A 55541-nucleotide genomic window follows, 5' to 3' on the forward strand; every position below is an offset into this window, starting at 1 on the left:
ACCCCCCCCCCGGTAAAAACCTTCTGGTTTACCATCGTTATTGCGGGATATATCTGTCTCAAACTAGTTGATAGCACAGTTTTAGCACTGCAAATAACTCCGAAGGGCAAGTTATTAAAAAGAATAACAATTCTTATTAGGCCTATAAAAGGGAGCCGGACCAACTATTCGGCAAACCCATGCTTTTCATGGATACTATTGGATTCGGTATAAATTTATCCTCAAGAAGATTAACAATTTTTCCTTGCCACGATGAATGAGGGGATATAGTTCGCAACAAAAATGCCATAAGGACAAGAGTGCCATAGATCCGTCCACTTTGCCCGTCAGGTAAAGTAGAAAGCCCATGTACCGTACGCAAAGCATTGGTAGAGGCAGGGGTAAAAGACTTATTCCAGAGTCTTCCATGATGAGCACATGTATTCCTCACAATGGATAGCTGCTCAAACCAGCGTACAAGTGGATGACTGCGAAGTGTTTTCCTCCGCAGGTTTGCAGACAGCAGATTTAGGTCAATATTCACGCCTAAATCTTCCGCCAATTTATATTGATCAGTTGTTTTCAACCCTTCATAAAGCTTTGAAATATCAGAAAAATCAAGGACATCAGCAAGAACCCAAAAAGGGTATTGACCACCATATTGATCTGCATAATGCTTAATAGATTCATTACGTCGCATAGCACGAGAAACGCGTTTATCAGCAGTTTCTAGCCATTCTTCATGTTTAAAATTAGGCCGAAATATAATCTTATTACGATAACTTAGTGATCCTTCAGAAACTAACAACTCACCAATACGAGCTCGTAAAGCTACTTCAATACGTTCGATACCATCATGAATAAGCGTACGAAGCTTACGATCAGCCTCGTAAAGAGCTATAACATCTTCAAACGAGGTTCTGGGCATAAACAGGTCACCTCTACATATTTGTCCATCAGAATTTTTAGTTATAATTCGATTCGGATACCAATACGCTGACAAACGGTAATAAGAGATATTACTTAGCCACTGCTGAGCTATATCATCTTCGATGCTCATCCCCCGCTTACGTAACCGCTCAATCTGCTGCTCAAGCGTCGTTGGTGGCTTTAGAGGTATTGTTCCCAATGTATCCGCCTTTGATATACAAAAAGAGATCCAGCCCACTCTCAACGTAAATCGAGGCGGGCTGAACGATTGCCTCCATTCTACACGTTCTTGATCCCAATATCACCCCAAAAACCGTGCTAGGGCAGTAATTTACCTCTCAAGTCGCTACACTAGAGAACAAGCTAACAAAGCATTCGCCAACTAGTCGAGCCTGAATCAAGGAGCCCCATGAGCGACGCATCGAACACCACGCAGACAGAAGAAGTTCCCCTCGTCCCCGTCCCTAAAAAGGTTGAGCATATTCGTGAGTATCACGGTGATACTTTTATCGACCATTACGAGTGGATGCGCGATAAAGAAAATCAGGAAGTCCTCGACTACCTGAACGCGGAGGCAGACTACACCGCCGCCGTCACAGCGGATCAGCAGCCGCTACGCGAGCGCATCTTTGAGGAGATTAAGTCCCGCACCCTGCTCACAGATTTGACGGTGCCGAACCGCATCGGCGATTGGTGGTATTACAGCCGCATGGTTCCCGGCGGTCAGTACCCGATTTTCTACCGTTACCCTGCCCTGCATGAGGGCGACGAGGTGGTGCGCTACACTCCCCCGGTTATTAAGCCCGGCGAGCCGCTAGAGGGCGAATCGGTGGTGCTTGACTGCAATGATTACGCCAAAGACATGGAGTTCTTCGCACTCGGCGTGTTCCAGCCTTCACGTAACGGTAAGCTCCTGAGCATTTCTGTGGACGAGAAGGGCGACGAACGTTACGAGCAGCGCTTCCTCAACCTGGAAACCGGCGAGTTCCTGCCCGATACCATCCCGAATATTAGCGGCGGGTCGTTCTTCATCAACCATGCGCAGCAGCTCGTGTACACTGTGCCGGACGATTCGTGGCGGCCCTACCGCGTGTATGTGCACGATATTGGGGCGGGCACCGAAGACCACCTGATCTACGAGGAAACTGACCCCACCATGTGGCTGGGCTCTGCAATGAGCGCCGACCGTTCATCAATCGTACTCTCCAGCGGCAACTCCGAGTTTACCGAGGTTAGCCTGGTGCCTATTGCCGAGCCGAAGAGCCCGCCACGCGTAATCATTCCGAGGGATGCACGCATTGAGTACCAGGCGGAGCCGATCACGATTGCCGGTGAAACCCATCTGCTGATTCAGCACGACTATAAGGCGCTGAACTCGGAGCTGGTGCTCGCCGATATGCCGAAGGACGGCGAATCTTTAGAGGAATATTCGAAGCGTTGGGTTCCGGTGATTCGCCACAGCGAAAATGTTCGCCTTGAAGGGTTCACGCTCTCTGCGACCCACCTGGTGGTGACCGCCCGCGCGGATACGACCACACGCCTGTTCCTTGCCCCGCGGGAACAGCTACCCGTGCAATGGCGCCGCAAGAAGCCCGCAGGCATCACGTTCATGGAGCCTGCCGGGTTCGATGAGGAACTGTACACCGCTGGCGTGCTGCGTGCCGAAAACTATTCCCCGGTTATCCGTATCGCCTACACCTCATTCCTAACTCCACGCCGCGTATACGATTACTTCCCCATGTCACAGACTCTACTTCTGCGCCGCGAGACCCCGGTGCTTGGGGGTTATCAGCGTGAGGATTATCGTGCCTACCGTGACTGGGCACCCGCCGCCGATGGAACCCTCATCCCTATCTCGGTGATTCACCGTGCCGATCTTGACCTGACGCAGCCGCATCCGGTGCTTCAGTACGCTTACGGATCCTACGAAATTTCGATGGACCCCATGTTCTCCATCCCCACACTGTCGATTCTGGACCGCGGGGTGGTGTACGTGATTGCGCATATTCGCGGTGGCGGCGAGATGGGGCGCACCTGGTACCTCAACGGCAAGAAGCTGCACAAGAAGAACTCATTCACTGATTTTGTGGATGTCACCGATTACCTAGCGACCAAGCCATGGGTGGACCCTGCACGTATCGCCTGCTACGGTGGTTCCGCGGGCGGACTGCTCATGGGTGCCGTGCTGAACCTGGCTCCTGAGAAATATGCGGTCTCAATAGCCCAGGTCCCCTTCGTGGATGCACTCACCACCATCCTTGACCCTGACCTGCCGCTTTCTGCTTTGGAATGGGAGGAATGGGGCAACCCCATTGAGGATAAGGAAGTGTACGAGTACATGAAGTCTTACACCCCCTACGAGAACATCCGCCCCGTGCGCTACCCCGCCATCGCGGCAGTAACCAGCTTGCACGATACACGCGTGTTCTATGTGGAGCCCGCCAAATGGATTGCAAAACTGCGCGAAACCATCGACCCGTCATCCCCCACCCCACTGTTGAAGATCGACATGACCGGCGGACATGGAGGCGGTTCCGGACGGTATACCCGCTGGCGTGAGATTGCTTGGGATTACGCCTTCATCCTCACACACCTAGGGATTACCGAATAAGCGGGTATACCCTTCCGCACGCAGATTTGGTACCTCGCGCGCTCGGAATCTGCATGCTCCAGCCCGCTGGCGTGAGATCGCGTGGGATTACGCCTTCATCCTGACAAACTTGGGGATTACCGAATAAGCGGGTATACCCTTCCGATGCGTCCCCTTCCTCGGGGCACAAAAAAGGCTCTTTATTCCAATAAAGCGGCGAATAATACGCTTTATTGGAATAAAGAGCCTTTTTAGCAGGTTGTCAGGAATGCCCCACAAGCCCGCGTTCTAGGGCGGCCGCGTGCACATCATCCCAGGTTCCGGAGGTTACAAGCTCGCCGTCTTCCATCACAAGCACCTCATCGACCGCCGCCAAAACCTCGGGAACCGTACGGTGCGTAATGTAAACAAACCCTTCCATGCTCTCGAAAAGAGCACGCTCAACCCGTCCCGCCGTAGCGTGGTCCAACCCAGTGGTAAGCTCATCCACAATATAGAAAGAGCGTTCATGCAGGAGCATACGTGCAAGTAAGATACGCTGTTTCTCCCCGCCGGAAAGCGACCTCAAATCGTCGCTCAGCATATAATCAAGACCCCTCGCGGAAACCCACTCGCCCAGACCTGCGCGCTCACAAGCCCTGAGAATCTGCACATCCGGCACCGACGGATCGTACAGGCGAACATTTTCGCGCAGACTATCGTGCAGCAGATGGCTGTCCTGCGCAAGCAGACCCAAGGAAGCGTGCATATCCTGTTCGGCAATCTCACGCAGATCGCGCACTTGCGCCGATTCGTACACCTCAATAGTTCCGCTGTATTCGGGGTGATTTCCAAAAAGAGGTTTGAAAAGCGTAGATTTGCCCGAGCCGGATGCGCCAATCACCAAATACTTTTTACCAGTCTCAAACATGAAACTCACACCATAACCCGCCGACTTTTCGCCCAACGGCTTGACGTCACGATAGGTAATTGCGTCTAGTGTGAGAGGCTCGCCCGGTCGGTCATCTTCCACAGCGGGTACTTCCGCGTCAATCTTGTGAATAATCTCACGACCTGCATAATACTGGGTCAGCAAACCTGTAGACATAGACAGCGGCATACAGATCATACCGGTCAACTGGGCAAAAGCGACCACCTCGCCCACGCTCGATAGCCCCGAGAGCACCAACGCCCCACCGGCAAGCCACGTTCCCAAATACAGAAGTTTCGTGAACATACTATTGACGGCGTCTACACGCTCCTGCGTGCGCTGATAGCTCCGCGCCGCCACGTACCATTCACTCAATTCTTCAGAAAAGCGTTTAGCCACGAATGAGTATGCGCCCAGAATCTTCCACCCCAAAGCGCTGCGGATCGTATCACCGCTAACCTCGTTCAACGCATCGGTCTGAGAGGCATAAGCTTTTGTCACGGCGCCAATACGTTTTCGAGTCAGCACCGGCATCAACCCCACCGGCAGGCTCAGCGCAAGAACGGCGCACGCCATGAACGGGTTCAGAATAAAAGCAGCCACAATGGCGAAGATAAGCTGCGCGGTGAGGTATCCGCCCCAGAAAATAACGTCAATATAGTTGGTTTTAATGCTTTCAAGCTGACTCGTGAACTGCGAAAAATAGTATTCGGAGCTCCTGCCCGTCAGCCGCACTACGGGAGAAAGCCCGATGCGGCGGAACAGTTCTGCACGCAGATTATTCTGAATTTGCACCCCGGCAAGAGCGGCACGGTACTGGCGTACATAATGGAGAAACGCGTCAACAACAAGATATGTGGGGACAGCCGCTAGCATCCACGCAAAGAGGATGCGGTCATAAGATGTGACCGCATCAGTCAAGTATTTGATGATGACGCTCTCAAGAACCGAACTGGCCGACAAGATAAGGGTCAACGCTGTAAGCATGACAAGGGTTCTGGGTCTTAGGCTGCGCATAACCTTCATTGGTGTTCCTCTCCCTGCACCCACTATGTTGTTCATCACTACTTTACAGTATAGGGTTAAACGCACCGCATATCTGCTATTGCCCCATGCTGCAACGTAAGAAGGCTCTTTATGTGAATACAGCGGAGTTTCAAACGCTTGATTCACATAAAGAGCCTTTTTAGCCCTCAAGCAGAGAGCCTTATCTGGGTTGGATCGGTTTTAGCCTTCCACACCGCAGGCCTGCAGAATAAGCTCACGCACGCGAGCCGCATCCGCCTGGCCCCGGGTAGCTTTCATCACCTGGCCAACGATCGCACCGGCCGCCTGAACCTTACCGGCGCGAATCTTATCGGCAACATCCGGCATGGCCGCCAAAGCCTCCTCAACGGCGGCGGTGAGCGCACCGTCGTCAGAAACCACGGCAAGACCGCGAGCCTCAACGATCTCGGCAGGCTTACCTTCGCCAGCGAGCACATGCTCCAGCACCTTACGGGCAATCTTGTCATTAATCTTGCCCTCGGCGATCAGGGTCTCAAGCTCCACCACGGTTACAGGTTCAATACCCAGTGCGGTCAGCTCAACCTCGGCCTGCTTGGCCTGGCGGGCAATCTCGCCCATCCACCACTTGCGGGCAGCGGATGCGCTAGCCCCAGCGGCAATAGTCTGCTCAACAACATCAAGAGCACCAGCATTGACCACGTCACGGAACTCTTCATCTGAGTACCCCCACTCCGCTTTCAACCGGCGGCGACGTTCCGCAGGAGGCTCGGGCAGACTTGCACGCAGCTCCTCAACCCAAGCCGTCTCGGGTACTACGGGCACCAGGTCGGGTTCCGGGAAATACCGGTAGTCGTCGGCATCCGACTTGGGGCGGCCCGATGAGGTTTCACGAGTATCCTCATGCCAGTGGCGGGTTTCCTGCTGAATTTTCTCGCCACGCTCCAAAATAGCAGCGTGACGGCGAATCTCATAGCGTACCGCACGTTCCACCGAGCGCAGGGAGTTAACGTTCTTCGTCTCCGAACGAGTACCGAATTTCTCGCTCCCCTTGGGCATGAGCGACACGTTTGCGTCGCATCGCACGTTACCGCGCTCCATGCGAGCATCCGAGATACCCAAACCTTTGACAATCTCACGAATCGCTGCAACATAGGCGCGTGCCAGTTCGGGCGCACGTTCGCCGGCACCTACAATCGGGCGGGTCACAATCTCGATTAGCGGCACACCGGCGCGGTTGTAGTCCACCAGCGAGAATACCGCGCCCTGGATGCGCCCGTCGGCACCGCCCACATGGGTGAGCTTACCGGCGTCTTCCTCCATATGTGCGCGCTCAATCTCGACGGTAAAGACGGTTCCGTCTTCGAGTTCCACATCCAGCTTGCCGTTCTCAGCAATAGGACCGTGATGCTGCGAGGTCTGGAAGTTCTTCGGGGAGTCCGGGTAGAAGTAGTTTTTACGCGCAAAATACGAGATAGGTGCGATATCGCATCCCAGGGCAAGACCCAGCTTAATAGCTGATTCAACTGCAACCTTGTTCACCACGGGAAGCACACCGGGCAGTCCAAGCGAGACCGGGGTGATATTGGTGTTCGGTTCATCCCCGAAAACGTTCGGAGCGGCATCGAACATTTTAGTGTTTGTATTGAGCTCTACATGCACCTCAAAACCAAGCACCGGATCATATTTCTCGATGGCTTCTTCGAAGCTGAGGACTTCTTCACTCATTACTTGGTACCCCCAAAGTCAAAGTCGCTAATCAGATTTTCGGTGTTGGGAATGCGGGTGTAGAACGGCGCGCCCCAGGTATCATTCAGAAGCGCTTCCAAACCGGCACCCACTCGGTACAGGCGTGCATCCTCGCGTGCGGGGGCGGTGAACTGTATGCCCACAGGCAATCCGTCTTCGTCAGCAACGCCTGCCGGGAGTGAAATCGCGGGAACCCCCGCAAGGTTTACTGGCACAGTTGCCACATCGCCCAAGTACATCGCCATGGGGTCACCTTTAGTTTTCTCACCCAGTTTGAAGGCGGTTGTTGGCGAAGTCGGAGAAACCAGCACATCGCATTTCTCGAAAGCCGCGGTGTAATCGCGTTGAATGAGGGTGCGCACGCGCAATGCCGCACCGTAGTGGGCATCGTAGTTACCCGCTGAAAGCGCATAGGTACCCAAAATGATGCGGCGCTTAGTCTCGTCGCCAAAACCAGCTTCGCGGGTAGCTGCCATGACGCGCTCAATGGTCACCGGACCGTCTTCGGGTACAACGCGCAGGCCGTACCGCACACCGTCGTATTTTGCCAGGTTTGAAGATACCTCGGAGGACATAATCATGTAGTAAGCGCTAATCGCTTCCTTCACTGAAGGAAGGGAAACTTCTACAACCTCAGCCCCAGCCTTCTCCAGCAGCTTTAGGGCGTCGTGGAAACGGTCAAGAACACCCTGTTGGAAGCCGCTGCCGGAACCGCCACCGAGTTCTTTAATAACGCCGATGCGCATCCCTTTGAGGGATTCAGGGTTGGCGCCCTCAAGAGCCTGAGCTGCATAAGGACCGACTGGTTCAGTCAAAGAGGTAGAGTCCAAGGGATCGTGGCCAGCGATAGCTTCGTGAAGCATCGCGGTATCGAGCACGGTACGAGCGCAGGGACCTACTTGGTCAAGTGAAGATGCCATAGCAATTACGCCGTAGCGGGATACCGAACCGTAAGTCGGTTTTACGCCTACAGAACCGGTGAGGGAGGCAGGCTGGCGAATAGATCCACCTGTATCAGTTCCAAGAGCTAAGGGAGCCTGGAAAGCCGCAACAGCGCTGGCAGATCCGCCGCCAGAGCCGCCGGGGGCACGATCAAGCGCCCATGGGTTACGAACTACGCCGAATGCCGAGTGCTCGTTCGAGGAACCCATAGCAAACTCGTCGAGGTTAGTCTTCCCCAAGATTGGCATGCGTGCTGCACGCACCTTACGAGTTACGGTACCGTCATAGGGGCTCATCCATCCTTCAAGCATGCGCGATCCAGCGGTGGTGGGCTGTCCCTTTGTGACAATCAAGTCTTTAACAGCGATGGGTACACCAGCGAGCGCGGGCAGCTCTTGACCTGCCGCACGGTCAGCATCAACAGCCTGCGCGGTCTCCAGGGCTTCCTCACGGTTGATGTGCAGGAAAGCGTTCAGACCGCTTTTACCGTCAGCGCGGTTCTCGCTGAGTGGGGTGCCATCGGTTGCTTCAATGCGATCTATATGCGCCCGGGTAAGCTCAACGGCAGAAATCTCACCGGCTGCAAGTTTTTGAGCGGCTTCAGCCGCAGTGAGCACAATAAGTTCGTTCACGTCTTCCCCTTAGTCTTCGTCGAGAATTGCGGGCACGCGGAATTTGCCGTCCTGCGCATCGGGGGCGCCTGAAAGCGCCTCTTCTTGGGTGAGGGTCTGCCCCACAACATCTTCGCGCAAGACGTTCTGAAGCGAAATCGGATGGCTGGTTGGGGGTATGTCTGGGGTGACGGTTTCAGACAGATGCTCCATCGAGCTGACAATAATATCGAGCTCTGCCGCCATAGCGTTGAGCTCGTCCTCGGTCATCTCGATGCGTGCCAGTTCGGCAAGGTGCTTAACCTGCTCGGTGGTGATGGCAGACATGATTCTCCGTTAGGTATACTTTCAATTCTCTATCTAGTGTACCCGCCGGCTCGCAGGTATGCTGACGTATTGGTGATCTAGCGAGAGAGTTTTTAGATTTGCAGGGACTCCAAACCTATAGCCTGCACAGAATAGATTTTCGCTCTGGCATTCATAAAAGTCTGAAGTGTAAAAGGGCAGTATCGTGCCTAGACGTATATGAGCCCCACCTTCCCGAAGGAAGATGGGGCTCATATGTCTACGTTAAGGTGAACTCCCTAAATTATGCAGGGATGTTCAGAACCTGACCGGGGAAGATCAGGTCAACGTTGTAGACAACGTCGGTGTTAGCAGCTGCGATTGCCTGGTAACCACCAGCAACGCCGAGCTGAGCAGCGATACCGGAGAGGGTATCACCGGACTGCACGGTGTAGGTGCCAGCAGCGGTTGCTGCGGGTGCCTGAGCTGCAGGTGCTGCTTCCTGAACAGGTGCTGCAGGAGCTTCCTGAGCAGGAGCCTGAGTCGTAGGTGCGGGAGCAGCAGGTGCTGCTTCCTGAACGGGCTCGGAGTAGGACTGCTGAGCCTGTGCCTGAGGTGCTACCTCCTGCTGAGCTGCACCGGGATCGGTGTAGGAGGGGGTTGCGTTACCGGACAGACCGAGCTTCGAGGAGCATGCGGGCCATGCGCCCCAACCCTGCTGTGCAAGCAGACGCTCTGCTGCCTCAATCTGCTGTTCACGGGAAGCGTTCATGGGGGAACCGGACATACCGACACCGTTCCAGGACTGCTGGGTGAACTGCAGACCACCGTAGAAACCGTTGCCAGTGTTGATTGCCCAGTTACCACCGGACTCACACTGTGCCAGAGCATCCCAGGTGGATGCCGGTGCTGCGTTTGCAGCAGGCGCGGCAGCGGCTGCAGCTGCACCACCAATAGCGAGAGCAGCAACAGTACGGCGGATTGCGGAAGTGTTCTTCATAATGCTCCAAATAAGGCCATCCACGCTCACTCCGTCCCCGGAGCTTCATAGCGTTACCGCTCACCCGTTTTAACAAATTGATTACTTGTCGAGGCTCTACCATGTGAGCGGCTATCCACGTGATTCACGCTTCCACCATAGTCGCGTATTGCGGGGTAGACGGCAGAGGCGCATCCTCACGTGGGGACGTGCGGTAGAACCGGGCATCGTTTTGGGGTTTCCGGTCCCAAAACTAAATTTCTGATTGACTCCCAATAAAGGAATCGTTCTGCAGATAAAGATAGCTGAGAAAACTCAAGATTCCAACCTCTCCTATGCTCTCAGCAAGCGTTCTGAGTTCTCACTGGGAACTCCCAGGTAAATTAACTCAGGGTAGGTTAAGTTCAAACTTTTAAAACCTCGATTCCTACTCATCCATTGCCATACCAAGGAAGCATACAAGAACGACTCTTCTATATTCTGTTTCCGGGGGTAGGCTTTATCATTTCGTAATAGTGACCCTGCACCCATTTAAAAATTTTTCGCTTGCGGCGTGTTTTAAGGGTTCATGACGACGTGAGCCCAACCCACTTAACAGTTCTGCGGTGCGATGGCGCGCCTTAGCATATCTGTACGATCTTTGGGGAGATTATGTGCTTAAATCACCCCATATGGAACTATTTTCGGGCGTTAACAACCCTATTACCGGATTTCAGGCCCTTCATCGCAGTACATCATGCAGCTGCGCTACCCCACACCAAATACCAGCTATACAGCGTAACCTTTCGCCGTTATTTGGTAGATAACTCGGAGTAAGAGTCCTACTCCCCCGGTGCTAGCGCATCGGGCCCGTGGGCCAAAAGTTTCGTGAACCCGTCTTCATCAAGAACCGGAATTCCCAGGGCCTCGGCCTTATCGAGTTTTGACCCCGCAGAGGCTCCGGCGACCACAAAATGGGTCTTCTTAGACACAGACCCGGAGGCACGCCCGCCCCGCACGATAATCGCTTCCTTCGCGCTGTCACGGCTATAGTTCACAAGGGTTCCGGTCACAACCACGGTCACGCCTTCAAGCGTGCGTTCTATTGACGCGTCACGCTCATCTTCCATACGCACACCGGCATCCGCCCAACGGGCAAGAACTTCGCGATGCCAATCCGTTGCAAACCATTCGATAATCGAATCGGCGATAACGCCGCCCACACCATCAACAGCCGCTAACCTGTCCCGGTCAGCCTGGGCAATCGCATCCATAGAGCCAAATTCGGTGGCGAGGGCACGCGCCGCAGTAGGCCCCACATGGCGAATCGATAAGGCCACAAGCACGCGCCAGAGAGGCTGCGATTTTGCTTTCTCAAGCTCCACGAAGAGATTTTGCGTGTTCTTCGTAGGAACAGGTTCTGGCTTTGCCTTCGTGGGCTTCGTATAGAAATACGGAACAAGCTCAAACTTGCCGGTACCCACCCCCTTGACCTTCTTCTCGCGGCGAATTTTCACATCGCGTAGATCTTCGGCGGTGAGATCAAAGAGGAACGCCTCACTCGTGAGCGGAGGCTGCTCAGGCTCGGCGGGAGCTGTCAACGCCTTAGCCGCCTCAAAGCCGAGTGCTTCAATATCGAAAGCACCCCGCGACGCGGCGTAGTAGATGCGCTCGGTCAGCTGCGCCGGGCAGGAACGGTAATTGGGGCAGCGCATATCGACGTCGCCCTCTTTACCGGGAGCCAACGTCGTACCGCAGGAAGGGCACTCGGTGGGCATAACGAACTCGCGTTCATGACCGTTACGAAGAGCAACCACCGGCCCCACGATCTCGGGAATCACGTCGCCAGCCTTACGAAGAACCACGGTGTCCCCGATAAGCACACCCTTAGCCTTCACCACATCCTGATTATGTAAGGTCGCGCGTTCAACGGTAGAGCCCGAGACAAGCACGGGTTCCATCACACCATAGGGAGTTACGCGGCCGGTACGACCAACATCCACGCGAATATCGAGAAGCTTGGTATTAACCTCTTCGGGCGGGTATTTATACGCTACAGCCCAGCGCGGCACTCGCGATGTATACCCCAGTTGAGTCTGCGCTACAAAGTCATTGACCTTGATGACAATGCCGTCGATCTCGTGCACCAAAGAATGGCGCTTTTCACCGTACTCGGCAATATACCGAAGAATATCATCGACTGAAGTAAAAAGTTTACTGTATGGACTGGTGGGAAGCCCCCAAGCGGCCAATTGCTCGTAGGTTTGGTACTGGGAGTTCACGTCTAGCCCGGTCCGCGAGCCCACGCCGTGAACATACATGCTCAGAGGGCGCTCAGCGGTCACGGCAGAGTCTTTCTGGCGCAGGGATCCTGCCGCAGCGTTTCGGGGGTTGGCGAACGGGTTCTTCCCCTCAGACACCATTTTTTCGTTGAGTTTCTTGAAGTCTGCCGATGAAATGAAAACCTCGCCGCGTACTTCAAGCTCCGCCGGATGGTTCTCCCCCGCTAATTTCTGTGGGATTGAGGCTATAGTGCGGACGTTGTGGGTTACATCCTCACCCGTAGTGCCGTCACCACGAGTAGCCGCACGCACCAATACACCGTTACGATACAGCAGATTGACCGCAAGACCATCAATTTTCAGCTCCGTAAGCCACTGCGGTGCGGCACCCGTGAGAAGACGGGTATTTTCCTCGGCCTTTGTTAGCCATGCCCGAAGCTCCTCAAGAGAAAAAACATCCTCAAGGGAGTACATGCGTACCAGATGGGTTACCGGCGAAAAAGCCTCGCTGACTTCTCCACCTACCTCTTGGGTAGGCGAATCGTTAGCAATCAACGCGGGATATTGTGCCTCAATCTGCTCAAGCCTGCGGTAGAGCCTATCATATTCGGCATCCGAGAGAGTCGGGGCATCTTCCTGATAGTAGTCATGCCGGGCGGCGCGAATAGTATCGGTCAGCTCGGCATATTCGGCGCGAATAGTATCGGTCAGCTCAGCGCTCGAATCTAGCGCCTTGAGGGCACGGTCAAGGGATGCGGGAGTTTCAGCAAGATTTTCAGTCACCCCACTAGTCTAACCGTTCGCTTTCCCCGATGCGCCGGTTAATGTCACGGGGAAAGACTAGTCTTGCGCTTCTATGGCGTCAGCAACAATCACGGTAATATTATCGCGACCGCCCGAGCGCAGCGCCTCATGCTGAAGCACATCGGCGGCATCTTGCGGGTGACGTATAGAGGTAAGAACACGCGCCATATATTCATGGGAAAGCTCGCCAGAAAGACCGTCCGAGCAGAGCATCAGACGGTCACCCGCTCGTGCGGGAAGCACCCAAAAATCGGGTTCCCAAAAATTACCTGTACCTAGTGCACGGGTAATCACATTTCTGCGCGGGTGTGTTAGGGCTTCAAGCTGAGTAATCTGCCCTTCATCCACCAGATATTGAACCTCAGAGTGATCAGTAGTGACCTGCTCAAGAGATACATTGCCCTCGTTGCCCGGCAGGCGTTCCATTTCAGCATGGTGAATACCATCGTCTTCACGCATCAACCGGTATGTACGAGAATCGCCAATGTTAAAGACAACCCACAGGTACTGCTGACCTATATTGGTAAGCCACGCGCCGGTTACGGTGGTACCGCCTGAACGCGAGAGCGCATCTTTAATACTGTCGTTCGTTTCACCCAAAATCTCACGTGTGCGATCAAGGGCACGCACAATTTCATGGTTCAGTTCATTTGTTAAACGACGATGACGCTGCTTTGAATTTTTATCTCGGTAGTCCTGTTTAATCTTTTCGACACGCTGGCGGTAGTTTTCTTGTTCTTCTTCGCTCATACCGCCGGGTCGAGTAAAAAAATGCGAATACGCCAGCTGACGTACACACAACCGCGATGCGACCTCTCCCGCTTCGTGACCGCCCATACCGTCGGCCACCACGCATAGAGACCCCGCTACAGCCATCGAGTCCTCGTTGTTGTCACGATGAGCCCCACGATGAGTCGCACCACCGGTGCGCAGGGTCAGGTTCAAGGGAGTTGCCATGATGTATCGTTCTCCGTTATGTAACTAGCGCCGGGCGTAACCGCCACAGGGTCTACATTACCAAAGCTACGCACGTTGCGTGTGCCTTGGTACGTCAGAGTAAAGCGGTCGCCATACTCTTTGAGCGTTTCGGCGGTCTCGCTGTCGGTCAGCACAGAACCGGGTTCCGCGAGAGATACCAGCCGTGAAGCAAGGTTTACGCTCGAACCATAAACATCTCCACGATTCGCTAGGACCTCGCCCCAAATAAATGCTACACGCACTTCTGGCAGTTCAGGGTCTTTTCCGATTTGCTCCGCCAGTTTCAGACTGATCTCGGCGATAGCCTCGGGAGCCTCCGTGAGGAAGAAAACTTCATCGCCTAGAGTCTTAATGATGCGCCCGCCACTCGGAGCAATAATGTCGAGGCAGCTTTGTTCAAAACGGTTGATAAGACGCGCTAATTCGGGGGCACTCAGGTTACGAACCAGGGAGGTATACGACACCAAATCAACGAAACCTACACCCCGCACGAGGGGAAGCTGAGCTGGCTCCGGCCCCAGCTTTTTATTCTCGCGCAGAGCGAGACGAAGAACACCCGTATACATTTGACGGCGATAAGCGTAAAGTGCGAGTTCTTCGAGAACCGGCATGAGATCTGCAAGACGGAAGAGAAGCTGACGGCGTGCCTGCGCATCGTCTACACCGTCACGATCCATAATGTCGTGCACCAGCGTTTCAATCTGCCACGCCACAATGCGGTCGGTCAGCTGCCCTACAGACCGTGTCAAAGAGACAATGCTCTCTTCCGCAACAAGATTCGTTCGGTTGAGATTCTCCAGGTCTTCGAGCATATTGACGTCGAGTTCCGTGAAATGGGGATCGGCGGCGTGAATATCAGGAAAACCCATATTGCGCCAGATCCGGCGAGCATCTTCAAGGCTCATCTGCGCGGCAGCAGCGGCTTCTCCAGGTTTATACCGGCGGCCCTCTCCCAGCAGAGCGCGTTCAAGCACGCGCACGCCTTCTTTTGAGGTTTCGTCACGGTAAATATTATTTTGCGCTAGGTTCTGCAGAATACGCAGATTCAGCATCTGGGTTTCGGGGCCCAACGTTCGGGGATTCTTATACGGGGTAGCCTCAACGCTATCGCCAGATAGGCTCTCATGAGTCATAGGCGTTGAGTTCTCCTTCCTTGTCCCCTGGATATATGCAGCACACTGTATTCGGGTGCAATATTTCACATTAAGAATACCCGTGTGCTCTTCCGGGCAGACATAAAAAGTATGCTTGCCCACATTATTCTACCCTTACCAGGTAAAAATCTCGCCCGCTAGACCTTAAACATAACTAACACGTAACGGATAGTAGTCCTGCCAGGCATGCTCGACAATATTCCGGAACCGTTCGGGGTTTGGAAGGTGCATAAGCTGGTGCCGAAACCCTCCTGCATAATCAACATGGAAAGATCCGTACCCCATCCAAGCACCCAGGCTACTCTGCGAAACCCAACGATTTCCCATGCCGTCAAGCAGCAAGGATATGTCAGCCTTACGGCGCATCAGGCCCTTAATAATCATGATGCGATGCGTGGTGATAGCGTACCGCGTGACAGACCAGCGCCATATCTTACGAAGAGCCACCAGAGCGGTAACCGCAGCTACCACACTGCCCGCCCAGAAGAGCAGCCCCGATGATCGTGCGGTCGAGGCAAAACTTGCTGAGGTAAAGGCCACCAGCAGGTAGACAAAGGCTCCCACAAGAGCGCCGGGATGAGCCCTCGTTAGGATAATGGTCTGTTCGCCGGGGTAGAGTTTGCCACGCAGTTTCATGCTTATGCCTTTGCAGAAGTATTAGGGGTTATCTCAGACGGTGTTAGCGTTGGAGAATCTTCCTGTCTGAGGGCAGGATAAAAATTACCGTAGCTTCCATCCGCCGGACGCAAATGTTCAATGTCTCCTACGGAATAGGCCTGCACGGTACCGGTTGTATCACGGATGAGGATGCGCCCTTGAGCATCAAGATCGGTTGCGACTCCGGTGACGATGCGTCCATCAGGAAGGTGCACCGATACCTCGGCTCCCAGCGTCACCGTGGCGGCACGTGCCTGATCAAGCAGAGACTGTCCGCACAACAAAGTTTTTTGGGGGTCTCCCCCAACACTTACAAACTCACGATAGCGACGGGCAAAAATGGTCAGCATACGGTTCAAAACCACATGATTATCAACGGGTTCACCGCGTTGGATAAGAGCGCTCGTGGCGGTCGGTACAGGCACCTGGTCTTCACGCATATTCAGGTTCTGCCCAATCCCCACGACAATACTCATCTGCCCTTTCTCCTCCGGTACTTGAGCCGGTTCGCTCAGAAGCAGGGCGAGAATACCGCATGCCTTACGACCTTGAATGACCAGATCATTGGGCCATTTCAAGGCGGCATCAAGCCCCAGTTCACGCCAGACATCGAGCACGCTCAGCCCGGCGAGCATGGTCAGCCAATGGTAGCTTGTGGGTGGCAGTTGTTGCCCAATACCAGCATGAGGGCGCACCACGATACTGGTGGCTAAGCAAGTACCTGCAGGAGCTGTCCACGAGCGGTCCATACGTCCTTTTCCGGCAGTCATATAAAGGGTGGTAAAAATCGATAGTTCCCCCAGCTCGGTACGTTCGCACGGTTCCCCGCGTGTAAGGCGCCGAACAATTTCGGTGTTCGTCGTATCGACAACATCGTAAACGCGCACGAAGCTGTACCCTGCCTCACGTGCTTCGGGGAGAATACGGGACGGATCAAGGATTGCAGGCCTCTGGTCTGGTAGCGACATATGTACCATCATAGTGGCTCGGAGCCTTGTACACTCTGTACTTCGTGATGCTGAGCTCTCATACGGGTGTGAGATAGTAGAGTAACTGGGGTCTACGCCCTGCGCGTACCCTTGGAGACAGATAACCACCGGTAAATACCACAGGAAAGGAACCCGCCATGGCATACTATGTCATTTCTTACGTCTACGGAGACCCAGCCCTTCAGGATGCACATCGTCCGGCGCACCGTGAATACCTCTCTACACGCGTTCAGGAAGGTACGATCGTAGTTTCCGGTCCGCTTCTGAAAGACTCGGTGTCCGTAGGTGCTCTCCTGATCGCTCAAGTTGATTCTTTTGACGCCGCCGAGACTATCGTCAAGAACGACCCCATGAAAATTGGCGGTGCCGTCGAGTCCTACACTATCGGCGAGTGGAACCCGGTTCTGGGCAGCATCCGCTAGTTTTACCCCTCAATACTGTTTTCGACCCGCCGCTTTGTGCCCTCATTAGGCAACGAACCGGCGGGTTTAACACGATGTGGTATAGGATCCTGCAGCAACACGTATGACGAAAATACGCAGATACCTGGCACCATGACCGCCCCGCACACTATAGTTGATAGGGTAGCTTTTCTAGCCTGAGAAAACCTACCATCCGTATCGACACCGCACGTCATAAACACCCTCTACACATGATGCGTGCCGCACGAATCGAGGAATACATGTCTGAGAACGCTCAGGAATACGACTTGAGTACGACCGCCGGTAAACTCGCCGATTTTTATGCTCGTCGCGAGCAGACCCTTACCCCCGGCGGGCAGGCCGCTGTAGATAAACAACATGCACGCGGCAAGAATACGGCACGCGAGCGCATCGACATGGTTCTCGATGAGGGTTCTTTTGTAGAGTTTGACGCCTTAGCTCGCCACCGTACCACGGCTTTCGGTATGGATAAGAAAAAACCACTCGGTGACGGCTTAGTCTCAGGCTACGGCACCATTGATGGGCGTCTTGTCGCTATCTATTCTCAAGATTTTACGGTGTACGGGGGTTCGCTCTCGCAGGTGAACGGCGAGAAGATCGTGAAGGTGCAGAAGTTTGCCCTCAAGAATGGCTGCCCGGTGATCGGCATTAACGATGGCGGCGGGGCTCGCATCCAGGAGGGGGTGGCCTCTCTGGCGCTGTTTGCCGATATTTTCCGGATGAATGTGCGTTCTTCGGGCGTTATTCCACAGATTTCAATTATTATGGGTCCCTGCGCAGGTGGTGCCGCATACTCCCCCGCGCTCACTGATTTTATTGTGATGGTCGATAAAACCTCACATATGTTTATCACGGGTCCGGACGTTATTAAGGCGGTCACCGGTGAGCAGGTTGACATGGAAACCTTGGGCGGCGCCCGTCAGCATAATGCAATGACTGGCACGAGTGCCTACCTTGCCGAAGATGAAGAAGACGCTTTCGATTTCGTGCGGGAGCTTTTGGAATTCTTGCCCTCCAATAACCTGTCAGAGTCGCTGCCGTTGGATCATGATCAGGAGTTTGAGGTCGTGGTGGATGATCTGGATCTTGATACTCTCATCCCCGATTCTGCGAATCAGCCTTATGATATGCGCGATGTGATCGAGTCCGTGGTTGATGATGGGCATTTCTTCGAGCTTCAGGCGTTATTCGCCCCGAATGTCATGATTGGTTATGCCCGTGTGGAGGGTCGCACAGTGGGTATTGTGGCAAATCAACCTACACAGTTTGCGGGATGTCTCGATATTGCCGCCGCTGAGAAGGCTGCGCGTTTTGTGCGTAATTGCGATGCTTTCAATATTCCGATTTTGACGTTTGTGGACGTTCCCGGATTCTTGCCGGGTACGGATCAGGAGTTCAACGGTATTATTCGCCGCGGTGCTAAACTGCTCTACGCCTATGCGGAGGCGACTGTACCGCTCATTACGATCATTACCCGCAAGGCTTTTGGTGGCGCATATATTGCGATGGGGTCAAAAACCCTGGGAGCCGATATTAACATGGCGTGGCCTACCGCCCAGGTGGGTGTGCTTAATGGTCAGGGTGCGGTCAATATTCTTTATCGTCGTGATCTTGCCGCAGCTGCGGAGGCTGGCGAAGATGTTGAGGGACGCCGTTCTGAGCTGATTGAGCAGTATGAGGAAGAGATTCTGAACCCGTACCAGGCCGCCGAGTTGGGGTATGTGGATGAGGTTATCGCTCCGCATGAGACCCGTGTGCGTATTATCTCTTCTCTTCGCGCACTGCATGATAAACGTGCCGCTATGCCAGCGAAGAAGCATGGGAATATTCCACTGTAGTTCTTGACTGCTCTTAGTTCACGTTGTGATGCAGTACTGACCGGAGTTCGAACCAAGATACTGCATTATCGGTTATTTATTGTCAGGAGGCGCCTGTGGCAGGCTACAATCCGCTGAATTATTTCTCCTTCGGGAAGAAGAAGGATGCTCCTACGACTCCCAAAGAGTCCGCTGATCAGGTTTTACCGCAGGACGGCACTTCGGAGGCTGCCCCGCATGCTGATACCGTGGATCCTGCGGATATTCAGGATGATTCACAATCTTCCGAGCAGCCTCTGCTGCGTGTTATCAAGGGTAATCCGACGGTTGAGGAGATTGCCGCACTCACCGTATTGGTAGCTTCATATCAGAGTTCGCAGGCTCAGCAGGAGCACAATTCGATTCTGACGGCGGCTTCTCGTTTGCTTAACCGGCGTCAGCGGCTGGGGGCTTCGCTGCGTCCCGGTCCGGGATCGTGGCGTAGGGCTCGCCCGATGTAACCTTGCCTTCGCTGCGACAAAATATCGAGTCTCGTGCGCTATAACGTACGAGGCTCGACGTATATGAAGAGAAATACGTATGGCTTCTCTGGAAGATATTTAGATGCCCTATATACTAGGTATATATAGCGAACCACACTAAAATGCCCGAAAGGTGGTTCAGGTATGTCTAAAGAATACAAAAATTATGCTGTGCCGCTTGAGGCCGTTGAGATTCTTTTTCTGCCGGCTCTGCGGCGGCTTAGCCGTGCAGTCCCCCGCACCGTGGGGGATATATCGCAGTCCCTCTCTGAACAAACACACGCTTTAGGCACCAAAGAAGAACTTCAGGATCTCAAATCCGATGCTTTTATGCACCAGGTCAAGGCTACGCTCCAGGTGATGGCTCGCTTGGGTTATGTGCTGGTCGTTCCCAAAACCACAACCTCAAAAACTCGCTATCTGCTCAGCGATTCCGGTGCCGACATTCTAACGGCGCAGATTCGGCGCCGCGGCAGCGTCATTCCCCAAAGCGCTCGATATGAGCTCCAAAAACTTTTTACTCCGCTTTATGCAAGCGCTCCTAAGGATCCAGACAAACTGGATTCCCACGATACCCCAGCCCAAGATAAACACGAACATAGTTCGTATACCCCGATGACCACCCCGTTGAGTCCCGGTGCGTCTTTGCGCGATGCGCATCCCGATCTTATTTTGGCTCAGGCGGCATATGCGGCAGATTTTGCCGGTGATCTTATCGAACGTATTTATGCTGTTTCACCAACATATTTTGAATATATTGTGGCAGATGTCTTTAATTCTTTAGGGACTTTTCATGCAGCAGTTATAGGCGGCCCTAACGATCACGGGATTGATGTTCTAGTACATTATCCTAAAGAACTTTGTTTTCCGCCTATCTATGTTCAAGCAAAACATTATTGCGGATCATCAAAAGTAACCCTCCGCGATATTCAAAAATTTGCTGGAGCAGTTCTTTTACACAATGGGTTACAGGGTGTTTTTGTTACCTGTGGAGAATTTGCTGCGCAGGTTCCGCAACAAATGGAAGCTCTTCCCGGGGGCAACCGCATTGCTCTGGTTGACCGTGACCGTTTAGTTTCACTGATGATTCGACACCGTGTGGGGGTCATTCATACTCCGGGAGAATGCACCTACAGAATTGATGAAGAGTACTTCTCCCGCGGGATTCCGCAGGATTCTCATGAGTGACACCTTCGAAGGACAGCAGAATCCTGTATAAATAGACCGCAAAGCTAGATCAGCAGTTCTGCGCGCCTTCCTGCCATAATTCATCCTTTTGGATGAATACACTTATTCCTTTTTCCCGTTTATACTAGTAGAACAGTAAATATAGATATCAACAGGGGTACTTGTGACCATCGTAAATACGAACATGCTTCGGCATGAGAAAACACCGGTAGATAACATTCTTAAAGCGCTTTCCTGGGATGATATTCCAGAGGAATACCGCGATGATTGCCGTGATATTGCGGTTCGAGCGGCATTAGCGCTTTTACGCCAATTTGAACGAGCACATGAGCACGGACAGAAACTGCTTTTTCCCGAACTTTACACTCCAGTTGGGGTTGAAATAGGTTTCACCATGACCCAGCGCTATATTGCGGTGGGTAAATCCGTGCTATTTCGTGATGCGATTGACAAAATTATTGTCGCATTCGTAAATCATGATTATCTTGATGTGTCGCTCAGTAATCTGCATCCGGGAAATTTGCTCTATTCTTTGAGCGAACGTGGGCTTGATTTTCTTCAGCGCCCTGAGGACGAACAGCGTGACATTCTAGAGGATCTTTTCTATCCCATTATTGGCACGCATTTGTTCTATATGCAGGATTACTATCCGCGACTGCTGGCTCAAATTAATGTGCGCAATATTGCTCCTATTGCCCTATCGGTTATTCCGCTGCATCTGAGCGTTACAGAGAGTAAACTTCGTGAGCTTGTGATGCGCGAATGTGGCTTTGTGCAGGGATGGTACGGTCTCACCCAACTGGAACAGCAGCTTTTTGAGACATCATGCGCCGAATCTGTGCGTGGACTTCTTGATGCAGGCTACCTGCGCCCTAAGGAGCACCACGATAAGATCGCATATGCGCTCACGACCGAGGGTAAGAACCTGCGGTACAGTTTCCCGCACGGGGTACCTGCCCAAGCACTCAGCGATATTTTCGATGATGCTCCCGTCTCCCTGCTCACGGTGGATCAGCTTAAACACCATGAGAAACTTCTCATTCGTATGGGGCGCGTCATCATGGATGCGGTACTTGCCAAAGGCGAGAACGCGAAGCTGCCCCTGGCCGATGTGGATCGTGCTATTGCCCAGGATGCTGAGATTCAGCAGCTTGCAGACGAAGACTCTCCTGAGTATTTGCAAGGACGCGAACATGTTTATGACGTGCTGTTGGCGCATCGTTACCTTGAAGAGGGAGATGAAGATGAGCAAGAGGTCTTCATGGTGGGGTCTGCCTACGCCGATGCTCTTAGTAGCGTAGAGGACGGCTCGATTGACGAGTTGATGCGCCGTGCGTTCCTCGATCCCGCGGCGGCGGAACAGATTCCGCATCCGCATCATATGCTTTTCGATATTCTGACCTTGGTGCGTGACAACCCGAATATCAATTTCTACGACCTGTTCGCGAAGGTTGAGGACACGCTGGATTTGCCGTATCTGCAGGCTCGTTTAGCGCCGCATCGCTCCAATACGACTCCTCGCGTGCGCAACCGGTACGCGGTTGCGGTTCAGGTTTTGAAGCAGGAAGGCTATCTGCAGGTTCACGGTGGACAGAGCGGTAGGCTTTCTCGCAAGGATCCCGAACGGTACACACTCACGCAGAGCGCCATAGAGCTTTTGGATCGCTTCCCCAACGGTATTCCGGAGACTGTTGCCGCGCGTATCGTACCGCTTCAGAAGCAGGCACTTCGGCACAAACTTCCCGAGGATATTGCGGCTGCGCTCAATACTGGCCGTAAACCGTATGAGAAGCGAGAGCGTTCTCAGGATTCCTATTCCTACCAGAATTCGCGCGGGCATTACGGGTCGGGTCCTCGCTCGGGCTATGGTGCCCCCGTTCAGGCGACCCCGCAGAACATTGCCCAGGCGCAGGGTGGTTCGGGTATTTCTTCGGCAGCTTACGCTTCTGCACAGTCTTTCACCCAGCCTGCCTCCGCCTACCAGGCACCTGCGCCGGTACTGTCTCAGACACCCGGTGTAGAGCAATCGTCGGATGCACCTTCGGACGCTCTCAGCGCCGTCGAAGCCGCAAGGAATGCCGTGCAGGATGCGCAGAGGCGCTACCGCGATATCTTCAAACGTGCGCTTCTTCAGCCCCAGCTGCAGGCGGTGACGAAGGATCGTTTCACCGATATTGCGGCAGACTTGTTCTCAGTACGCGGATATACGGCTGAACGTGCGGATGCTTCACAGGGTGTTCAGGTTATTGCTTACCCCTCTGGTGGGCAACGCGACCGCGCATTCTATGTGCGGGCTCAGCGTTCAGCCGACGGTGCGGTCAGCGTACAGGATATTACCAACCTGTACCTCTCTCTGGAACAATTGGGCGGTCAACTGGGTGCGTTTATCACGGATGGAACTTTCGGTGATGATGCATACGATGAGTACATTCGATGCTCCACCAAGTACCCGCATATTCTGGTGGATCTTATCGCGGGCGACGAGCTCATGAACCGTCTAATTGCCCATCGTTTGGGTATTCGTGACGGTCGGGTGCCCGGGACTATAGAGCTCGATGACGTGTATTTCAGCGGTTCTGGCTCCGCTGCATCGTAATTATCTTAAGTACCCCTCACGCGACGGTGGCTGATAATCTCAGGATTGCTCAGCCGCCGTCGCGGCGTATGCGGTGCACGCAAGTTTCGGCGCTTCACGTACTGGATACTGGACATACAGCGCAATAATGCCGTGCTGTATGCCACGCTACGTTAGTATGAAAAGTATGAGCATTCACCACGAAATTCCGGAGATTTACCGCGTCAAGCGAGCGCTGACCGACGTCGATCACATCGCCAACGAATTCTACGAAGCGGTTCTAGATTTAGACCCCGTCATTGCGACGGAGCAGGGGCGCACGGGTGTCGCGACTCAGTTTCGCGACTATTCCCCCGCCGGGGAGGAAGCCTATATCCAGTTGGTACGCGCGACCCTCAAGAAACTTGATCAGGTCATTCCCATAGATGATGTTGATCTTGTGACTCTTGATGCCATGCAGGAGCGTCTGGGGCTTAGTCTTGAGAGCCACCGTGCGGGGCTGGGCGGCTGGCAGTTAAACAACATTGTTTCGGTTCCTCAAGAGATTCGCGGCGGTTTCGATCTGATGGCGCGAAATACCGAGCAGGATTGGGCTAATATTGCCGGGCGTCTGTTCAACGTTCCGCAGGCGATCACCGGGTTTGTTCAGACTCTGCATACGGCTCGGGTTGCCGGCCATGTCTCGCCGCGTCGACAGATAGAGATTGTTATCGAGCAGATCGCCGCGTATATCGCCGAGGACGGTTTCTTCGACGAGCTTGCCGCCGAGATTACTCAAGCGGTACCGGATCTTGCCGAGCAGGCGCGGCGGGGTGCTAAAGCGGCAAAAGATGGATACGCCACGCTCAAGACGTACTTGCACGAGGTGCTGCTCCCGGCAGCTCCCCAGCAGGATGCGGTCGGCCGCAAACTCTATGCCCTGCATTCTCGGGCATCCTTGGGGGCTTCTGTCGATCTTGATGAAACCTATGCATGGGGTGTGCAGGAACTTGACCGCATTATCGCTCAGCAGCGGCAGGTTGCAGAGGAGATCGAGCCCGGAGCATCGATTGAACGTGCCAAAGAGATCCTGGATGCCGACCCGTCACGCACCCTGCACGGAACCGATGCGCTCCGCGAGTGGATGCAGTCGCTCTCGGATCACGCAGTGCACGAGCTCGCAGGTACCCAGTTTGATCTTGACGGTCCAATGCTGCGTCTAGAATGCCGCATCGCCCCTACCCATGAGGGCGGTATCTATTACACCGGCCCCTCCCCCGATTTTTCGCGCCCCGGGCGCATGTGGTGGTCTGTTCCTAAGGGCGACGATACATTTGGCACGTGGCGCGAGACTTCGACGGTGTACCACGAGGGCGTTCCGGGGCATCATCTGCAGACGGCTATTGCGCTGGTCATGAGTGAGAGTATGAATAAATGGCGTTCGCAGCTGATCTGGGTTTCCGGGCACGGTGAAGGCTGGGCGCTCTACGCTGAGCGTCTGATGGAAGAATTCGGGTTCTTGACCGATCCTGGAGACCGTATGGGCATGTTGGATGGTCAGCGGATGCGCGCCGCCCGCGTGGTTTTCGACATTGGCGTGCACTGTGAGCTTCCGATCCCCGATGCTTGGACTGAACCGCTGGGGGTTGAACCAGGCACCTTGTGGACTCCTGAGCTGGGGTACGAGTTCTTGAAACTCAATCTAGAGGGTACCGAGAGCGTTATCCGTTTTGAGTTCTTGCGGTATCTAGGGTGGCCCGGGCAGGCGCCCAGCTATAAGGTAGGTGAACGTTTGTGGCTTCAACTTCGGGACAATGCGCTTCGGGACGGGCTGTCTTTACGTGAGTTCCACACGAAAGCTCTTATGCTCGGTTCGGTAGGGCTCGATACGTTACGACGTGCCCTCACCGATGAGGTCATGCCCCATAGTGATGATGAGGATGACGACGACGATGATTAAATCCCTGCACTTTACCGGGGAGTAAAGCTAGACCCTAGAGAGCTGGCGCTAAAACCCGTATATTGTGCTGCGTATTGTACATAAACCTACGAATATACAGTAAAGTGTACGGGTTTTAGTGTGGTCAAACGCGATACATCGGCTACGGAATAAGGTTCGGTTTGACCTGTACGAGATGCGGGGCGAAACGACATTCGTAATCGGTGATAGGCCTGTCCGATTCGCGAATGCCCATACCGACCGCCTCGCCATTGACCATCCAGATGCCCAGCATCGGCAGGTTAGTGCGGTTAATAATCCCCGAGTACACCGGCGGGGCAACAAAATCCTGATACACAAATTCGCTTTCAGGTACGTTGATAAAGTGGTCATCGTCCTCATCACGCACAAAGACATCGTAATCGGGAGCATTGATCTCAATGCCATCGCCTTCGCGACCAAATATCGGTTTACGCACCCAGTTCTTCAGACCGCCTCGCATTCCTACATGCGTTTCTAAGAGGTTGGGATGGTTGGGGTATAAATCCCATAGCGCGGCGAGCAGAATCTTATTCGACAGGAACATCTTCCATGCGGGCTCAATCCAACGGTTCATCATATCGTGGTAGGCGAAGAGCAGCTTATCGTAACCGCTTTCGCTATCGGTCACCATATCTTCCCAGGGATAAAGCTTGAAAAGGTTCTCGATGCGTTCTCCCTCAGGGTCTTTCCAGATTTTTAGGGTCTCATCGAAAATAACCTCGTCGATACGGATAAGCTTCGTGGTCAGTCCCGCACGATTGGCGGCATGGGCTATAAGCCAGAGGTTGTTATAGTCTTCATCGTTAACATCGATTTCTTCGGTTACACTCGCTAAGTGCAGTCGTGGTGAACGGCCGTGAGAGAGATCGTGCGCAAACATTTGCCGCCAGCGTTCGGTAAAAGCCTCACCAATTTCACCCCAGTGTACGTAACCGCGGGTGTCGAGGCGTTGATCGCTCGCCCATGTCTTTTGGCTGATAGTGGCCTCAACGATGCCGGTTGGGGTATCGGCGTTGTATTCCAGGAGTTTGAGAGGATCGCCGGGCACCCCGGAGTAGATGAAATCGAAGCGACCGTAGAAATCCGGTTCGTGGCGGTTCCACGATTCTTTAGCCAGGTTAAAGGCGGCTTCGGGAAGACCGAGCGTTCCGTAGGCACCAGATGCCATACGCTCAATGGCGTGCAGGCACATTTGATGAACCTCACGCGCCTGATCCCGCAGATTAGTCATTTCTGCGGGTGTAAAAACATAGGCCGCATACTCATTCCAATAGTGCTGCAGATCGTGTGGACCATCAACGCTATAGGTCAGACCTTCGTCAATAATGGTTTGTTCCCAGCCGGGGCGTCCCACCGGAAATTCTTCGCGTTTCATATTATCTTTCGTGATAAGACACCGCCGCTGAGTACGATGTGCAGTATAGGAACTTGTAGAGAATTCTCATCTGCGGGGCGTATAGAGCAACCGGTGCAGGTATAGATACGTCGGCCGAGTGTTTGTATCCCTTGAGAAAATACGCGGGGCGGGCTATCCGCCGGAGGTACCGCCTCCGGACTTCGAGCCTCCGCCAAAGCCGCCTTTATTATTCGAGCTGCTTCCACCCTTACCGCCCGAGTTATTCCCTGTCAGCCCCGTTCCCTTAGAGGTCGTAGTCTTGCCGCCGCTGCGCGATTCCGTCACCTTGCCCGAGGAATAGGTGGAAGTCTTTTTAGCACTCTTATAGGAGGATTCAAATCCGCCGCCGCTGCGGGAAAGACCGCTGTATACCGTTCCCGAATTGGGGCGTGTGGTGCTGCCGCCGCTCAGAGATGATCCCACGGCGGGAATGGAGGTAGTACCGGCGCTGCGGCGCCCTAGGTAGTACCACAGGAACGCATTGGTTGTACCGGAATGGTGTGTCGTGCCCGAATTACCGGAATTCTGAGTTCCGGAATGAGAATCGCCCGAAGAACCAGAGCCGGAATCCGAAGAAGTATTCCCAGCCTCTTTCTCTGCCTTCTCGCATTGCTCATCCTCAACGCGCAGCCCGGTGTTGGAGTCTTGACAAACCTGAGCGTATTCTTCACCGTCCGCGCTGAAGGCTTCCTCGCTCTGGTGCAAAGAGTTATAGGCGAATATGCCGCCGCCTGCCAAAAGGGCACCGGCGCCGAACACTGCGAGCGCTTTCTTACCGGTACCGCGTGCAGGAGGGGACTTGAGGTCTTGATTGTCCTGTGCGTTCTCCGGATGCTCTACGTCTGCGGCATCTGCGGTTTGATGTTCGGCCCCGCTCACGGGTCATTTCTCCTTCACACTATCCTGTCTCGGTGATAACAGGCTCTTTTCAGGATACCAAGCGCGCCTCGCACAAAGGCTTTTCTGAGCCGATAAAAATTAGCAATAATACGTGCCTCGGGTCTTTTTCGGTGGCGCTTGCACGGTCACGCTATGTCATACAGTCATAGTTCGTCACACTAATTACCGCTGTTCTCTCTTACGGGTCTACAGTAACGCCATGCCTACTACACATGAAACACCGCAAAAATCTAGATTTCCCAGCTGGGCTACTTCTTTCGGACATCAAATTATAGCTTCCCTTACTCTGGGCATCGCGCTCGGGTACGTTGCACTCACCCTCGGCGGCGATGCAAAAAATAACCCCAACTGGCTCATGGCCACTCTAGACGCCGTCGGCACGTCCTATGTGACTCTCCTTAAGGCCGCGGTGATCCCGCTGGTGTTTACCGCCGTCGTTGCCTCAATCTCGAATCTCTCGCAGGTGACGAATGCGGCGCGTTTAGCGGTTAAGACTCTTATCTGGTTTGCTATTACAGCATTTTTTGCGGTCTCCATCGGTATCGTACTGGGGCTGCTCGTTCAGCCTGGTGTGGGTGCCGAGGTAAGCGCCTCGGGCAGCACCAGCACCCGGGGATCATGGACAGCATTTCTGACCGGGATTATCCCCTCCAATTTCTTAGGGCTTGAGGTCACCACGAAAACCACCGACTCCGGTATAACTTCTTCGGTTTCCTTTAACGTGCTCCAAATGCTTGTGATTTCGGGAGCTATCGGTATTGCGGCTCTGAAGGTGGGCGATGCGGCTAAGCCCTTTATCGATATCGTCAAGAGCGCGCTCGCCATTATTCAGAAGGTGCTGTGGTGGATTATTCGCCTCGCTCCGCTGGGCACGATTGGTCTGATCGGGCATGCCGTCTATGCCTACGGCTGGACATCCATGGGCTCGCTGGTGAAGTTCATTGCGGCACTGTATGCGGGTCTGCTCCTCGTGTTCCTGGTGGTGTATCCCCTGATCGTGAAGCTCAACGGGCTCTCTGTGAAACAGTACTTCTCGGGCGTATGGCCTGCAGTGCAGCTTGGTTTCGTATCACGATCCTCGATGGGCACTATGCCCATAACTGAGGCCGTTACCGAACGTAATCTCGGCGTGCCGCGTGCATACGCGTCCTTTGCAGTGCCGCTGGGTTCTACGACCAAAATGGATGGATGCGCCTCCGTCTACCCCGCGCTGGCAGCTATTTTTGTGGCGCAATTCTACGGGGTGCACCTGGATATTTCGCAGTATCTGCTGATTATTCTGGTGTCGGTGTTGGGTTCTGCCGCTACGGCAGGTACGACGGGCGCTATCGTGATGCTCACTCTGACCCTTTCGACTGTGGGTCTTCCCCTTGATGGAGTGGGTCTTCTATTGGCGATTGACCCGATTATTGATATGGGACGTACCGCCTTGAACGTTGCCGGGCAAGCTTTGGTTCCCACGATTGTCTCTAAGCGCGAGGGTATCCTCAGCGCTGAGATCTACAATGCACCGCGCAGCGCTAACGGGTTTGTGCCGCAGGATCTTGTGGAAGCCGCCCAGTCGAAGCTGATTCGTGGCGAGGATACCTCGCCTAGTTCTGCCAAGGTTACCGCTGCGTCCTAGGCGGTTCTTGGCTACGGCATAGGGTATGCAGCGCATCGGTATGGTACGGAGGTCGTTCTCTCGTATGAAGACCAATCTTGATACTCGTTCTAAAATAAAGATATGACTTCCCAATCTTCTGTTCCATCCGGTGCGTCGCATTCGGCATCAAAGCCCGCACCGCGCCTGATTCTGGCTTCCGCATCACCCGCGCGTAAAAAGCTCCTTGAAGACTCCGGCATTATGTTTGATATTCACGTCTCTGATGTCGATGAGGATGCGGTACTCGCCAGCGCTGCCCAAAGCGCCCGCGAAGAGAGCCGCACTGACCTAACCCCGGCGGAGGTCTCCGGCATTCTTGCGGAGGCAAAGGCACGCGCGGTTGCTGATTCTCTCGCCGCCCAGGGTATAGTAAATGCCTTCGTGCTCGGATGCGATTCGGTCTTTGAGTTTGAATCGGTTGCCTACGGCAAACCGCATACCCCTGAGAAAGCACGCGAGCGCATCGCCGCGATGAGTGGTCGAAGCGGGGTGCTCCACACCGGACATTGCCTCATAGATTTACGGGATGGGATCGGTGAGACCAAAGATAAACAGCTTCCCGCTATTCAGCAGGTACGCAGCGCTACCGTAAACTTTGCGCCGATGAGCGCCGCAGAGGTTGATGCTTATGTTGCCACGGGTGAGCCACTTCATGTAGCGGGTTCCTTTACCCTCGACGGATATGGTGCTGCCTTTATTCAGGGCATCTGCGGGGAACCACATACGGTAATTGGGCTGTCGGTGAATGCACTCAAAGAAATGCTCTCACAATATGGGATATCGATAAGCTTTTTCTGGAAGTCCTCATCAGACTAACGAGCGCTAAGCCAAACCTAGTATAAGCATCCTCACTTTTCTTATATTTTTCGCGTCATTCGGCGCTATATATTCGCCATTCTCAGCTTTTCTCGCTATGCTTTCGGCAGGATAAAAAGGAGAGCCTCAGTGACTCACAACCCGGCAAAAGCCATCAAAAACTTTACAGCTGTTCCCGGACACCATACCGGTCCGGTCAGTAAAATTCTTATTGCTAACCGCGGCGAGATCGCGGTACGTATTATTCGCGCAGCCCGTGACGAAGGTTTAGAGACCGTCGCCGTTTATGCAGAACCGGATCGCGATGCCCAGCACGTTAAACTCGCGGACGAGGCTTACGCTCTAGGAGGGGCGACCGCGCCTCAGTCATATCTGGTGATGGACAAGCTCATTGAGGTAGCTATTCGTTCCGGCGCGGATGCGGTGCATCCCGGCTACGGTTTCCTTTCAGAAAACGCCGAATTCGCCCAAAAAGTCATTGATGCCGGGTTAACCTGGATTGGTCCCTCCCCCGAATCTATTACCCAGTTGGGCGATAAAGTCGCCGCGCGCCATATCGCCCAGAAAGTGGGTGCCCCCTTGGTACCTGGGACCAAGGACCCCGTAGAATCTGCTGATGAAGTACTCGCCTTTGCCGACGAGCATGGTTTGCCCATCGCGATCAAGGCAGCGTTCGGTGGCGGCGGTCGCGGCATCAAGGTTGTGCGCAACCGCAGCGATATTATCGAGCTCTACGAATCCGCCGTACGGGAAGCGGTCGCAGCCTACGGCCGCGGAGAATGTTTTATTGAGCGCTTCCTAGATTCCCCGCGCCATATCGAAACCCAGTGCCTGGCCGATGCTCACGGTAATGTGCAAGTCGTTTCGACCCGTGATTGTTCTCTTCAACGCCGTAACCAAAAGCTCGTAGAGGAAGCCCCCGCCCCATACCTTACGGAAGAACAAAGCGACCGGCTCTATGAAGCATCCCGCAAGATTCTGCAGAACGCCGGATACCAGGGTGCGGGTACCTGCGAGTTCCTGCTTGCCCCGGACGGAGCGATTTCCTTCCTGGAGGTAAACACCCGCTTGCAGGTTGAGCACCCGGTCTCCGAGGAAGTATCGGGCATTGATCTGGTGCGTGAACAGTTCCGCATTGCCCGCGGCGAGAAAATCGATCCGCAGAGCCCCCAGCTGCGCGGTCATTCCTTTGAGTTCCGTATCAACGGCGAAGATGCAGGGCGTTCCTTCATGCCAGCACCGGGTACCATCGAAAAACTTCGTGTTCCTTCCGGCCCCGGTGTGCGCTGGGATTCCGGCTTCGTAGAAGGCGATGCTATCAGCGGCAACTTCGACTCGATGCTGGCCAAGCTCATCGTGACTGGTGCTACCCGCGAGCAGGCAATCGAACGCGCTCGCCGAGCGCTAGACGAGCTCACACTCGACGGCCTTCCGACGGTGGTTCCTTTCCACCGCGCAGTTCTGGACGAACCCGATTTCGCCCCCGCTGCAGGAGCAGATTTCAAGGTTCACACCCGGTGGATCGAAACCGATTACAAGAACACCATTTCGCCCTACTCCGGCGCTCCCGGCAGTGTGGATGATGACGATGCCGAACGTCAAACCGTGGTCGTTGAGGTTAATGGTAAGCGTCTTGAGGTTGTTCTGCCTGAGCTGGGCGGTACTCCTGCCAAGAGCAGTTCAAAGCCCGCATCGAAGACCCGTAAGTCCCGTGCTCGCGGCGGTTCAAATGCGGTCAGCGGAGACGATCTGACAAGCCCCATGCAGGGTACGATTGTGAAGGTCTCCGTTGCTGATGGAGACACGGTCGCTGAGGGCGATCTGATCCTGGTGCTAGAGGCTATGAAGATGGAACAGCCTATCAACGCGCATAAGGCCGGTAAGATTTCCGGGCTGTCCTTAAAGGCGGGCGATACCGTCACCGCAGGTGCCGTTCTAGCCACCATCAAATAGCCTTCTGACGGGATCTATACCCTATAACCGCCGGATGCGTTCTCTCATACGCATCCGGCGGTTTGTTTCGTGTGTTCCTGTTTTTCATCCTCGAACGCTGAAATACAGCTGAATAGTCCAGATGATGAATACAGGATGTTGGCATCGCATCGCGAGGCGTAGAATATAAAAGTTGAAAATCTACACTCACAGCATCGAGCGTAGTCGCTACTATCCCTTTTCAGGAGCTGTTCACGATGAGCACACACGCGCCCGACGTTTCCGCCGGGCACAGCACGCAGGTTAAGAATACGACCCCCAAGAGCAGAGTTATTATCGCCTCTCTGGTGGGCACCACCATCGAATTCTACGACTTCTATATTTACGCCACTGCAGCTGTAGCGGTTTTCCCGGTTCTGTTCTTCGCATCCAAAGACCCTACCACTGAACTGCTAGCTTCCTTCGCATCCTTCGGCGTTGCTTTTATCGCCCGCCCGCTGGGTTCTATCGTTTTCGGTCACTTCGGCGATAAGATCGGTCGTAAAGCAACACTCGTGGGCGCTCTGCTCACTATGGGGTTAGCGACCTTCCTCATTGGCTTGTTGCCCACCTACCATCAGATTGGTCTGTGGGCACCGGCAATGCTAACCATTATGCGTTTCTGCCAGGGTCTAGGCCTGGGCGGCGAATGGTCGGGTGCGGCTCTGCTCGCCAGCGAATATGCCGAAGAAGGCAAGCGCGCACGTTCCGCTATGTGGCCCCAGCTGGGCGCGCCCATTGGCTTCGTTTTTGCTAACGGATTCATGCTGCTTTTGACCAGCTGGATTACCTTCAACTCCGCCACAGACGGTAAGAACCTCGATCACCCCTTCCTGATTTGGGGCTGGCGTGTTCCGTTCTTGCTCTCCATCCTCATGGTTGCCGTGGGTCTGTATGTGCGTTTCAAGCTCGAAGAAACCCCTGTCTTTGCTCAAGCCGTCGAGAACGATGAGAAGGTCAAGACCCCGTTGGTTGAGGCGTTCAAAGTTGCCTGGTGGCCCATGATTCAGGGTACCTTTATCATGGTGGCATGCTACGTGCTGTTCTACCTGATGACTGCATGGATTCTTTCCTACGGTATTGGAAAGGTTAATGCGGGTGGTTTGGGCATCCCCTACCACAAGTTCTTGGAGATTCAGCTCATCTCTATCATTGGTTTTGCGCTCTTTATTCCCGTCTCGGGATGGTTAGCCGACAAATACGGTCGCCGCAAACAGCAGCTGTGGACCACTATCGCTATGGCTGTCTTCGGCGGTAGTTTCACCCTATTTATTGCACCCTCCGTCGTGGGTACCGGAGCACAGGCCAATACCACCGCAGTTACCATCTTCATGTTCATCGGAATGTGCCTGATGGGGCTTTCTTTCGGCTCCATGAGCGCCTACCTACCCGAGCTGTACCCCACTAATGTGCGGTACACCGCCAGCGGTATCGCCTACAATATGGCATCTATTTTGGGGGCCGCTTTGACCCCATTCGTGGCGGTATGGCTGAATACGAAGTTTGGTGTTGGGGCCGTCGGATACTACCTAGCAGGTGCATCCTTGCTGAGTGTTCTCTTCATCTTGCTCACGCATGAAACCCGCGACGTCGATATGAACGCGGTCAGCACTAAATAACCTGAATACTGTAAGCATTTGAGGGGCGTGACTCATATAGAGTCACGCCCCTCAAACCTATATCAAAAGCTATGCAAAAAACTAAACACGGGTGTGAAGCTGTCGCGATGCCGTAGAAATCGCCTCGGACAGAGACGGGTATACAGCAAAGGTAGCGGCCAAATCATCCACCGTCAGCTTCTTCTCGATAGCCAGCGCAATAGGATAGATAAGTTCGGATGCACGCGGACCGACCACAACCCCGCCAATCACAGTACCGGAGTGCTTACGGGCAAAAATCTTCACAAAGCCGTCTTGGAACGCCATCATTTTGGCGCGCGGATTCGTGGTCAACGGAAGCATGACAGCCTCGCCTCGGTAAACCCCGGCGGCAAGGTCTTTCTCACTAATACCCACGGTCGCAATCTCCGGGGTGGTGAAAATATTCGCTGCCACTCGATCGGTGCGAAGCGGATGCACCGTATCACCCAAAAGATGCGCCATCGCTATGCGCCCCTGCATAGCGGCTACGGAAGCCAACGGGTACACGCCCGTGCAGTCTCCCGCAGCGTAAATATGCGGTACTGACGTGCGTGAAACAGCATCGACAACCACATATCCCGACTCATTGGTCTCTACACCAGCGGCCTCAAGACCCAGTCCTTCAGTGTTGGGAATAGAACCAATTGCGACCAAGCAATGCGTGCCGGAAACCTTGCGTCCATCGGAGAGAGTCACCACCACACCGTCGTCGGTGCGTTCCACGGCGCTCGCACGCGACCGCGGCATTACACGAACACCACGGCGCTCAAAGACGTCTTCCAGCACACGCGCGGCATCTTCGTCTTCGCCTGGAAGCACACGATCTCGCGAAGAAATTAGGGTAACCTGGGAGCCAAGCCCGTTATAGGCAGAGGCGAATTCGGCACCGGTAACACCCGAACCGATTACAATGAGTTCGCGGGGTACCTCACGCAGATTATAAAGCTGCGTCCAGGTGAGAATCCGTTCCCCATCAGGCTGCCCGGTCGCCATCTCACGTGGATGTGTCCCGACCGAAAGCAGAATAAAGTCTGCATGCAGGTCATATTCCAACCCGGTATTATCGGTAACCGCGACGGTATGCGGGCCGGTAAGCTTACCGGTACCGCTGATAATTTTGACCCCGGCGGAGGCAAGGGCCCGTTTGATATCGGCGGATTGTTGATGCGCTAGATCCAAAACACGGCTATTCACCCGGTTCATATCTACTTGCAGCTGCGGTGCGTTGCCCTTGGTATTTTCGATCCCCAATCGCCCAGCATCAGAGAAACGAGTCATCATATCTGCGGTAGCGATAAGCGTTTTCGAAGGTACTACATCGGTTAGGACTGCGGAGCCGCCTAGAGCATTACGTTCGATGATTGTCACATCGGCGTTTGATGATGCTGCCACAAGCGCTGCCTCATAGCCGCCGGGCCCAGCGCCTAGTATCACGATTCGTTGGGATGCATAGTTCACTGTTGAAGTCACACTTTCATTGTGTGCTATCACACTGAAATACTCAACCGAAACCGCCGTCGTCTCCAGGATATTAAATGCCGATTTTTGGTGCCGAGTAGGTACCGTGATGCCTGCAGGAGCGACAGAGTCGTCGAGAACGCTACGGATACATCTTGCTGCCTACGAGAGTCTTATATTTGCCGGGTAACGTCATGAACCATATTTTGAAGTTGCGCTGTGTCATAAGTGTGCATTCGTGCGGGTAAAAACACTATACTTGAGAAAGGATTTCTCGGTTTATAAATGTTTATAGGGCAATGAAACCGGGGTGAAGCACACACATCATCGACCCAATGCAGGTCGCTACAGATGAAGGAAAATTATGGCTAAAACGACGAAACCTCCCGCCTACTCCGGGCAGGGCAGGCATCTTGAGAACGCAGTGTTGTTCATCGGCTGCTTCGTATTTTTGCTTCTATCCCTCTACCTGCTGGGCACCTACCCCGAAGGCGGTCCGGTTCTGTATGCCGGAGCCCTCGTTGCGTTTGGAATTTTCTTTGGTATTGTGTTCCATCTGCTGCCCTCGAAGACAACCCGTAAGATTACGGATCAGAACAAGGTACAGAAGTAACTGAAGTACCTCATTTTATAGTTTTTCTTATCTGCCGGACGGTATCACAGTCTATAAGAAATGTGACACCATCCGGCAGTATGTTGTTCCCACGCTATTCCTTGCTGCCAAACCTTACCGGTCCGCTCGTACCAAATTCTCCGCTGCGAACCTTAGCTCGGTGGGCAACATAAAACAGGAGGGCAGGTGTACCGCAAGCAACCGCGATCAGCAGGTACGCCACTACAACGAAGTACACCGTTAACCCGTACGAGCTGAAAAATACCCAGACAATCGTTCCTAAGGCGACAAAACCTAGCGCAGCCCATCCCACGATACTCAGCAGAAGTCGCACCCAGCCTTTCGGGGTGCGCGGGGTAGGTGCCGATGACATCATGAGTCCTCCAATGCTTTCGGGTCTGCCGAGTAGATAGAGTTAATGAACTTCGAGCACCATTCCAACATAGGACCGTCAATAAGGTCCACGCCACCGACCGGCAGAGTCTTAGGGCGAGGAACCAGGGTCAGCCACGTGCTCAGACCCTTCGGTTGGGTGTGGGTTGAGCCGGGATACACACGTTTGAGGCGCATCTGCCGTGATTCCGGCAGCGGTTCACCGCTGACCACACGCAGTTTCGGTCCCAGCGCAGTAATCTCATGGATGCCTGCTTCCCGTGCTTCGCGGCGCAGCACCGCCACCTGAAGCAGATTCTCTACGGGCTCGGGCAAGGCACCGTAACGGTCATGAAGCTCTTCGCGTGCCTCGGCGATTTTCTGATCGGTGTCTGCGGAAGCTATCTGACGGTACGCCTGCAGGCGTAGACGTTCCGCATCAATATAATCATGCGGAATATGGGCGTTGACGGGAAGATCAACCTTAACCTCGACCTCGGTGTTCTCCTGTTCGCCACGGAAGTTTGCCACGGCTTCTCCTACGAGACGCAGATACAGATCAAAGCCGACACCTGCGATATGCCCGGATTGTTCGCCGCCGAGCAGGTTTCCGGCACCGCGAATTTCAAGGTCTTTCATCGCCAGCTGCAGTCCGGCACCCAGCTCGTTATGGGTAGCTACAGCTTTGAGGCGTTCATGCGCGACTTCGCCCAGGCTCTTATCCGTCGGGTACAGGAAGTAGGCATAAGCCCGTTCACGCCCGCGACCCACACGCCCGCGCAGCTGGTGCAGCTGGCTCAGCCCATAATTCTGGGCGTTATCGACAATCAGGGTGTTTGCGTTTGAAATATCCAACCCGGTTTCCACGATGGTTGTACACACCAGAACATCGAAGCGTCGCTCCCAGAAGTCCACGATAATCTGCTCAAGCCGGGATTCGCTCATACGCCCGTGCGCCGTGGCGATGCGCGCCTCCGGCACGAGCTTACCGATTTCGGCGGCAACAGTATCAATATTCGCCACCCTGTTATGGACGAAGAATACCTGCCCTTCCCGCATAAGTTCGCGTCGAATAGCGGCAGTAATCTGGGCATCAGTACGCGGCCCCACAAAAGTGAGCACGGGATGCCGCTCTTCCGGTGCGGTCGCCAACGTTGAGGTTTCCCGAATACCGGTGAGCGACATTTCGAGCGTGCGCGGAATTGGGGTGGCGCTCATGGCAAGCACATCCACATTAGTGCGCATCTGCTTGAGCTTTTCCTTATGCTCCACGCCAAAGCGCTGTTCCTCATCAATAACGACGAGTCCAAGATCCTTGAACTTCACGTTTTCCGAGAGGATGCGGTGGGTACCAATCACCACATCTATACTCCCGGAGGCAATATCCTCCACGATAGCGCGGGTTTCTTTAGCTTTTTGGAAGCGCGATAGCACCTTAATTTTGATGGGGAATCCCGAGAAACGCTCGGTAAAAGTCTCAAAATGCTGCTGCGCCAGCAGGGTTGTGGGTACGAGTACGGCAACCTGTTTACCATCCTGCACGGCTTTGAAGGCCGCCCGAATAGCGACCTCCGTTTTACCAAAGCCGACGTCCCCGGAGATCAGGCGATCCATGGGGATTTCCTTCTCCATATCCGCCTTAACCTCGTGAATAGCGGTAAGCTGGTCGGGAGTCTCATTATAAGGAAAAGATTCCTCAAGTTCCCGTTGCCAGGGAGTATCTTCTGAGAATGCATGACCGCGCGAAGCTTGCCGCGCCGAGTAGAGTTTCACCAAGTCAGCGGCGATTTCTTTAACTGCTTTACGTGCGCGGTTCTTTGTCTTAGCCCAGTCGCTCCCGCCCATTTTAGAGAGGGTCGGGGTTTCGCTTCCCACATAGTGCGAAATGAGATCCAGCTGATCGGAGGGTACAAAGAGGCGGTCAGGGGCTCCCCCGCGTTTTGAAGGCGCATACTCGATCACCAGGTATTCTTTCAAAGGGGTTTCCCCATGTTTTGAGGACACTCCAGCGACTGGGCGCGAAGCCATTTCAATGAATTTACCGATACCGTGGCGTTCGTGAACGACATAATCGCCAGGGGTTAGCGCCAGAGGATCGACGGCGTTGCGTCGTTTACGGGGTTTGAGTTTTTTGCCGCTCGCGCCACGTGGCGCGTAGGTGCCGCGCCTGCCCAAAATTTCACCTTCAGTCAAAACAGCAAGGCGCGCCTCAGGAATTAAAAATCCGGCAGAGGCTGGGGCCTCACAAACTTCGACGACTCTGGGCTGTAAAGCGCCTTCCATTCCCCGGTCAAGGGTTTCCCGACGTATGGCCGGAATTGGGTCTTCTCCTGAGATACTCTCGCGGAAAAGTTCGATGAGGCGGTCGGTGGATCCTCGCCCATTGGTAAGCGCCAGTACCGTCCAGCCGTCACGAACCAGCGAACCAACCTCGTGAAGCATTTGTTCTACTGAGCCGGTGAAGGACGCTGGAGCCTGTGCCGCGACCGTCATAGTTGGGATGTCGTCGCCGAGAGCATTGTTGAGAAGGTTTACACTATCGACAAGCTCGGTGATTTCCCACCAGGATAGGTTACGGTCCAAAGATTCCTGCTGGGTCGCGGCAATCGTGCGGAACCCGCTGTCGCTGACCCGAAGCTGTCCCAAGTCTATAGGCGCACGCGAGCCCGCATCGGCGGAAGCATCCCAAGCGGCCGCTAAAAACTCCTCGTTGGTTGCCACAAGGTCTTCGGCACGGGCACGCACCCGCTCAGGTTCCAGAGAAATAATGAGTGATTCTTCGGGGAGCAGAGACACAAGAGTCTGCATTTTATCGACAAGAAGCGGGGTTAGAGATTCCATGCCTTCGACATAGATACCTCCCGCAATTTTCTCAAGCATGCTCGATGCCGCCGGATAGTCCGTTTTGAGTCGGGCAGCACGTCCCATAACTTCCGGGGTAATGAGAAGCTCACGGCATGGGAGTAAAGTAACGTGCGTTGGGTGGTCTGCTTCTTGCCCTAGAGTGCGCTGGTCTGCCGTTGAGAAGTAACGTATTTCGTCAAGTTCGTCACCGAAGAATTCCAAGCGAACCGGATGCTGTGCGGTAGGTGCAAAGACGTCGATAATACCGCCTCGAACCGCATATTCACCACGCTTTGCTACGAGATCTACGCGCGAGTATGCGGCATCTGTTAGACCTTTAATAACGTCTTTGAAAGGGTATTCTTCACCGCGTGCCAGGCTTACCGGTTCCAGGTGCTCAATACCAGCCACGAGGGGCTGAATGACCGCGCGTACCGGGGCTATAACAACCTGTGGAGTCGGCGTTTCAAGATGAGTTATAGAGCGCAGAACATTCAAACGTTTTCCCACGGTATCACTACGTGGCGAAAGCCGTTCATGCGGCAGAGTTTCCCACGCGGGAAAGCTCTCGATATGGTGATCAGGCAAATATGAGTGCAGAGCATGCGCGGTATCCTCAGCCTGTCGCTCGGTTGGTGTAATAATGAGCGTCAGCGGAGTTTTTCCGGTTCTGGACTGGCGCCGTACTGCAACGGCAAGATCAGCTATAAGGGGTGCCTGTACACCGGCAACGGCGCCAATCAGGGTTTGGACAGGACGTTCCGCAGCGGGAACATCGCAGGCTTCAAGAATATGACGGTAGGAGGGCTGTTCTGCCAGAAGACGGCTCAGTCCAGTTAGTTTCACGGATACTCCTTCTACCGGATGCGGTGGCTATCAAGGCGGCGCCTCCCAATAACGCGTGCGCTCTATATTGCCACGTTGATGCGTTTGGGTACCCGTCTATCTTATACCGTAGGGGTATCTCGCTCAGGCTTTTTGTCTATCTCCTCGACTACAGCCGGTGGGGCGGGCCTTCACGATAAAATCTATTGTTCGTCGGTTACTATCTGCTCATATTTTTGAGGATGGCATGCGAAATGCATATTTTTAACTGTTCATGAGAGTGTCCTTAAGGTATATCCCCTTATAAATCCTGACTTTAAGGCTGCGGCTAGGAAATTTATAGTAAGGCTTGCCCGCCTCCCTTCTCCCTTGTTATCACAGGGAACCTGTTTTCTGGGGGTATATACTATTATTTTTTATTTGATAGGTAAAGTATGTGCCAAGTCTCAGAACGTATATTGAGTGCATATTTATAAATTTAAGAGCTTCAAGTATCTTTCAAGTAGACTCAGCTACCAAAACCTACCTCCTCAGAAGTTTTATAGGTATTTTATGAGTAAATTTCTATACACGAGAACAACTATCAACTTTGTATCGAAACAACCATTTACACCCTTCTTTTGATAAGGGTTCATAAAATATTTATTAGGTTTTCTTATAATATTTGTCCACCCCTCGGACTATCCGCGAGTATTGTGACCTCACCACGGTCACAACTCTCGTTCGCTGTGCTAGCCTATAGGTATCCACGGAAAGTTCTGTGCCTTCATGGCGCGGTGTAGCCCCATGGAAAATAATAAAAACCAACGGGTACTCCCGTCGGCAATAGCAATTCACTCACTTACAATTACACAAAGGGTGGGTTGTCGTTATTGTTGGCAGAAGTGCCTTCACTTTACCGATAACCAACCACCTTACAACTGAACGAGAAAGATCGTGCTTCGTACGTTTTCTTCACTTCCGAAACAGCGACGGGCAGCAACGGGCTTACTTCTGAGTTTGTCTCTGATAGTCCCCCTTGCGGCATGCTCTCAGCCATCAGATCAACAGACTGCGAGCCCTGGCAGCTCAGCTTCAGCAAGCTCGTCATCTTCTGCTTCCAGCGCATCTAGCGCTTCTTCCGCCCCTTCTTCTGAAACTGCTACTTCCTCTGAATCTGCACAAGCTGAAGTTCCTGCGCAGGACGAAAATTATCCCCAGGCAGAGCAACTCAAAGACGCTAAAACTGTCTCGACTGACGCGGCCGAGGTTAAAGAAGTCAACGGTCTCGTAAACTCCTATGAGCAGACTATGTCTTCTGTTCCAAGCGCGCCTGAAGGTTCAGCAGATACTGCTTCATCAGATTCCGGTCAACCCCGGCAGTTTGTTGATGAGGCAACCATGGACTCCATCAACAAGGTAGCTGTAGACAACGCCGCCGAAGAATACGCGGCATCCGCTGCCGAGTATGCCCAGAACGGTTGGCATTACGAGGGCACCAGCACGGTCGTCGGCAGCCCCAAAGTTGCCGAAGGAACCTACCAGGGCAAGCGTGCACGATTCGTCGAGGTGTGCCTGGATTCCTCCCAAGTCAAGACCAAAGACAGCGCGGGTCGGGAACTCCAGAGCGGGGGCAAACGGACTCTCAATATATATACGCTGGTCGAATCTGACGGCACGTGGAAAATAGCCCAACACGACTTCCCTAACAATCCCGATTGCTAAGCACATGGTACGTCGTACCTACAGGCATCATAAGGCCGTTTTATCCTTCGGTGTCTGCCCGTGTTTATTCCATTCCTTCAATACGTATTCAGCATTCAACGGAGGTGCAATAAAACCATGAAATTTGCTAGAAAAGCGACTACGGCGGTAGGGCTTGCCCTGACGCTTGGACTTTCCGGGCTAGCCCCGGTAGGTCCCGTAGCCTACGCTGCTGAGGATGCGGTCGTTCACGACGGCTCCTCCAGCGACAAGGCAGCCGCTTCCTGTTATGAAGCTAAACAAGTCAACAAGGACGCAAAATCCGGTAAGTACTGGCTGTACACCCCTTCGATGTCAGCTCCACAGCAGTTCTACTGCGACCAGGAGACTAACGGCGGCGGTTGGGTTCTGATTGGTCGCGGCCGTGACGGTTGGACCGAGAACTACCACGGTCGAGGTGCTGCATCTAAGCTGTACACCAGCCCTGAGGGTGACGACGCAATGACTCCGGTACAGCTGCCCTCCACCACTGTTGATGAGCTGCTGAACGGTCAGAAGCCGCAGGATCTTGAAGATGGCGTGCGCTTCCGCCGCGCCCTGAATACTGACGGCACGGAATGGCAGAACATCACGGCGCACCGTGATCAGACCGAGCGTTGGACCTGGGCTCTGCGAAGCAACAATATCTGGTCCAATATTGACGTCAGCGCGGATAACCCCCAGTACATGCAGAGGGATCGTACCCACTTCGACAAGACCGAGGGTCATATCCAGCAAAATGGTACCTACTCGGTGCTGAACTTTGATGAGCAGCGTGAGCAGGGATGGAAGCTTGGCTTTAGCTACAGCCGTGATGTCCGTGCTAACGGAAATCGCAATGAGAGCGCAAGCAACTCATATCTGTACCGCCCGAGCGGTTCCAACGCTACTCCCTTCGCTTTCACTCAGGTCTACCTGCGCCCGAAGCTAACCCAGCAGAACATGGGTGCACAGGCTATTGGCGATAACGGTACCGCGGCAAGTAACCGCCGCGCACTGCCCAAGAGCGGTTCTATGCCATGGAAGTGGCGCACAAGCGATAAGTCCGGAACCGGTAACGTCAACGAAATGAACACCTACGTTCAGGCTATTACTCAGGTAGGCGACACTGTCTTCACCGGCGGTGACTTTGCATACCTGGAGTCTGCAGCCGGTGCTCATGTGGATCAGTCTTATCTTGCTGGTTTCAACGTCAATACTGGTGAACTGGTACAGACCTTCAAGCCGAAGTTCAATGGTCAAATTAAGTCTCTTGAGGCTCTGCCGAACAACAAGTTGGCCGTTGGCGGCGAATTCACCGAGGTTAACGGCGAAAAGGTGCCCGGTTTTGCGGTGCTTGACCCCGCAACCGGACAGCTTGACCGCGAACTGAACCTGCAGGTTGAAAACAATGTTTCCGGTTCAGCTCTTGCTGTGAAGACTCTGCAAGCTCAGGGAGATTACCTGTACTTGGGCGGTACGTTTACCCATCTCAAGAGCTCAGGAACCCCCAATAAGGTTTACTCCCGTAACGCTGCTCGCGTGAAGATCTCCACCAACCAGGTTGATCGCACGTGGACCCCGCGTTTCAACGGAACAGTAAATGGTATGAGTGCATCGGCAGATAACTCCGAGGTGTTTGCCGCCGGTTACTTCACCGAGATGAATGACCAACGCGCATTCCGTGTGGCACGTATCCTTGATTCCGCCAAGAAGGTCGGAACATGGGAGGTCACTCCCTCATACCTTCCGGATCCACAAACCCGCGAGAAAAGGGTGTGGGGCTTCCACTTTGACGTTCAGGATGCTGGCAGCTCCGTATGGCTTGGCGGTACTGAGCACATGATTTCTCAGTACACTAAGAACGAACCAATGACCCGTTTGAGCTCGAGTATTACCCGCAACGGCGGTGATTTCCAGGATCTGCATCTCAACGGTAATAACATCTACGGCGCCTGCCACTGTGGTGACTTCCTGTACCAGGGCAGCGGCACCCACGACTACGCATGGCGTGGTTCTACCGTGACCGACAGCATCCGTTTGGTTGCTGCGTTCGATAAGGACAGCGGTAAAACTCTCCCCGAGTTCGCTCCTACTCTTAAGGGTAAGAGTGGTCACGGCATCTGGGAATCCTTCGTGGACTCCAATGGTGTACTGTGGGTTGGCGGCGATTTGAACCGCTCCCTAGGTGAAAATGGTGTGCAGCAGGAATCTGTTGGCTTCGTACGCTACGCACCACGCGATGTTACTCCCCCGCCTGCTCCGAGTAACCTGACCGTTACTCAATCCGGTGATAACGATCAGCTGAACTGGAGCGCATCTGGCGAGGCGGGTGCACGTTACCATGTGCTCCGTAACGATCGCGTGATTGCTACTGTGAACGGCACCAGCTACCGGGTAAAGCACACCGACAACGCTCGTTACTTCGTGCGTGCGGCTGATGCAAACGGTAACTACTCTGCTTCTACTTCGGTTGCTGTATCTGGCAAGAAGGCTGAGCAGCCTAAGCAGGAGAACCCCAAGCAGGAGAATCCGCAGCCTCAGCCGGAAAACCCGAAGCAGGACGATCCTAAACAAGAGGATCCCAAGCAGGACAACCCTAAACAGGAACAGCCGAAGCAGGACAACCCCAAGCAGGAACAGCCTAAGCAGGAGAATCCGCAGCCTCAGCCGGAAAACCCGAAGCAGGACGATCCTAAACAAGAGGATCCCAAGCAGGACAACCCTAAACAGGAACAGCCGAAGCAGGAAGATCCTAAGCAAGAGCAGCCTAAACAGGATGATCCCAAGCAGGATGACAATAAGAATATCGTCAAGCCTCAGCCGGAAAACCCCATCCAGGACGATCCTAAACAGGAACAGCCCAAGCAGGACAACCCGAAGCAGGAAGATCCTAAACAGGATGAACAGCCTCAGCCAGAAAACCCTGCGACAGACGACCAGGTTCAGCCCGCTGATCCCAACGATGATCTGAAGCCGAACGAGCCTAAGCAGCAGGAGAACCCGAAGCAGGAGCAGCCCAAGCAGGAAGATCCTAAACAGGACAACCCCAAGCAAGAGCAGCCCAAACAAGAGGACCCGAAGCAGGAGCAGAAGCCCCAGGGCGATCAGGTTCTCGTCGATAGCGGTTCTTCATGGGTCTACCGCGTAGGCAGCGACCGCGCCGAAAGCGAATGGAAAACTCGTTCATGGCTCGGTGGCGCATGGTCTCGCGGCAAGGCTCCCCTGGGTGCTGGCTCGGTGAACGTTGAGACCGAGGTGAATACCTTCTTTGGTACTCCGATGAGCATCTACGCCCGTAAGGACGTTACCCTCACGAAGGAACAGGCTCAGCAGTATCTGAAGCTCACCACCTACGCAGATGACGGTACTGTGGTTTATGTCAACGGCAAGGAAGTTGCTCGTAAGAACATGCCGCAGGGTCGTATCTCGGCTAACACCCCCGCAACCCAGCGTCCGGAAAGCCAGAACGCTCAGCTGTTCTCAGTTGACGTTCCTGCTGAGTACCTGCGCGAAGGTCGCAACGCAATCGCCGTTGAGGTTCACGCTAACTCGCACTGGAGCAATAACATCAGCTTCGATATGCAGGTTATTTCCACCGCGCAGCACCAGAACCCCCTTCCTGAAGCGCAGAATCAGGAGGATAACGGTCAGCAGCACCGCCCTCAGGTCTGGTACTGGTACTACCCGGAGTACTACGGCAACTATGGTAACGGTGACTACTACGGTCGCCGTAACCAACGCGTAGCCTACAACTACGATAACCGTGGTTTTGGTTACATGGGTGGCTTCGGTTATGCCCACGGATTCTTCGGTCGTGCATTCTATGACTACGGATTCGGTTGGTAATCACCTAGCCCCTTTGTAGGGACTGCATAAACGCTCCTGTAGCTGGATTTAGTATTCGGCTACGGGGGCGTTTTTCAGCGCGATACCGTCTTCAATGTTTGACTAAGAGTCAGCAAAATAAGGCGCGCCTGGCAAAGTCCTACTTTTTAGAGCATTTTATTTCTATAATCTTTATGACTTACTTTTTGCTCGGACACTCGGTTTTAGATCGCATGTCTTCCGGCGGGCTTAGGTAACAGCAAACGTCGTCATCACCCGCGGCACCACCTCAAACTTTGATCACCGATTAGGAATCTTCACATGGGTCACATCACTACGCCAAGCACAGCGAAACGCCCCGGCTTTTCGGATACTCTGAGAGCGCTTGAGCAGGCGCAAAAACCAGGTATTGGAGTTCCCGCATACACCCGATGGGTAAACCGCAGGATTGCACGATATTTCGCTGCTGCCGCTGTCTCTCTTGGTATTACGCCCAACGGCGTTACGGCGGTCAGCGCAGCTATCTCAGCGGCAGGTGTTATCGTTCTTCTAACCGCTCCCCCAACAATCCTGACAGGCGTTATCGTTGCGCTTCTGTTTGCCCTCGGTTACGGGCTTGATTCGGCGGACGGGCAGGTAGCCCGCGTGACCGGCGCATCCTCACCAGCAGGAGAATGGCTTGACCATGTAGTAGATTCCATGCGAGTACCCACCGTACACCTAGCGACGCTGGTAGGTTTCATCCGTTTTCCCGAGTACTTCTCTGCATCACATACCACCGATGGTTTTCCCGGTGGCTGGATTCTTTGGGCACTGCCCATGGCGTTCACAGTACTCACCGCCGGACATTTTATGAGTCAGATTCTCGCTGAGCAGCTGCGCAAAAACCGTAAAACTGCGGCACCTTCGACCGGGGGTAACCTCCGTTCCTTCATCAATCTGCATATGGACGCCGGTACGCTCTGCTGGATCTACATTTTTTGGGGTTTCGGCGTGATCTTCGTCTTCGTCTATGCGCTTCTTTTCTTGGCAAACGCGGCGACCGTTTTGCTGTCTATGCGCCGTAAATACGTCACGCTCGCAACCCCCGCATCGTCCCCCTCGCAGGAGGCATAACCATGAAGTTTGAATCTTCAGCTCCCGCCGTAAGCGCAGTGATCACAACTAACGGTAAACGTCCCGAAACTCTGCGCACTGCGGTACGCTCTATTCTCGATCAAGATTATGCGGGGTTTATCGAGGTTGTCGTGGTGTATGACCGGGTAGAGCCCGATCTGCTGGAAGACGTGCAGGTTCCGGAAAATCGGAAGCTCATTACGATAGCAAACACACGCACGGGCGGTCTTGCGGGCGGTCGTAACAGCGGGATTCTTGCCGCCACTGGAGAAATTATTGGCTTCTGCGACGACGACGATTATTGGATGCCCACCAAGTTGACCGAACAACTCACACTATGGAATGCTCACCCGGAGGCGGTCGCGGTTTCTTCAGGCATCACCGTTCGCTCGGGTGGGCGTGATATTGAGCGGCTGGCGCCTAAGCGTGCATCCTTCGATGACTTTCTGCTCTCACGCATTACGGAAATTCATCCTTCCGCTATGCTCTATGCGAGGCAAGACCTTGTGACCGACCATCTCGGTTTAGTCGATGAGGAGCTGCCAGCTTCCTACGGCGAAGACTACGATTTACTCTTACGAGCAACCCGCTACGGCGACGTTTTTTCAGTGCAGAAACCGCTTATTCTGGTGCTGTGGGATCGTCCCTCATTTTTTGCCGGTAAGTGGCAGGCTATGGCGGACGGGCTTACCTATATATTGCAAAAATTCCCCGAATTTGAGCGTAGCCCGCGTGGACTGGCACGTATTGCCGGGCAGATAGCTTTTGTGCATGCGGCGCTCGGTCACCGTGATCTTGCTCGTTCCTACGCCCGTTCGGCCCTTAAACGCGATAAAAAGCAATTACGTGCCTGGGCGGCATACGTGGTAGCACTGGGGATTGTGAAACCTCAGCTGCTTCTTGATCTCGTTCAGAAGATAGGAAGAGGCCTGTAATGTCTACTGCTCTAGCTCTTCCAACCCTCGGTGCTTCAAGGAAACTCGCGTCTACGCCCGCGGCGGGCGGTGCATCCGCACAGGCACCCCGTAAACGTCTTCCTGCGTGGCCTCTTCTCACCCTGTTCTATGGGTTCCCAGCATTCTGGGCGTTGGGACTGCTTCAGATCGTGCCGCTGGTGCTTTCGGTAACGATGGTCATTTACTTGACTATCCGCGGCGGCGTGCGAGTGCCCCGCTCGCTCTGGATATGGGCTGCGTTCATCTTCTGGGTGATTGTCTGTACCGTATCGTTAGAAGATGTGACAGACTATATCGCCTGGACGCTGCGCTTCGTCAATATTCTCAACGCGGGCGTGTATGCGCTCTACTATTTCAACGCTAAAGAAAGCATCTCGATCAATCAGCTCTTGGGCAGTTTAACTGCCCTGTGGGTTACGGTTGTCGTACTCGGATGGGGCGGCGTGCTCTTCCCGGAAGTGCGCGTTCAAACACCAATGAGCTACGTCGTGCCACAGAGTTTCATGTCGAACTCTTTGGTGAAAGACTATATGCTCCCACCCTTCGCGGAGGTTCAAAACCCCTGGGGAGCGCCCGAACCCTACGTGCGCCCCGCCGCGCCTTTCCCCTACGCCAATAGCTGGGGTCTTGCCTTTACCGTGCTCACCCCCGTCATGTTCGCGTTCTTTGCGCGCACACGCTCGTGGCTTCTGCGCATCTTTCTGGCAATCGTCCTCGGAGCGTCGGTCGTGCCGCTCGTTGCGACCAGTAACCGCGGTATGTTCATTGGTCTGGGTTTTGCGACTGCATACGTCATTATTCGCCTGATTATTGGTCGCTACTGGGGCTTGGTAACGGCGGCCGGGGTGATGGTTGTCGGGGTGGTGACCGCGTTAATTGCCTCCGGTACGGTGGCGGCTATTTTGGGTCGCCAGCAATATTCGGACTCAACCGGCGGTCGCGCGGCGCTGTACCGCTCAACCTGGGCAGCGTCCTTAGAGTCTCCCATTGTGGGGTATGGAACTCCCCGCATGGAATTGAGCGTGGGTGTTTCGATGGGTACTCAGGGGTATCTATGGACTCTAATGTTCTGTTTCGGATTTGTGGGTCTTGCTATATATGCCCTCTTTATTCTCAGTATTTTGGGTGAAGGGTTGAAGGTGCGCACCCCCGCCGGATTCTGGTTGCATTCCATTCCGGTCTGCAGCTGTGTTGTCATTATTTTCTACAGCTTCGATGTGGCACAGCTCAGCGTTCTTCTGCTCAGCGCTATGGCCTGCATTCGTGCACGATATTACAGAGAGGAGCTTTAATGGCGCGTCATGCTTCTTTAGCGCGCAGTGGATCGCTGGCTTCTCTCTGTGTGATGTACGGCGCCGGTATTGCGTTCGTTACAACCCTCGTAGTCTCAAACGGAATCGGCGCCGCCGGTGCCGGTGAATTCTTCCGTCTAATGGCACTCTTTGCGATCGGGACCTCGCTCTCAGTCTTCGGCGCGGATACCGGGCTTGTACGCACGATGTCCGCACAGCGTGCCCTGGGACGATACTCTGCGCTCCCCCAGCTTATCCGCTTCGCTCTTTTCCCCTCGGTACTTCTTGCCGTTGTCGTAGCCCTCGCAGCGCTGGTATACAGCTTGATCATGCCGGGAAGCGACGAATACGCCACTGCTCTACGGGTGAGCGCTCCGTTCCTGATAATTGCCGCCGCCATGACGGTGGGGTTCGGCGCGTTACGCGGTCTAAACCAGGTAGTGACATTCACCCTCCTGCAGAACGTGGTGCTCCCGACTCTTCGTCTAGCGGGTGTAGCTCTTGCGGTGATTCTTGCGGGTTCTCTGATGGGCTTAGTGTGGGCATGGACTATTCCGGTGATTATCACCACGGCGGTCACCGCATACCTGCTCAACCGCCCTCTTCCCGAAGAAATGAGCCAGGATGCGCCGCCCACCACGAACGAGCATCAGGACGCCCCAGAAGAAACGCTGCGTTCCTTTTGGATGTTCTCATCTGCCCGCGGCGTTGCCGCTATTGTCGAGACCGCACTCGAATGGATTGATGTGCTGGTTATCGCAGCATTCCTCGGACCGGCCGCGGGCGGTGTCTACGGCGCGGTAAACCGGTGTGTGCGTGTTGGCACTATGGTCGAACACACTGGACGCATCGTGACCGGACCATCGATCAGCGCGGCTTTGGCAACCCAAAACTTGGTTCGTGCCCGTGAAATCTTCCTTGCGACCACCCGCGTGCTCACCGCCCTAGCTTGGCCTTTCTACCTTTCACTTGCTTTCTTCGGCCCGGTTTTGCTGCGTTTCTTTGGTAAAGGTTTCGAGTCTGGCGCCGGTATTCTCTGGGTTATCTGCCCGGCGGCGATGCTCGCGATGAGTGCGGGCGGCGTGCAGTCAGTTCTGCTCATGAGCGGTAAAAGCCGTTGGCAGCTTCTCAATAAGCTCTCGGCTCTGGTTCTGGCGATTATCTTGAACCTTACCTTGGTTCCGTTATGGGGGCTCTATGGTGCCGTCACCGCTTGGGCGGCGGCGCTGCTGATTGATACGTTCTTGGCAAGCTACCAGGTTTTCAAGCTAGTGGGTATTCGCGCTACCATCAAGGAAATGGCTCCGGCGCTCATCCTTGGCGGTGCGGTACCGACCGTATGCGCCCTTATTCCGCTTGCGGTTCTGGGGCAAAGCCTAGTAGCTCTGGTACTGTACCTGGTTCTTCTGGTTCCAAGCTACGGCTACCTGCTGAAGCGCTTCCGCAAGCCGTTGGGCGTTGAACGTTTCCTCTCGGCACGCAAAAAGCCCGCAACCGCAGAAGAAGTTGTTGCAGCCCAGACCCCGGAAAACGCGCCTACCACGGTGATGGCGATCGTTCGCTCCCCCAGCAAGTTTTCAGCGGTGCGTGCCGCTATTGCTCAGGGGCGACGTGAGGCGTTCCCACAGTATACCGATTCCGGTGCCGATGCACAGCGCTTGAATGATGCGCTTGCCCACGGAGCAACGATGGTTCAGCTCGTCGGGGTTTCCCCGCAGCATCCTCAGCACTCCTCCAGCATTGCTTCTGCTGTTACTGCGGCGCTTTCTAAAACACCACCGGCGCAGTCTTCGGATGCGCCCTCTCAGCAACATACCGCAGCTGAGACACATCTGTCAGCTACGCCTCCCGCCGAGGGAACGGCGGTTCACCACGAACAACTTCACGAGAAGGGACAAACTCCGCACATGGGGAGAGAACAAGAGTCTGCGCCGCAGGCTAACGCATCGTCGCAGGATCACAGCAACCCCCAGACGGGGAAAACACCGCATATCGAAAAATCGCCAACCGTGCCAATATTCCTGGGTGCGGCGGCTGGTGACGAGCCGGGTTCACCCGATTCTGCGGTTGGTACCCTCAGAAATGCTCTGCTGCAGGATTCTGCACAGCCTGAAGCCGATAAATCTCCCGAGCCAGCTCAGCCCGTGCAAGCCATGAAGAAGCCAAGGCTTCCTGCGATTGCACAGGCTACCGCGAATGGTGCCCCGGATACACCCACGGGCATGATACCCGCGCAGCCCGCCGCTAAGACTCAGGCGGCACCAACGGAAAGCACAGACGCCGAAGCCCCGGCGAAGTCTTCCGAAGATACGACGGACTCTCACAACACAACACCGATCACGAACCACGAACGACCCAGGATTATCGTTCAGAAAGAGAACACCATGGAAAATTCGAGCACTTCCGAGAAACAGTCTTCGGCATCTTTGCTTGAGCAGGTTCAGCGCGTATGGCGCCATAAGCTCATTGTTCTTATTCCGATCGTGGTGATGGCGATTCTTGCAGGAACCTACGGAGTGATTTCGCCTGCGTCATACGCCGCGAAATCAACTGTGGTGGTTTATCCGCTCGTGAATGATCCTTCAGGAACTGGCAGTGCAAACTCCGTGAAGGTCGATATTAACACCGAGTCCCGTGCGGCAAGTTCCCGCCAGGTTGCCGGGCGTGCCATTACCAAGGCTCAGGCTAACCAAGAGGGCCCCAACTACCAGGCGATGGACGTTGATAAGCTCGTAGCTGCCACAAAGGTAACGGGTACTTCGCAGTCGGCCGTCTTGGATATTGAGGTGACACTGCCTAACGCCAAGCAAGCGGCTGACTACGCGAACGCCCTAGCTGCTGCCTACCTGGAGGTACGCAGTGAAGGCCTCAAGGCTACTGTGGATGACCGACTCAAGAAGCTCGATGAGAAGATTGACGAAGCAAAAAATAGCACTACTATCCCTGCCTCCGAACTTACTCAGCTTCGTGAACGCCGTTCTCAGCTTGAGTTGATTTCTCAGGAGGGCGGTCGTGTTGTATCCTCGGCTCAGGTTCCAAAGAGCCAGAAGGGTCTCTCCCCCATGGTTCTGACGGTCGTTGGCGGTGCCTTCGGTCTGCTGGTGGGTATTGCTGCGGCATACATTTATGACCGTTCGATGCGTACCTTGGGCTACGCTGGTCGTCTCAAGGAAATGGGTATCGATTCGCATGAGCTCAAGCCGAACGACACCGAAGGAGCGCTTTTGCTGCTGCACCGTGTAGGCGCTACGGATGGTGACCTCAAGAAAGCCGGTTATGCCGGTATTACCCTCAGTTCTGCATCCGGCAAACTCGCTTACCGTATGTACCAGGCTCTCTACACTGCGCTGCCAAGCGATCAGGTGCGTTTTATCGACTACAAGTCGCTCAAAGACAGTCACTCACTGCAGAACCCCGAGAAGTATATTGCGGATAATTCCATTCCCGTTGTGGTTGATTTGGGGAATTCCGCTACGCTTCCGCAGGTTGTGCGATTCAGCAATGCCACTCGTTTGTGCCTGATTCCGGTGAACAAAGATACTAACCGGGCAAAGCTGCGCGAGCTCTTCTCGTACCTGCAGACTCTTGAAAATACCGTGAGCATCGCAGTATTTATGGAACCGCAGAAGGAGGGGTAAGCGATGACTAATTCGTCGGATAAGTCCGCAAAGTTACTTCTCGTCTCTAGCAGCGGCGGGCATTTGAAGCATCTGACCGAGACCGCTTCTGCATGGGAAAACTACGAGCGAGTGTGGGTGAGTTTCAAACAGCCCGATGTTCAGGCGGCGCTTGAGAACGAGCGTGTGCATTGGGCCTACTACCCTACGACCCGCAATATTAAGAACGCTATTCGGAATTTCTTCTTGGCTCTGAAGGTTATTCCTCAGGAGAAACCGCAGGCCGTAGTTTCTGCGGGGGCCGGGGTTGCGGTTCCGTTCTTCGTGGCGGCAAAGCTGTTTCGGGTCAAGACCATGTACATTGAGTGTTATGACCGCCCGACACTGCCGACGATGACGGGAAAAATGCTCTATATTCTGGCTGATAGCTTTAACGTTCAGAATGAGGAACAGCAGAAGAATTTTCCGGATTCGACGATTCTGCACCCGATTTTCTAGGGCGCAGCACCGCGTTATATGCGCGGGCGTGGGATTAATAATTTTCACCGCTTTCATGACCGTGAAGTTTTACTTTAATCCTGCGTCTGCGCGTATATACTTAATACATAACAAACTGATAACAACATCTGCGGGCGAGCATTACCTTCGACTAACCACCGGAGTCAATCGCAGAAACTCTTCCGATTTACCAACCACTCGGGGTTAGCTGGCCTACTTCCACTCTTTAGGCTGACCGATTCCGCACTCACCGATTAGAGTTAGGATCAGACATATATGTCTATTCAGAACGTGCCCCATACTGCGGGGCATAGCATTATTCTCGATCCGGCGAGCTTCACTCTCGCCCAGGCTCCCTCACGTCTTCCGGCGGATACTTATGATCTTGTGGTTTCTCTCGGAACCGACTATCACACCTTTGATCGGCTGCTACGGTGGGTCAAGGCTTATTTGGCGGAGAACCCTCAGATACGGTGCCTCATTCAGCACGGCCATACCTCCCCCATTGAAGGGGCAGATAACGTTAAACTTCTGCCCGCAGGCACCCTCAAGCGCCTATATGCCAAGGCGCAGGTTGTGCTGGTTCAGGGTGGTCCGGGGTCTATTCAGGATGCGCGTGCTACCGGCGCTATCCCCCTCGTTGTACCGCGCCGCGTTGAGTTTGATGAAGTTGTCGATAACCACCAGGTCCCTTTCGTTACCATGATGGAGAAGCAGGGCGGCGCCGTTATCGTTGAGAGCCGCGCAGACCTGTTCGACAAGCTTACTCTAGCCTTTGAAAATCCCTCACTTTTTCATGCGGCAAAGCCCTATGTGGCGAACCCAAGTATCGCAGCGGAACAGTTGGCGCAGGGGCTCGATAATCTGCTTTCGGGGAGGACTCGCCGTGCTGAGGGATATATAGCCCGTTTCAAGCAGGCAGCACGTGCCCACGCTGCGGGTAAACAAGAAATGGCTCGAATTAACGCTATTACACCCAGCGAGTAGAATCTAAGTAGCTATCGGCGATATAGTGCACATGTATCCGCCGAGTTTTCAGACGTAAGGCTACACCGGAGCATCCGCCGCTATATGAGGCAGAAGACCGCACATATGCGCGGGTGTTCCACTCAAGTTGTGCAGCCACGAAGGCTGTTACCTGTTAGGTACGAAAGCCTCGGAGCGCTTATCTTCCGGATAGGATGCCCGGGGCTTCGCACGCGCCATGGAAGGAAAAGAGAAAATATGGCATTTCAAGAGTCCAACGACGTCAACGTGTCGGTTGAGCAGATCGCTGCAGCATACGCCAGCGAAGATTTCGCACGCTTTGTATGCAACGAGGTTGGTGTTAATTTCGTCAGCTTCAACCTTGACGGTGACCCCGCCGGTGAGTACACCATCACCACAGAGCGCACCATCCCCGCAGACCGCGTGCCGGATATTGCGAAGAAGTTCGTCTCTAACGGTGTGGGTATGACCCAGACCGATAAGGTGAGCGCACCCGCTGCCGACGGCACCCGCACCGTGAACACCGAGGTTAAGGTTAGCGGTATGCCTGTAAGCGCGCAGGCTACCCAGACCCTCACTCCTGTGAGCGACAGCCAGGCACGTGTGGACGTCAATGGTGAGGTCTCCTGCTCGATTCCGCTGGTGGGCAAGAAGATTGCTGCCGCTGCCGAACCTCAGGTTGGTCGCGTGCTCAAGGTTCTTGGTACCTCGGCTGAGAAGTGGACCGCTCAGCAGGGTTAATTACTGGTCTGCTAGTCTACCTGCTAAAAAGGCTCTTTATGTGAATGAAGCGGCGAAAAACCCGCTTTATTCGAATAAAGAGCCTTTTTATGTTGGGTACTGAATGCTAACGACCGATGGGGCTTTAGGATGCTTCGGCTTCTGCCGCTCCCACGGGGGCCTCTGCTTTAGCGGCGACTACCGCCTCATGGTAGGCACGGTCGCCAAGAAGTTCGGCGAAGCGACGCATCTCAACACGCAGGTCGTGTTCTGCCTCTAGCAGGTCAACAACTTTGCGGAGCTTGGTGCTTGAGGTGTGCTCCGTATAGGGGAAGTAGTGCACGCTCACGCCGACCTCTGCGAAGCGTTTTTCGAGGGCGAGGCCCTGCGGGGTTCCCTTCCAGTCGTCGCCTTTGAAGAAGACGTTAAAGGGCTTCTGGTGCCATGTTTCGATCTTATCGGGGGTGGTCTCGATATAAACTTCGTCCACATAGTCGATATGACTGACGATTGCGGCACGCTCATCAATGGGGATAACGGGACGGCGCCCCTTGGTCTGCTCAAGAACGTCGTCGTGCACGACACCGGCGATAAGGTAGTCGCAGTTTTCCTTCGCCTTGCGCAGGATTTCGAGGTGCCCGTAGTGGAACAGGTCGTAGGCGCCGGCGGCGTATCCAATAATCATAAGAAACCCTCTCTTAGGGTACGTGCTTACGGCAGACGCCTGGGGCACATTCACACGGTGACTGCGCGGTTTTATACCGCACGTATAGCACCATCAGTTTACCAGCCGGGACGCTGTTCAGCTTCCGGTGATGCGGTGAAGGGAAAAAAAGACAGATTACACTGCTTCTGGGCAGAGAACTGTTTTTATCTCTCGGAAACAGGGGGCTAAATTTAAGATTTACTGCTCCGTTGATGTGCTTCTTTCCACTCTTCGTGAGCCTGCCAACTGGGGCCTTCGATAATCTGTTCCCGATTTTGTATGACACCCCACGGAGCATTTTCATCTTCGCTCA

General features: G+C 54.2%; 38 protein-coding genes. 21 read left to right on the forward strand and 17 right to left on the reverse strand.

Features of this window, described 5'->3' with window-relative positions; translation table 11 throughout:
* Positions 1-142: 142 nt before the first annotated feature.
* A complete protein-coding gene (locus HMPREF2756_RS00560) occupies positions 143-1039 on the reverse strand; it encodes an Abi family protein (RefSeq protein ID WP_246825765.1) in 897 nt (298 codons plus the stop codon).
* A 279-nt stretch (positions 1040-1318) separates the two neighbouring features.
* Between HMPREF2756_RS00560 and HMPREF2756_RS00565 the strand changes: the two genes are divergently transcribed.
* Entirely contained in the window at positions 1319-3520 is a 2202-nt protein-coding gene (locus HMPREF2756_RS00565) for a S9 family peptidase (protein WP_070617199.1), read from the forward strand.
* Between the two features lie 241 nt (positions 3521-3761).
* Here the strand turns inward: HMPREF2756_RS00565 and HMPREF2756_RS00570 are convergent, their stop codons facing one another.
* The 10 genes from HMPREF2756_RS00570 to HMPREF2756_RS00615 all read right to left on the reverse strand — a co-directional run bounded on the left by HMPREF2756_RS00570 (position 3762) and on the right by HMPREF2756_RS00615 (position 16802).
* Positions 3762-5396, reverse strand: a complete 1635-nt coding sequence (locus HMPREF2756_RS00570; protein ID WP_246825766.1) for an ATP-binding cassette domain-containing protein — start codon at positions 5394-5396, stop codon at positions 3762-3764.
* Between the two features lie 240 nt (positions 5397-5636).
* Positions 5637-7142: an Asp-tRNA(Asn)/Glu-tRNA(Gln) amidotransferase subunit GatB gene (gene gatB / locus HMPREF2756_RS00575; RefSeq protein WP_070617203.1), complete on the reverse strand. Its 1506-nt coding sequence runs from the start codon at positions 7140-7142 to the stop codon at positions 5637-5639.
* A complete protein-coding gene (gene gatA, locus HMPREF2756_RS00580) occupies positions 7142-8737 on the reverse strand; it encodes an Asp-tRNA(Asn)/Glu-tRNA(Gln) amidotransferase subunit GatA (protein WP_070617205.1) in 1596 nt (531 codons plus the stop codon). The genes gatB and gatA overlap by 1 nt, the downstream gene beginning before the upstream one ends.
* Positions 8738-8746: 9 nt before the next feature.
* On the reverse strand, positions 8747-9043 hold the full coding sequence (gene gatC / locus HMPREF2756_RS00585) for an Asp-tRNA(Asn)/Glu-tRNA(Gln) amidotransferase subunit GatC (protein ID WP_004006192.1): 297 nt from the start codon (positions 9041-9043) through the stop codon (positions 8747-8749).
* Positions 9044-9305: 262 nt separating this feature from the next.
* A complete protein-coding gene (locus HMPREF2756_RS00590) occupies positions 9306-10001 on the reverse strand; it encodes a transglycosylase family protein (protein WP_179291497.1) in 696 nt (231 codons plus the stop codon).
* 800 nt (positions 10002-10801) lie between these two features.
* Positions 10802-12952 (reverse strand): NAD-dependent DNA ligase LigA, encoded by a 2151-nt coding sequence (gene ligA, locus HMPREF2756_RS00595; protein WP_246825770.1) that lies wholly within the window; start codon positions 12950-12952, stop codon positions 10802-10804.
* A gap of 129 nt (positions 12953-13081) precedes the next feature.
* Complete coding sequence (locus HMPREF2756_RS00600; protein ID WP_070617209.1) at positions 13082-14002, reverse strand: PP2C family protein-serine/threonine phosphatase; 921 nt, start codon at positions 14000-14002, stop codon at positions 13082-13084.
* Positions 13987-15156 (reverse strand): adenylate/guanylate cyclase domain-containing protein, encoded by a 1170-nt coding sequence (locus HMPREF2756_RS00605; RefSeq protein WP_048755129.1) that lies wholly within the window; start codon positions 15154-15156, stop codon positions 13987-13989. Before HMPREF2756_RS00605 ends, HMPREF2756_RS00600 begins: the two co-directional genes overlap by 16 nt.
* 165 nt (positions 15157-15321) lie before the next feature.
* Positions 15322-15813, reverse strand: a complete 492-nt coding sequence (locus tag HMPREF2756_RS00610) for a PH domain-containing protein (RefSeq protein WP_048778631.1) — start codon at positions 15811-15813, stop codon at positions 15322-15324.
* A gap of 2 nt (positions 15814-15815) precedes the next feature.
* Positions 15816-16802 carry a biotin--[acetyl-CoA-carboxylase] ligase gene (locus HMPREF2756_RS00615; RefSeq protein WP_048778794.1) on the reverse strand — a complete coding sequence of 329 codons (987 nt, stop codon included), beginning with the start codon at positions 16800-16802 and terminating at the stop codon, positions 15816-15818.
* A 158-nt stretch (positions 16803-16960) separates the two neighbouring features.
* Between HMPREF2756_RS00615 and HMPREF2756_RS00620 the strand changes: the two genes are divergently transcribed.
* From HMPREF2756_RS00620 to HMPREF2756_RS00645, 6 genes are all read left to right on the forward strand, one after another.
* Positions 16961-17245: a YciI family protein gene (locus HMPREF2756_RS00620; RefSeq protein WP_004006185.1), complete on the forward strand. Its 285-nt coding sequence runs from the start codon at positions 16961-16963 to the stop codon at positions 17243-17245.
* Positions 17246-17505: 260 nt separating this feature from the next.
* Positions 17506-19104, forward strand: a complete 1599-nt coding sequence (locus HMPREF2756_RS00625; protein WP_048778629.1) for an acyl-CoA carboxylase subunit beta — start codon at positions 17506-17508, stop codon at positions 19102-19104.
* A 95-nt stretch (positions 19105-19199) separates the two neighbouring features.
* Positions 19200-19583, forward strand: coding sequence for an acyl-CoA carboxylase subunit epsilon (locus HMPREF2756_RS00630; protein ID WP_048778628.1), 384 nt, complete (start codon positions 19200-19202; stop codon positions 19581-19583).
* 165 nt (positions 19584-19748) lie between these two features.
* The gene (locus tag HMPREF2756_RS00635) at positions 19749-20792 is read left to right on the forward strand and encodes a restriction endonuclease (RefSeq protein ID WP_070617210.1); all 1044 of its coding nucleotides are present in this window, start codon (positions 19749-19751) and stop codon (positions 20790-20792) included.
* Between the two features lie 163 nt (positions 20793-20955).
* The gene (locus tag HMPREF2756_RS00640; RefSeq protein ID WP_246825767.1) at positions 20956-23388 is read left to right on the forward strand and encodes a restriction endonuclease; all 2433 of its coding nucleotides are present in this window, start codon (positions 20956-20958) and stop codon (positions 23386-23388) included.
* A 166-nt stretch (positions 23389-23554) separates the two neighbouring features.
* Positions 23555-25306 (forward strand): DUF885 domain-containing protein, encoded by a 1752-nt coding sequence (locus HMPREF2756_RS00645; protein ID WP_070617212.1) that lies wholly within the window; start codon positions 23555-23557, stop codon positions 25304-25306.
* Positions 25307-25448: 142 nt separating this feature from the next.
* Here the strand turns inward: HMPREF2756_RS00645 and HMPREF2756_RS00650 are convergent, their stop codons facing one another.
* Positions 25449-26702 (reverse strand): glutathionylspermidine synthase family protein, encoded by a 1254-nt coding sequence (locus HMPREF2756_RS00650; RefSeq protein WP_070617214.1) that lies wholly within the window; start codon positions 26700-26702, stop codon positions 25449-25451.
* 153 nt (positions 26703-26855) lie between these two features.
* The gene (locus tag HMPREF2756_RS00655; RefSeq protein WP_070617216.1) at positions 26856-27602 is read right to left on the reverse strand and encodes a hypothetical protein; all 747 of its coding nucleotides are present in this window, start codon (positions 27600-27602) and stop codon (positions 26856-26858) included.
* A 220-nt stretch (positions 27603-27822) separates the two neighbouring features.
* On the opposite strand from HMPREF2756_RS00655, the gene HMPREF2756_RS00660 reads away from it, so the two are divergent.
* From HMPREF2756_RS00660 to HMPREF2756_RS00675, 4 genes are all read left to right on the forward strand, one after another.
* Entirely contained in the window at positions 27823-29247 is a 1425-nt protein-coding gene (locus HMPREF2756_RS00660; protein WP_070617218.1) for a dicarboxylate/amino acid:cation symporter, read from the forward strand.
* Positions 29248-29349: 102 nt separating this feature from the next.
* Entirely contained in the window at positions 29350-30084 is a 735-nt protein-coding gene (locus HMPREF2756_RS00665; protein ID WP_070617220.1) for a Maf family protein, read from the forward strand.
* A gap of 129 nt (positions 30085-30213) precedes the next feature.
* Positions 30214-32037, forward strand: coding sequence for an acetyl/propionyl/methylcrotonyl-CoA carboxylase subunit alpha (locus tag HMPREF2756_RS00670; RefSeq protein ID WP_070617222.1), 1824 nt, complete (start codon positions 30214-30216; stop codon positions 32035-32037).
* Between the two features lie 236 nt (positions 32038-32273).
* Positions 32274-33674, forward strand: a complete 1401-nt coding sequence (locus HMPREF2756_RS00675) for an MFS transporter (protein ID WP_070617223.1) — start codon at positions 32274-32276, stop codon at positions 33672-33674.
* 81 nt (positions 33675-33755) lie between these two features.
* Here HMPREF2756_RS00675 and HMPREF2756_RS00680 read toward each other — a convergent pair whose 3' ends face one another.
* Positions 33756-35165: an NAD(P)H-quinone dehydrogenase gene (locus tag HMPREF2756_RS00680; RefSeq protein WP_070617224.1), complete on the reverse strand. Its 1410-nt coding sequence runs from the start codon at positions 35163-35165 to the stop codon at positions 33756-33758.
* Between the two features lie 352 nt (positions 35166-35517).
* Here HMPREF2756_RS00680 and HMPREF2756_RS00685 point away from each other — a divergent pair, with 352 nt between their 5' ends.
* Entirely contained in the window at positions 35518-35766 is a 249-nt protein-coding gene (locus tag HMPREF2756_RS00685) for a hypothetical protein (protein ID WP_070617225.1), read from the forward strand.
* Between the two features lie 94 nt (positions 35767-35860).
* Here the strand turns inward: HMPREF2756_RS00685 and HMPREF2756_RS00690 are convergent, their stop codons facing one another.
* Positions 35861-36142, reverse strand: coding sequence for an amino acid transporter (locus tag HMPREF2756_RS00690; RefSeq protein WP_070617227.1), 282 nt, complete (start codon positions 36140-36142; stop codon positions 35861-35863).
* Positions 36139-39828, reverse strand: coding sequence for a transcription-repair coupling factor (mfd, locus tag HMPREF2756_RS00695; protein WP_070617229.1), 3690 nt, complete (start codon positions 39826-39828; stop codon positions 36139-36141). The genes HMPREF2756_RS00690 and mfd overlap by 4 nt, the downstream gene beginning before the upstream one ends.
* 915 nt (positions 39829-40743) lie before the next feature.
* On the opposite strand from mfd, the gene HMPREF2756_RS00700 reads away from it, so the two are divergent.
* The 9 genes from HMPREF2756_RS00700 to HMPREF2756_RS00745 all read left to right on the forward strand — a co-directional run bounded on the left by HMPREF2756_RS00700 (position 40744) and on the right by HMPREF2756_RS00745 (position 54543).
* The gene (locus tag HMPREF2756_RS00700; protein WP_070617232.1) at positions 40744-41511 is read left to right on the forward strand and encodes an IMS domain-containing protein; all 768 of its coding nucleotides are present in this window, start codon (positions 40744-40746) and stop codon (positions 41509-41511) included.
* Between the two features lie 117 nt (positions 41512-41628).
* The gene (locus HMPREF2756_RS00705) at positions 41629-45357 is read left to right on the forward strand and encodes a fibrinogen-like YCDxxxxGGGW domain-containing protein (RefSeq protein WP_070617234.1); all 3729 of its coding nucleotides are present in this window, start codon (positions 41629-41631) and stop codon (positions 45355-45357) included.
* A gap of 300 nt (positions 45358-45657) precedes the next feature.
* Positions 45658-46452, forward strand: coding sequence for a CDP-alcohol phosphatidyltransferase family protein (locus HMPREF2756_RS00710; protein WP_070617236.1), 795 nt, complete (start codon positions 45658-45660; stop codon positions 46450-46452).
* A gap of 2 nt (positions 46453-46454) precedes the next feature.
* Positions 46455-47387 carry a glycosyltransferase family 2 protein gene (locus HMPREF2756_RS00715; RefSeq protein WP_070617239.1) on the forward strand — a complete coding sequence of 311 codons (933 nt, stop codon included), beginning with the start codon at positions 46455-46457 and terminating at the stop codon, positions 47385-47387.
* Complete coding sequence (locus tag HMPREF2756_RS00720) at positions 47387-48700, forward strand: O-antigen ligase family protein (RefSeq protein WP_048753460.1); 1314 nt, start codon at positions 47387-47389, stop codon at positions 48698-48700. Before HMPREF2756_RS00715 ends, HMPREF2756_RS00720 begins: the two co-directional genes overlap by 1 nt.
* Entirely contained in the window at positions 48700-52338 is a 3639-nt protein-coding gene (locus HMPREF2756_RS10860; RefSeq protein ID WP_083301632.1) for an oligosaccharide flippase family protein, read from the forward strand. The genes HMPREF2756_RS00720 and HMPREF2756_RS10860 overlap by 1 nt, the downstream gene beginning before the upstream one ends.
* 3 nt (positions 52339-52341) lie before the next feature.
* On the forward strand, positions 52342-52815 hold the full coding sequence (pssD, locus tag HMPREF2756_RS00735) for a PssD/Cps14F family polysaccharide biosynthesis glycosyltransferase (protein WP_048753458.1): 474 nt from the start codon (positions 52342-52344) through the stop codon (positions 52813-52815).
* A 276-nt stretch (positions 52816-53091) separates the two neighbouring features.
* On the forward strand, positions 53092-53802 hold the full coding sequence (locus HMPREF2756_RS00740; protein WP_048778599.1) for a glycosyltransferase: 711 nt from the start codon (positions 53092-53094) through the stop codon (positions 53800-53802).
* Between the two features lie 237 nt (positions 53803-54039).
* Complete coding sequence (locus HMPREF2756_RS00745; protein WP_048778598.1) at positions 54040-54543, forward strand: DUF2505 domain-containing protein; 504 nt, start codon at positions 54040-54042, stop codon at positions 54541-54543.
* A 124-nt stretch (positions 54544-54667) separates the two neighbouring features.
* Here the strand turns inward: HMPREF2756_RS00745 and HMPREF2756_RS00750 are convergent, their stop codons facing one another.
* On the reverse strand, positions 54668-55207 hold the full coding sequence (locus HMPREF2756_RS00750; RefSeq protein ID WP_070534831.1) for an FAD synthase family protein: 540 nt from the start codon (positions 55205-55207) through the stop codon (positions 54668-54670).
* Positions 55208-55541 lie beyond the last annotated feature (334 nt).

This window comes from Rothia sp. HMSC067H10 (genome assembly GCF_001810635.1).
GTDB classification, from domain to species: Bacteria; Actinomycetota; Actinomycetes; order Actinomycetales; family Micrococcaceae; genus Rothia; species Rothia dentocariosa.

Coding starts and splice junctions, on each gene's coding strand:
- HMPREF2756_RS00560 (WP_246825765.1), bottom strand. CDS start 1,039: ATGAGCATCGAAGATGATATAGCTCAGCAGTGGCTAAGTAATATCTCT.
- HMPREF2756_RS00565 (WP_070617199.1), top strand. CDS start 1,319: ATGAGCGACGCATCGAACACCACGCAGACAGAAGAAGTTCCCCTCGTC.
- HMPREF2756_RS00570 (WP_246825766.1), bottom strand. CDS start 5,396: ATGCTTACAGCGTTGACCCTTATCTTGTCGGCCAGTTCGGTTCTTGAG.
- gatB (WP_070617203.1), bottom strand. CDS start 7,142: ATGAGTGAAGAAGTCCTCAGCTTCGAAGAAGCCATCGAGAAATATGAT.
- gatC (WP_004006192.1), bottom strand. CDS start 9,043: ATGTCTGCCATCACCACCGAGCAGGTTAAGCACCTTGCCGAACTGGCA.
- HMPREF2756_RS00590 (WP_179291497.1), bottom strand. CDS start 10,001: ATGAAGAACACTTCCGCAATCCGCCGTACTGTTGCTGCTCTCGCTATT.
- HMPREF2756_RS00600 (WP_070617209.1), bottom strand. CDS start 14,002: ATGGCAACTCCCTTGAACCTGACCCTGCGCACCGGTGGTGCGACTCAT.
- HMPREF2756_RS00605 (WP_048755129.1), bottom strand. CDS start 15,156: ATGACTCATGAGAGCCTATCTGGCGATAGCGTTGAGGCTACCCCGTAT.
- HMPREF2756_RS00610 (WP_048778631.1), bottom strand. CDS start 15,813: ATGAAACTGCGTGGCAAACTCTACCCCGGCGAACAGACCATTATCCTA.
- HMPREF2756_RS00615 (WP_048778794.1), bottom strand. CDS start 16,802: ATGTCGCTACCAGACCAGAGGCCTGCAATCCTTGATCCGTCCCGTATT.
- HMPREF2756_RS00620 (WP_004006185.1), top strand. CDS start 16,961: ATGGCATACTATGTCATTTCTTACGTCTACGGAGACCCAGCCCTTCAG.
- HMPREF2756_RS00625 (WP_048778629.1), top strand. CDS start 17,506: ATGTCTGAGAACGCTCAGGAATACGACTTGAGTACGACCGCCGGTAAA.
- HMPREF2756_RS00635 (WP_070617210.1), top strand. CDS start 19,749: ATGTCTAAAGAATACAAAAATTATGCTGTGCCGCTTGAGGCCGTTGAG.
- HMPREF2756_RS00645 (WP_070617212.1), top strand. CDS start 23,555: ATGAGCATTCACCACGAAATTCCGGAGATTTACCGCGTCAAGCGAGCG.
- HMPREF2756_RS00650 (WP_070617214.1), bottom strand. CDS start 26,702: ATGAAACGCGAAGAATTTCCGGTGGGACGCCCCGGCTGGGAACAAACC.
- HMPREF2756_RS00660 (WP_070617218.1), top strand. CDS start 27,823: ATGCCTACTACACATGAAACACCGCAAAAATCTAGATTTCCCAGCTGG.
- HMPREF2756_RS00665 (WP_070617220.1), top strand. CDS start 29,350: ATGACTTCCCAATCTTCTGTTCCATCCGGTGCGTCGCATTCGGCATCA.
- HMPREF2756_RS00675 (WP_070617223.1), top strand. CDS start 32,274: ATGAGCACACACGCGCCCGACGTTTCCGCCGGGCACAGCACGCAGGTT.
- HMPREF2756_RS00685 (WP_070617225.1), top strand. CDS start 35,518: ATGGCTAAAACGACGAAACCTCCCGCCTACTCCGGGCAGGGCAGGCAT.
- HMPREF2756_RS00690 (WP_070617227.1), bottom strand. CDS start 36,142: ATGATGTCATCGGCACCTACCCCGCGCACCCCGAAAGGCTGGGTGCGA.
- HMPREF2756_RS00705 (WP_070617234.1), top strand. CDS start 41,629: ATGAAATTTGCTAGAAAAGCGACTACGGCGGTAGGGCTTGCCCTGACG.
- HMPREF2756_RS00710 (WP_070617236.1), top strand. CDS start 45,658: ATGGGTCACATCACTACGCCAAGCACAGCGAAACGCCCCGGCTTTTCG.
- HMPREF2756_RS00715 (WP_070617239.1), top strand. CDS start 46,455: ATGAAGTTTGAATCTTCAGCTCCCGCCGTAAGCGCAGTGATCACAACT.
- HMPREF2756_RS00720 (WP_048753460.1), top strand. CDS start 47,387: ATGTCTACTGCTCTAGCTCTTCCAACCCTCGGTGCTTCAAGGAAACTC.
- HMPREF2756_RS10860 (WP_083301632.1), top strand. CDS start 48,700: ATGGCGCGTCATGCTTCTTTAGCGCGCAGTGGATCGCTGGCTTCTCTC.
- pssD (WP_048753458.1), top strand. CDS start 52,342: ATGACTAATTCGTCGGATAAGTCCGCAAAGTTACTTCTCGTCTCTAGC.
- HMPREF2756_RS00740 (WP_048778599.1), top strand. CDS start 53,092: ATGTCTATTCAGAACGTGCCCCATACTGCGGGGCATAGCATTATTCTC.
- HMPREF2756_RS00745 (WP_048778598.1), top strand. CDS start 54,040: ATGGCATTTCAAGAGTCCAACGACGTCAACGTGTCGGTTGAGCAGATC.
- HMPREF2756_RS00750 (WP_070534831.1), bottom strand. CDS start 55,207: ATGATTATTGGATACGCCGCCGGCGCCTACGACCTGTTCCACTACGGG.